Below are 57,671 nucleotides of genomic sequence, written 5' to 3'. Positions count from 1 at the left end.
GTGTCCGATTTCACCAGCCATCCCTTCTGCACCCCGCCAAGGTTGACCGTTGATTATCCAACCACCCCCCACGCCAGTGCTGACGGTCATGTAAAACAAGCTATCGTACCCCTGACCGGCACCAAAGCGATGTTCGCTTAGAGCCGCAACATTGGCATCATTATCTACACTGCACCGAACACCAAATTCTTCCTCTAGCAATTTGCGTAGGGGTATGTTTTCCCATCCAGGGACATGATGAGACAGTCGAATTGTCCCAGTTGTTGCGTCCACAGGTCCCCCAAAGCTAACACCAATCGCCCCAGGTTTTTGCCCTTGTAGCACCGAAGTAATGAGCGATCGCATAATTTCCAAATCAGTATCAGCATTTGCATTTGCTGGGGAAAGCTGACGAACGCTTGCCAGCCATTCTCTAGAACCGACATTCACGGTTGCAGCGGCTAGCTTTGTGCCCCCAAAATCAAGCGCTAAGATTAAAGTCATTGTTAGTAGTTAGTAGTTAGTAGTTAGTAGAACCACTAACCACTACCCATTATTCATGACTGAGTCAATAAACTGTTGCAATCTTTCATAATGGGAGCCCTTCCAGTAGACCTGATTGCAGTTTTGACAGCGATAAAATTCCTTAAGGGATAAGCGAACGCTTTCTGGCAATCGGTCAATCACGGTTTCCTTTGGCACGGGTTCAAGTAAACCATTACAGCGCAAACACCGTTGAAAGGGCGACACTGATTTATATAAGTCAAAGCGCCGCATAATTTCCACAATTTGCTGCTGTGGATCTGTACTTCTGACGTAATATCCGTGTATCACAATACTTCGCATCAATAAACCCTTATCACGGGTCAATAGAATTCTTTCTTGAGTACTAGAAATGCGAGCTAATTCCTCATCTGCATAGTCATTGCGGTACAACGTATCAAAACCCAATAAGCGTAAAGACGTTGCTAGCTTCCCTAAATGAATATCTAAAACAAAGCGAATTATACCGGAGAGTTTGGGTTTGATTGAGATACTTGATGTTGTAGAAGATGTTAAAGAAATTGGATAGACATTGATAACATCTTCATCTTGAACTATGTAGGAAAAATCTACATATTTTCCGTTGACTTCAATAGAGTCCACTTCTGGATGGGGGACGCCTAAAGCTTCAATCGTATCTTTTATTGAAGCTCGTTCAGTAAAAAAATGTTCTATGACGACCTGCTTTTTATCCACAGGCAAGAAATCATTCAACTCTGCATAAAACCGAAAAGACGCAACAGCCATAAGTGGTTCCAAGTTTAAGTATTTATAATAATTAAGTTAACAAAATGAGAGCTAGTGACTAACCGAGAGTATTTGTACCATTTTTCTACGATTCAAGAATATTTATCTATTATATCCGGAGCGCAAAACTCCCTAAATTTCAGTGTTTTTAGCGATTTCATGCCAGCCCATCTGAAGATTCACTGGCATTAACCAGTTTAAAACTTAAGCAAAGATTAGAAAAATTAGCAAATACTTGCATTTGTTATTGACTTCAGTTAAAGTCTTACCAGAAGCTCCAATTTGACCGTTGGCGTAGTTTTCAGATGGTTAGATGGGGTGAAAAAATGAACAAGAGAGTCTGAGACAAAGCACGCCTCAGGATAGTGTACCATCTGCCTAAAGGTAGCCAGAAGGTAAAAGTATTCGTTGAAAATTGGTCAATTATTCTGAGACCGCTAAGTAGAAGTACCTCTTAAAAAGTTAGATGCTAATGCTAAAGAAGGTGACATTACCACTCATTAGTTGCTAACATTTAGTATTAAGCGGACTGAATCTGAGTGGAGGGTATTAAACTAATATCCTTTGCTAAAAGTTTGCTAAGTACATTTTTTCTTTTCATTTTTTTTGACAACCAATTGAGAAACTTTTGCAATATGCTTTGGCTAACAGATATATTAGAATTATTCTTTCTCAAACGATTTTCCCAAGAAAACTGTATCAAAAAAGCTGTTTTTCAATCAAGAGAAGGACAAAATAATTTTAGACCGCTTTTTGGCTGGCATAAATTTAAGTATATTTTGCAGGATTTTATTTTAAAATATTCCAATTTTTTATGGGAAATATATAATAAATCCTCCTATTTAAAAGCAAATACTTATCTCACTGAGAAATCTCAAAAAAAGCAGCATATAACAGTGCTTATTATAGTGGGTAGTAATACTTAAAGGGGAAGCTGTAGCGCGTACTACCATCTCTGTTTGTAATATCCTTTGTCCGTAAAAACACATTAATGACTACAATACACTTAGATGAATACTTTCTTTTGTTCTGATAATTCACGAGAAGCAGGAGAAGAAATTATTGGAAGTGCTAGCACTTGCCAAACCTACATACTGGTTGAGTGCCCTCCTCCTTGGGCATCAGAAGCATTTCAATCCAGATGGGTGCCAGAAAATTTACAGATGTTAATTAAGGAAATCAAAAGAGAAAAACTGCCGATTACATTTCTCTTAATTAATAACAATGCATCCCACAAAATAGACAAAACAACCCTTCTGATTTACCAGAAAAAGGAGGGGCTAAGCAACGGATTTCAAAAGCTAGAATTTCGGTTGACCAATATTGAACAGGTAGCAACCATTGTTAAAAAGTGGCTGAATGGCAATTCCGATTATGAAGTAGAAGAAAGCCCAACTAGAGATATTTTAGTTTGTACCCACGGCAGTCACGATCGCTGTTGTGCCCGGTATGGAAATCCTTTTTACTTCCATGCAACAGCCTCCGTGTTTAGTTTGGGCTTGGACAACGTTCGTATATGGAAATCCAGCCACTTTGGCGGACATCGATTTGCGCCAACAGCTATAGATTTTCCCAATGGAAGATACTACGGTGCTTTAGACCAGGAGTCATTTAAATCCATTTTGACACGCACGGGCGACATCAACTCCTTGAAGAAAGTGTACCGAGGTTGGGGAATTTTGCCAAACCCAATTCAGCTTTTAGAGAGGGAACTGATATTCCGCCACGGATGGGAATGGTTTGACTACAAAGTTGCAGGCAAAATCATCGAGCAACATTTAGATGAAAATATGGTTTTAGCCGAGATAACTTTTGAAAAACCTGATGGCTCCGTGTACTGTTATGAAGCTAAGCTGGTGAAAGATGAAGCTAAAACCATAAAAATTAAGGCTTCTTGCAGTGCTACAGAAGAAGTAGCCTGTGTCAAGTATAAAGTCGATAGTCTCTGGCTTGCGTCTACTAAACTTGCCACTTCTTGCACTAAGTAACACAATGTAGAGACTAAACATGGCTAGTCTGTACACAAGTGATTATTTACACATCAACCTGAACTGACATCTTGCACCATCTCAATAAAGGGGTGGTGGGCTTTAGCCCTACCTACGTAACTAAGTAACACAATGTAGAGACTAAACATGGCTAGTCTCTACATGAGTGATTATTTACACATTGACCTTAACTAAACCCTTAAATTTCCAAAGCTTTAAACAGAGGGTGTTCCCGAATCGCATCAAAATCCGGGTCGGTTTTAGCCAAACTGAGAAATTTTTCTGCATTCAGGTAAATTGCTTGTTGCAAATTTTGAATTGCTAACGGCACGTTCCCTTGTAAGGCATAGCAGCAAGCTTTGTTGTACCAAGCAAAGCCATCCTCAGAATTGATTTCCACTGCTTTGTCGTTAGCGGTGAGGGCTTCGTTGTATTGTTCTAATGCCATGAAAGCAAGACCTTTGTGAACCCAAGCATCAGCAAAGTCAGGCTTGAGTTGAATGGCTTTGTCATAAGCTACGATCGCATTTTCATATTCCTCTAATTTTGCCAAAATAACACCTTGGTTATACCAAGCTTGGTAGAACTCGGGTTGAAGTTCAATCACCTTATTATATGCAGTTAGTGCCTCCTTATCCCTTTGCATTTTTTCCAGCAATAAGCCCTTTTCATACCAAGTGTAAGCATCTTTTGGCTGGCGTTTGAGAAAGCGATCGCAACAAGCTATGCCTTGGTTGTAAGAATCCAAAGCTTCATTTTGGCGTTGTAATTTTTCTAAAAGCAATCCTCGGTTATACCAAAGCTCGGCATCTTCTGGTTTGTACTTAATTCTTTCGTTGTAGACAGCCAATGCTTTGTCGTATTCTTGCAATTTGTCTTCTAGAATTCTAATTTTGCTTATCCAAGCTGGGGAATTAGGTTCTAATTTTATCGCTTGGTTGCAAGCAGCGATCGCTTCTTGGTAACGTTCCAACTGCTCTAAAACTTCACCTTTTCCTATCCAAGCTGTTGCAGAATCTGCCTGAGATTGGATTGCCATATCAAAATCAGCAAGAGCTTCTTCATAACGTTGTAATTCTGTTAAGATAAACCCTCGGTTACTTAAAGCATCTGAAAAATCTGGTTGCAGATTCACTGCTTCGGTATAGGCAGCGAAAGCTTCTTCTGTCTTTCCTAAATCTTGGAACACAATACCTTGGTAATACCTAACCTCTGGATTATCGGGTTGGATTGCCAGTGCCTTATCATAAGACATTAATGCATCTTCATTTTTTTGCAAGCAATAAAGAGCATATCCACGCAAAAACCAAGAATCAAAGTCCTTAGGTTGTTTTTCAATAGATTTATCAAAAGCTGCGATCGCCTTTTGATACTGTTTTGTAGAAATGAATTGTTTCCCTTTGTGGTAAAAATCTTTTTTCTTATCTCTAAATAACCATAATATAAAAATTAATCCTAATATAATATACAATGAATACTGGCTAAATATTGCTCCTCCTTCCCGTGCTAAAGATGGGGAAATACCCAGCAATCCACTAATTGTATGTGTTATATCCCATAAAAATCTGTTAAACGGAGCGGCAAACCATAGTAATCCAATCAAAATCCAGATACCGTATTTGCCAACCCTGTTGAGTTCAACTTGAATTTGGCGGGGTAACCAAGGCTCAATAATGCCATAACCATCAAGAGAAGGAATGGGCAATAAGTTAATAAAAACAACATAAACATTCAGGACAATAACATAAGCCAAACAGGTCATCAGGTAAAATGAAGACCCAGTATCACTTTCCAGTAGCTTGGTATGCCAGCCTAATAGGAAAGGTAGCGATAGCAACAATACCACACATATATTGGCAAAAGGACCCGCCGCAGAAACAGCACTTTTCCACCAGCGATTGCGTAATCGACTGTGGTTAATGTAGACTGCTCCTCCAGGGAGAGCAATACCACCGAGAAGGAGAAAAAAGAGTGGCATGACCAAACTTAAACCCGGATCGGTATATTTGAGTGGGTTTAGGGTCAGATATCCCTTATCCTTTACAGAATTATCTCCACCCCAGTAAGCCACCACTGCATGACCAAACTCATGCAAGCACAAAGACACCATCCAACAGAAGCAGATAAAGACGGCATACAGCCACATTGGCTTAAACTCCAAAAAAAGGTTAGTGGTGTTATTCACTACCACTAGCAATATTGACAATGGTAGCAATCCTTTGTGGCGACGGGCATAGGGTACTTAAGCGATCGCGATCGCCGGACGAATATATTGCTCAAAATTCCTAGGGGTGACGCTTGACGATTGGTAATTCTTATCTTTCCAACACAACTTCTTATGCTCCCAAATTGGGCATAGTATTGCCCACGAGCAGTCTAGAGCAATGGGGCAATGTTTTTAACCCATTTGACCATGAGTCCGATATCTTATTGCCATACGTTGCAAAAGTTCTCATCTTCAACATCAAAAAACTGCCAAAATAAAGAGCTATCATCTGAAAGAATATTTGTTGAACATAGTAATGCGATCTCTGTGTGGTAGCAGTTTTAAGGAGGAGGATATGACGAAAGCATATTATTCTATAGTAGCTGCGCTTGCAATCTCTGCATTTTGCACTCCGGTTCGGGCATTTAGCTTCGGTTCGTATGAATTGTCCGTTGTTCAACCTCAGACAGAAAATAGTTTGCCAGGGGAACAGAGTACGGAACGTTTGAAGCTACCTGTTCCATCGATCGCTGTTTTTGCACGCCTGCCACGTTTTGGTGAAGGGCTCGTATTCGATCTTCTAGGTCGTTTGTACGTCTCTGACTCGTTCGATAACGCTATTCTACGCTTGACGGAAACAGGCGAGACTGAGGTGTGGTCTCGTGCTGTCAATTTTCCAAATGGTCACAAGGTACTCCCAGACGGCACACATATCGTAATGGGGCAAGGTGCCGTTGTCTGGCTCGACGCTAATGGTCAGGTCATCAAGCAACTCACTACCGATGAACAAGGGCGACAATTACGCTCACCTAACGATATTACGCTCGACCAAAGAAACGGCGGCTTCTACTTCACCGATCCTGGTGTGTTTAGGGCTGATGAGTCTGGTCGAGTGTTCTACGTGGACCAAGAGGGGAATATTCGCACAGTTTCTGACGGTGTTATTGACTTCCCAAACGGCATAGTGTTGCGTCCAGATGGGCGGACGTTGTTAGTTACTGAAAGGCTTCAAAATCGCATTTTGGAATTTCGAGTTCGTGAACCCGGTCGGCTTAGTGCGCCGCGCGTCTTCGCAGAACTTCCCTCGCAGCCGAACCCTTTGACAAATGGTGAATCAGTACCTGATGGAATGGCGCTTGATGAAGCAGGTAATCTATATGTTGCACACTATGGGGCTGGGGTGGTGCGAGTTTTCGATCGCCATGGTCACTTCCTTGGTTCATTGGGTGTCGGCTCACCAGGAGTCACCAACCTCGCATTTGGTGGTCAGAACATGGATGAGTTATACGTTTACGCGGTGGATGGCAATCCTATAGAAGAGATAAATCCAGGTGGCAGGATTATGCGGCTGACACTTCCGGGAGTACGTGGTCTTCGCCTTATTCCCGCTCAGGAGTAGCAATGGATACAGGAGAGCGAAGTGAACAGACCTGCAATCGTCACTTGTTGAAATACTCCCTTCCCGCTAGAAGATTACCAAAAATGTCTTATAGGGAATACAAATAAACTACAAAAAGCCTCTCTCGTTTCTACAATTACTCCCTTCCCGCTAGAAGATTACCAAAAACGTATTATACTATCGCAACAAAAGGTTAGTGCTTAATAATATTATTAACTACTACCAACCACTAACCACTAACTACTAACTAACTCAAGTTCCTAACATTTGCAAATTGTGCAAAGTGGCATACATTCCTCCTGTGTGCAGCAACTCTTCATGGCTTCCCTGTTCTATAAGTTCTCCTTGCTTGAGCACAAAAATTCGGTCTACATTGCGAATGGTAGACAAGCGGTGAGCAATGATAATGGCGGTACGTCCTGACAAAAGCTTGTTTAAAGCTTCCTGAACTAACGCTTCTGTTCCCACATCCAGACTGGCGGTAGCTTCATCCAAAACTAAAATTTCCGGCTTGCGAATTGCAGCACGGGCGAAGGCTAAGAGTTGCTTTTGACCGCTTGAAAGATTTGTACCCCGTTCTCTGAGCTGGGTATCATATCCTTGAGGCAATTGCTCGATAAATTGGGAGACGTTTGTTTTTTCTGCCGCTTGCTGAATTTCCTCTTGGGTGTAAATGTCTCCCAGGCTAATGTTACTCTTGACATCACCAGCAAATATAAAACCTTCTTGCAGAATGACTGCCATGTAACGGCGCAGTTCCGCTTGGGGGACTTCCCGAATATCTACGCCATCAATCAAAATCCGCCCTTTGCTGGGTTCGTAAAGACGGCACAAAAGACGGATGATTGATGATTTCCCCGCACCTGTTGGCCCTACCAAGGCAATTTTTTCTCCGGGGTAGATGGTGAAGTTCAAGTCTTTGATGACATATTCATTGTCTTTGTAGGCAAACCAGACGTTTTCAAAGCGGATTTCTCCCAGTTTGGGTTTCTCGTTTGGAACTTCATGAGGAGCTGTAATTTCGTCTATGTATCCCAATCTAGAATCTAATATAGAGAATCTCGGATTGCCGCGATCGCGAATTTCTATGGGTTCATCCATAATTTCGCTGACACGTTCAATAGCCGTGAAACCAGCTTGAATGGTGGTAAATTTTTCGGCGAATTGCTGTATGGGTTGGAACAATCGTTGGGCATAGAGGATAAATGCAGATAAAATCCCAAAAGTCAAGCTTTTCCCTAGAAGTAAATAACCTCCAATCCACAAAACACCTGCAATAGCAATCAAGCCAATCCATTCGAGTGTTGCTGAAACCGCAGAATCGAAAAAGATAGTGTTATCAACCTCGCGGACATAACGGTTGTTTGTCGTGCGAAACAACTCTGCATTGAATTTTTCCCGGCGAAACAATTGCACGACATTAATGCCGACAATATTTTCCTGTAACTGGGAATTGAGTACCGAAAGTTCTTCCCTGACTTTGTAATTGGCTTTGCGGTACTGCTGCTGAAAGTAGATAATTATCCCCGAGACTGGTATGAGCATCAACAGCAGTAACAAAGCCAGTTGCCAGTTGATAGAAAACATCAAAACCAGAATCACCAGCATGGAAAACAAATCTGACACAATTCCAATCGCGCCAGTGGAAAACACATCTCCCAACACTTCCACATCACTGGTCAGCCTGGTAATAATTTTCCCTACAGGAGTCCTATCAAAAAAACGCACTGCTAAAGATGTGACGTGATAAAACAAATCTTGCCGGATTTCAGCAGTGATTCTTTGTCCTACCTTCTGTACCAAATAACCCTGATACCCTGTCAGTACCAATCTGATGGTTACTGTTATGACTAGCAAAGCTTGAATAATATTTATCCCCTCTAACAACGGGCGATTTCTGAGAAACTCATAGGTACTGGGTTCTTTACGAATGAGAGAAATCACCTGTCCGATTAGCATGGGTTGCACGGCGTTGCTGATGGCTAGTGGCACGAGTAGCAACATTGACAATGCTAGCAATCGTCCGTGGCGGCGGGCATAGGGTACTAGACGCAAAAATAACCTTTTGATTATCCTAATTTTGAGTATTTGGAAGCGGAGGGGAAGCAGGAACAAGATTCGTAGTTCGAGGAGTAAGAGGAAGGCTTAAAATAAACGAAGCTATGGGATTTTTGAAAAAATACTGAGCCTTATCAAACCCGGTATCTACCAGATATCGGGTTTGGTGATTTCAGAAACGATTTAGGATTCTTATAAAGCAATTTACAGTGATGGAATTGGCTTGTATGTCACTAACTGAAGAAATTCTTTCGCAACTACCAGGTGATGTTTTAGGAGGGCTACGTCAAAGCGATCGCATTTTGGCATCCATAAGAGAAGGTAGCACACCACCGCCAACGATTGTAAAAGAGGCGACTCAACCGTTAGGTACTGTGGAGTGGGACGTTGTCATTTGCGGTGGAACCCTAGGCATTTTAGTTGGTTGCGCCTTAGTTTTAAAGGGAGTGCGAGTGGCGTTAATAGAACGGAGATTTTTGCGTGGGAGAGAGCAAGAATGGAATATTTCCCGCAAGGAATTGCAAGTTTTTTTGGAATTAAATTTACTGACACAGGAAGAATTAGAGAAAGCGATCGCAACAGAATACAATCCTGCTAGAGTGAGCTTTCATAACGGTACAGAAATTTGGGTGCGGGATGTCCTGAACATTGGCGTAGATCCGGTTTACTTGTTGGAAACCTTAAAACAGCGATTTCTTACCGCTGGTGGAAAGTTATTTGAAAATACACCATTTACAGAAGCCGTGGTTCATCCCGATGGTGTCACGGTCAACAATCAACTCAAAACCAGATTGTTAATTGACGCAATGGGACATCTTTCCCCAATTGTACAGCAAGCACGAGAGGGGCAAAAACCAGATGCACTGTGTTTGGTTGTTGGAAGTTGTGCTCAAGGTTTTCCGGAAAACCATACAGGGGATTTGTTGTTATCTTTGACACCCTTGCAAAATCAATGCCAGTACTTTTGGGAAGCTTTCCCAGCAAAGGATGGCAGAACAACTTACCTGTTTACTTATATGGATGCACATCCACAACGCATGGGTTTGGAAGCGCTTTTCGAGGATTATCTGCGCTTAATGCCAGAATATCAAAGCGTGGAGTTAAACCAGCTGACATTTCAACGGGCGCTGTTTGGCTTTTTCCCCTCCTACCGTCAAAGCCCTCTAAAAACACCTTGGAACCGTATATTACCAGTGGGAGATAGCAGTGGTAGCCAGTCTCCCCTAAGTTTTGGAGGTTTTGGGGCGATGGTACGTCACTTGCAGCGTCTCACATTAGGCATTCATGAAGCACTGGAAACCAATCAATTATCTGCAAACGCACTCTCACTTCTGCAACCATACCAACCCAGTTTAGCTGTGACTTGGCTTTTCCAAAAAGCCATGAGTGTAGGAGTGAATCAAAAAATTGATTCCAATCAAATTAACCAACTTTTGTCTGCTGTCTTTCAAGAAATGCAACAGTTGGGGGAACCAGTTCTCAAACCCTTTTTGCAAGACGTGGTGCAGTTTCCAGCGCTGACACAAACACTGATAAAAACTGGTTTGACACATCCTGGATTGGTAGCCAAGGTGATTCCACAAGTTGGTGTGGGAACTTTACTCAATTGGATGGTGCATTACGGAAATTTAGGGGTTTACTCTGCTTTGTTTTTACTGAGTGAGATGTTACAACAGTGGATGAAAAATTTGCCTGATGCTTCCAAATTCTACTGGCATTTCCTAGCTGAGGGTTGGAAGTATGGTTCTGGCAATGATTATTCTTGAAGTAGTTAGTAGTTAGTGGTTAGTAGTTGGTGGTTAGTAGTTAGTGGTTAGTGGTTAGTGGTTAGTAGTTAGTAGTTAGTAGCCATTAATAATTAATTAACCTTCACCAACCAACAACCACTATCCACTATCCACTATCCACTATCCACTATTCACTATCCATTCACAATATGATAGAGCAAGAATCCCAAGGAATTAAATACTTTGCGGTGCTCATTGGCTTACTACGGGAGCGACAAGCATTTCTAGAGGATATCCGCCAAGGTACAAGATTGCCCAGTAAAATTATATCCCTGCTTGTTTGTAGTTCCCTATTCCTAGCTATTTATGGTGGAATTATTGGAGCTTACCACAGTTGGATGCAAGCCTTGTCTTCCGCTATTAAACTTCCAGCGCTCTATTTAATAACATTGCTAATTTGTCTGCCCACACTGTTTTTTTCTAATATTATTTTTGGTTCAAAACGCTCTTTAGGGCAGCATTTTGCCTTAGTACTAACTGCAATGTCAGTTACTAGCGTGTTGTTGTTTAGCTTTGCTCCAATCACTCTGTTTTTTTTAATTACAACCAATAACTACCAATTTTTGATTCTGTTAAATGTTGTGATTTTCGCTTTAACAGGATTTATTGGTATTTCTTCTTTATATCAAGCAACAAGCGTAGTCTTAGAGCAAAACGGTGAGGGCAGTAGTACACGGAAAAAAATTATACGTTCCTGGTTGTTTCTTTATGCCTTTGTCGGCAGTCAATTGGGATGGACTCTCAGACCTTTCTTTGGTACGCCTGATTCTCCCTTTCAGTTATTTAGAGAAAGGGAGGGAAATTTCTATCTGAGTGTTCTTCAATCAATTGGTTATTTGTTAGGGTTTCGTTAATTAATTGTCATTTGTCCTCGGTCATTTGTCATTTGTATTAAACCAAGGACTAAGAATCAAAAACCAAATTCAAATTTCAAAATCTTTATGCTTGAAAAACAGTCTCAGGGAGTACAACACTTTTCCGTTCTTCTCAGTCTACTGCGCGATCGCCAGAGTTTTTTAGAAGAAATTCGTCAGGAAGTCAGATTGCAAAGCAAAATCAATTCGCTGCTGGTTTCCAGTTCGATATTTTTTGCCATCTATGGCGCGATTATCGGTGCATCCCACAGCTGGGTGCAAGCAATCTCTAGTGCTATCAAGTTACCTGCATTTTACTTATTGGCACTCATCATTTGTTTTCCAACTTTATTCTTTTTTAATGTTTTGTTTGGTTCCCGTAGCAGTTTTGTGCAGCACTTTGTTGTGTTGTTAACTGCTGTATCTGTGATTAGTGTCCTCTTGTTCAGTTTTGCACCAGTGACGCTTTTCTTTTTAATAACTGCCCCTGACTCATATCAATTTTTTAAACTATTAAACGTTTTAATTTTTGGTATCACTGGCTCTTTTGGAGTGAAATTCCTTTATGAGGGGATGCAATTACTTTCTCAACAAGATGAAGTGGGCAAAAAAACCCGTACTACCATACTGCGGTCTTGGTTGTTTCTTTATGCCTTCGTAGGAATGCAGTTAGGATGGTTTCTCAGACCGTTTTTTGGTGACCCCGATTCTAAATTTGAGTTGTTCCGGGCGGTGCAAGGTAATTTCTATCTTGATATTGTGTCAGCGCTTTCAGCGATTTTTGGTGCGCGGTGATGATTTTTTCCTATACCTCGCATAACATTAAACACTATTGAAAAAACCAAAGGGGAGCCTTAAAACTCCCTTTTGTTTATGTCCACTTCAGCAAAGAGGCTACTTGTTCTGGCAGCTTTAAAGGGTTAAAAGGTTTGAGAATCACTCCTGCGACATCTAACTGTGCCAATTCATTTAAATTAACCATCTGTGTTTTAGCAGTCAGTAAAATAACTGGAATTTTTTGGGTTGTCGGATGGCTTTTTAATGACCTTAACAACGTCAGCCCGTCCATATCCGGCATGACCACATCTAGCAAAATGACATCTGGGAGTTGACTTTTAGCTAACAGCAGCCCTTCACTACCAGATTGAGCAATCAGTGCCTGCCAACGTCCAATCTTTTCCAAACAAGCTTGAATGACAGTTCGTAGGTTTTTTTCGTCATCAATAACTAAGATTCTCTTTGCCAATCTATCGTTCTCTCTACCTTCAGATGGCTTGGAGATAGTTTTTGCAATCCTTGCTTCCGTAACTCGTTTCCTCTTACTCTGACTCACTCTCATTTCCTTGCTTCCATTCCATGACAAGAGCATCTAGTACGCTGCGCCGCAAATAAGGCTCACAAATGCACGCTCGCTGTAAAGCTTGCAGTATAAGTCTGTTACTTTCATCCAAATGCCTTTATACTTCTCCTCCTCAGCGCTACGCGAACAGCCTTTTTGTACTAGTACATTAGTACGAGAGAAGTCAAACCTGGTTTTAATTTTATAGCTCTCATCATCCAACTTCTCCTCATACTTTTGTGAATCCCCAGTCATTACTGCTTTAATGTAAGAACAAAAAGTAATTCTTAATACTTTGACGTTTATACACATTAAACAAGCGTATTTCCTATGACATCTACCGAAATCAAGAATCCGTGTTAAGATTTAATGTATATAATAATACAATTAAATTTTATAATTACAGCATTTTTCAGGAAAATGAAGTGCATCGGTAGGGGCGGAAGGTTTGCGCCCTTACTTGCAACAATCTTTACCTTACTTAATTGCAATCTGCTGTAAGATTTAATGTTCTCTTAACTGGGCTAATTTAAGTTCGCAATGGGTTGCTACATCTCTACATATGGTTATCCCTGAAGACACTCCATTGCCGTTTGTACTTTCGCTACTTGTCTGGGGGCTTGCATTTCTGTAAAAAGTGCGATCGCATGAGCAAAATTTTCTTCACTTTTTGCAAATTCACCCATCTTTAAATAAGTTAAGGCAAGTTGATAGTGAGCTTCTGCTAGATCGCTTTTAGCACCTATTTGATATAATTTTTCAATGGCTTCTGTATACTTAATTATTGCTGTTGGAAATTCTTCTTTTTCTCTATAAATCTCTGCCAAACAACTAATAGCCTTAGCTTCCACTTGGGGAAATTTGTTATCCTGACAATTTATTAAGATTTTTTGACAAATCTCTAACGCTTTATCGAATTCACCCAGATTTATATAAGTTATAGCCAGATTCACTAAATTATGTCCTATTCCCCACAGGGTAACAGTATTTGATAATGAAATTTCTCCATAGGCTTTTTCAGCCATACGGAGAGCTTCTTCATTTAACCCCAAGTAAGAGTATAGAAAAGCAAGACAACACTGGGAATAAACTATGTAATTATCAAAATATTGGTTTTTTCTGGCAAGATTGCAAACATTGTTGAAGAAAAACTTTGCTTCCTCAATTTCCCACAATTCCATCTTGCAAAGACCTGTATTAAAGAGAATAGATAATCTTGATTTTTCAATATTAATTTTTTCTACAATTTTCATCGATTGCTCGTAACATTGTAAAGCTAGGATAAAACAACCTGTAATTCGATATGTGTATCCTAGAAGGTTATTCAGTTCAATCAGTCGATGTTCATCATTGATTTTGTCAATAATCCGTGTAATGACATCAATAAGTTTTTGTGACAAGCCTAATTGATAAAATGAACAGCCCAAGGGTAAACCCATTCTCCATTGTGAACCTCTGCCTTGAAGGATAGTATCTCCTGCTCGATTGAAATCCTCAATTTCTAAATAGTGATAATAGGCTTCTAACGCCTTCAGTGCATCTGTTGTATCCTTAATTGTATTAACACTTTGCGTCCAAAAGTCTGCAGCTTTACGGTTAACAATCTCCCATTCTTCACTTGCCCTTAACCGTGCGATCGCTTCTGCTCGAATGACTGGATGCAACCAGTACTGTCCTTTTTTAACTTCCAGTAAAGATAAATCTTGCAACGCTCTTATCACTCTTCTGCGTTGGTGCTCGGGCAGATCCCAAAGCAAATGTAAAACACCTTCAATAGGAACTGAAGTAATATCTTGATAGCGGTAGCAGCTTAAACGACAAAGCAGTTGATAAGCTTCACAATTATTTTCTTGAAGCCGATTAAATTGACTGGTGACTAAATCATTTAACTGTCTTTCGTGCAATAAATCGCCACTATTTTCCTGCCAATAAGCATCTACATCACCGTGAAAATCTGTTAAGATAGCACCGCAAATAATTTGCATTGCTTTGGCATTACCTCCATAAGCTTTGCACATCTCGCCTATGGCATTGGAGTCAGTGTTAATATTATTGCTAGTGAAAAACTGTTGCCATGCCTCCTCATCTAAACCTTCTAAGGGGTAAAGATAAGTTTCCAGACTAGCCTCAAATAAACGTTCGCGACTGGTGACTAGGGTCACTGAATTGACAGTTGTATCGGCTAATACTCGTAAGAGCGCGAGGTAAGGGCGTCGAGATTCGAGCAACTTGCCATTCCTATCTAAAACAGTTTCTAAGTTGTCTACGAACAACCCTATTTTTTTCGTTGTGTCTCTCAGTTTCCGTCGGAGTCGTTCTAAGTTGATGCCGAAATCCCGTGCGGGTTCCTCGTTAAAGTCTCGCCGCAGCCATTCTTCAATCACGCTTTCTGCAGGAGACAGGTTTTGAGTTTCCGTTGCTATCCAAAGTTCCAAAACTAAGTCAAATTTTTGAGTTTTAAAAAACTTACGGGCTAAAGTTGTTTTTCCTACACCACCTTCACCTTGTATGAGAATAACTTTTGCTCCACGGTTGATGATATTAACCAGTTCGGCTATTTGGCTTGCGCGTCCCAAGAAATCACGTTCTTGGCTTGGAGGTGCAACCAAATTCTGTGGACTGGTTATGGTTTGGGTAAGCTGTTTCTCTTTCCAACGTCGTTCCACCGCCGCTTGAAAAGTTCCCTTGACAACTTTTTCTTCCAATATCTCTGAGAGAATCTGCCAGAGTTGAGCACCAACTTCCCTTAGGTAGGCATCTGAGTAACCACAAAAGCTTGCTAGGTCTTGATACCTCTGTTTATTATCACGCCAGAACTCTCGAAAAACTACCCTTTGAAGCTGATCTAAGTGTTCTCCTGTTTTAATAAATACTAAACTATCCACGAATTCTAAGGCTTCTTCCGCACCCATTGGTTATTTTTGTACCATTTTTTCTCCAATCTACCGCTTTTTTACCCACTTTTTTCTAACTTGCCATACAGCAACCTACTTTTTCCAACAAACTTAACTTAAACAACTGCCAACATTATCCGACAGACAAATTATCCATCTTTTATTACACTTTGTAGTATAAAAACCAAAGAAGTTAAGTCAGTAACTTCAAGCATGCTTATGCAATGCTGAAAAGGCTCACGAGTCAGAAGTTCCTCTGATGCGCGTGAAAGAGCAAGTTATCAAACAAAACGCTTTTAGTTATGGCTGCCACAGGTTGTGGGTTGAGGAGATTTTTTTATTCGTTCGATAAGCACATCACAATCTACGAATCAATACATCTTTTGAGTGAATAATTATGACCACACAGGACAGTTTTTTCTTCAGATTAGTTACAAAGTCCCTTAAATATTTCTTGTTAGTTATGTTTGGCTTTGCGATCGCCTATGTTTTTTCTGGGATTTTTGGAGCCACCCATCTCGCTGCTGTTCTACTACCCACAGTATTCACTGGCTTTGTCCGAGTGGGAATTGCCTTACTCTGTTTGATTGCAGTCGTTATCTTTATCGAATCCTTACGTTAAAGACTAAGTTGTGAAAATAGGTGGGCAATGCCCACCCTACTAATTAAAACAGCACGAGTTACTGATTATTTTTGGCTTTGCACTGGCACCACTTCTGGCTCATCATCTAAAGACAGGAGAAACTCTATCAGATCGCTCTGGTCTTGAGTAGAAAAACCAGCTTGTCGATCCACCCAGTAGTTGTGCCCGCTGCCATCTGCATTTGATTTTTGCAAGTTGGGATTGGCACGGTTAGCTAAAACAGTTTGTCTGCGTAAGTTACGGTCAACAAGTACCCGCAGGCTTGCTCTGGGGTCCGGTAAGATGCCATTTAAAAGTGTCCCCGGTATACCTAATTGGTCGGCATTCACAATGTCGTAACCGTTGTTATCAACTTTAAGTGCTTGTGGTCCTGCGGCAACACCACCATCATGTAAATAGGGTGCGGTAACGTTCAGCCCAATCAAGCTAGGCACTTTGTAACCACCAGAATTACCGATCGCAAAAGCCAGTTTAAAATCTTCTTCTGAGGTAATATCTGTAGGTACATTTAGCACTGGCGGGTTTGCGGGCAGGGGAACTGGCACATTACTGGGATATGTTTGCGGTGCTACAAAGTTGCGGGCCATAGGTGCTTGTGCTGTCGCCCGTGAAGGTTGGGATTTGATTTCCTGTTCTGCAACGACGTGATTGTTTGTAAAATACCGACCGCTATGACATTCAACGCACCCAGCACGTGTGAAAATAGCAGAGCCACGCTGTAAAGACCCGATATCTCGCGTCTCTACAGGTGGTGGTGCTAGAGAGTTTTGAAATGCTGACATTCCATTGAGTTGTGCGGCGACTGGTAAACCGGGTGAACTTGCCATCAATCCATCTAGGATAAATGGTGAACCTTTCGGGTATCCCGGCATTTTAATCACCTCGTTGATGATAGGTGTACCGGGGGTAGGGTCGTTTTTCAGGAAAAATTCTGATGGTTTAGCACCTTGTGGCAACCTAAATTGTGGATTGGCAGAATTTTGCAGAATAACGCCCAAGTAGGTTTCTTTATCAATGCCTAAAAGCTGCTGACTGGAATCAGCTGTTGATGTTTGGTCTGAGTTTGTTCCATGAACGTTGCTATTGAGTGTCGTCAGCCCGTGGAACCAGCCAATGGCAGCATTACCGCTCCAACCGTAGGGATATGCAGCAAAAGTATAAGAAGATGGATTTTGGGATGGGTTATTGCGATTGTCCCCCGTTGAGTCAAAGTTTCCAGGAGTCCAAGTAAGCAATTCCGTGTCTACAGCATCCTCTAAAGCTTTTGCATCGGGTAACCGTGCTTCCTTGTTATCAGCTTTAATATAGGTATGTTCGCCACGACGAACGGTCAAAGGATTAACACCAGTTTGCCGAAACCATGATGCTGAGTTACTGGCAAGAGCCAGAATTAAGCCTGTATCGAGGTCGTTATTGGGTGCGCCTTCGATGATGCGTCCGGTATTTTTATCTACAGTGGCATGACAAGCGACGCAGGTCACACCAACACGGATTTTCCCTTTGTTGATGTGGGTCATGATGCCCAATGGAACGAGGGAATTAGCTGCGACATCAAGCCCTGTGTTCAGGATATCGCCTTTTTTGAAAGTGCGATCGCCCACCTTCATATCTCTATCCATCGTCACTTGGAGATTTGTCGTATGTTTACCCCCAAGGGCTAAAATCGCTTTTGATAAGTTTCCAATATTTAATGGCCCATCCAGAATACCAGTGACATCGGTAAAGAAAATTTCATTCCCAAAAGTTTCTCTATAAAAAGCTTTTCGCCCAAGATTTATTAAATCTTCTGTAATAGCAACAGCTCCATTATTTGCTGAGAGTTGCTCTTTACCTTCTTCTGTTTTTAACAAACTTGCTGCTTCAGCTTTACTAATAACTTTGCCTAACACATCATAAGAGCCTATCTCCTGGGTTGTAGGTTTGCTTAGAGGTGTATATGTATTGTTACGACTTGGGGTTCCTGGAAACGCAAGGTCAATTTGGTATGCAAAAAACCCAATAAAAAAAACTAGAGCCAGTAGTATAACAATTCCACGCAGTCGAAAAGTTTGCCTCTCTTTAAATTTCTGCGCTTCCAGTTTACTGGCTTGGTGTTCGCTTCGTTCTGGAGATGATACCATTTTAAATTTTAGATTTTGGATTTGCTGATTCTTAAAGAGGAGATTCTAAAATGCTCGACCACAAATAGAATCTACATATGCAGCAGGCTGATTGCTATTTTGTTGCCGACAAAGCAAAATCCGAGCTAACTGTTGCTGATAGTAGTATCGATGGGCTATCCAACCGAGAGGAGCACCAGCAATAGTACCAATTAGCACACCAGTAATCAGACTATAAACAAGATGCTTTCTTTTAATGGGGTTTGTTCTAATAGTCGTATTTTGTGTTACCATATTGCTGCCTAACTCGTAGAATTTCCAACATTAAATGCGGTCATAGGGTGAGCATTGCCCACCCTAGAACAAACGTTAATGATGCAAAAATTCGGATTTTACACTACTGTCTTGAGGAAAGACACTAATTCATCAGTGTTCAGAGACTCAAGTGAATCTATCACTTCTGTATCATCCTGAGTAGGTTTAGTGCCATCTGGAATACCGATGATATTATTTCCCAGTTTTCCTGCTAGCAAATACCAGAAAGCAATCTTAGCTTCAGTGCTCAATGAACCATACTCATGAGCGGGAGTCTTAGTTTCACCACCAGTCACCAGTTCAGCCAACGCTTTGCTTGGATTTGGATCGAGGATGGTTGCATCCTTTTCACTACTTTTTGCTGATAGCAAGTCTCTTAGAGCAGAAAGTTGGTCTTCTTTGGAAAGTTGCTGAATTCGCGATACCAAACGAGTAGCATCTTGTGTTGGTAAGGCATTTGCAGCATCGGCAGGAAGTTTATTAGCAATCTGTTTGTAAACTGACGCTAATACTAATAGCCGATCGTCAATCATCAAACCTTGAAATAGGGATACAGCTTCATGTACGGCATTGGCGTTTGTAGAAGTCATAACAATCTCCTAGATGTTACTGTTTCTTAGACTACTTGTATAAAAGCTATCCATGAATTCTTAATCTTTGGTCAAAATTTTACTAGTACTTATTTGGACTCACAGAACCTTGCTACCAAATTTACTAAGCTTTCGTTTAACAATCTTGACTTTTCTTTGCTTTTCCTGTTCTAAGATTAGAGATTTAAGTGATAGCCAAATCACTATTAGAAGGTAGAAGTATTACGAAAAAACAGTATTCCGATACCTACCTAAAGAGAGATGAAAAGAGATATCTCTTAAAAAAAAATTAATAACTAAGTCAAAGGCGTGACGGCTATAGTAGGGTGCAACTACTAAAGCGATTCAACTATAGATAAACACAAAGTAGTCAACAAAATTTCTACTTTGTGCTTATCTATAATTTTCTATTTGTTTAATTATTAGACTTCAGCACCAGCTTTTGGTTCGGCACCCATTGGTGCAACATAATCGCGGAAAAGAGTAATTTGCTGCTCAAAATCAATTTGCTTAATTCTGTTGAGCAGATCTTGTGATTGAGAGGACAGCTTGTAATCTGAAGGCATGGGCACAATAGTAGCATTTTCCATACCTTGAGCTAAACGAAACCAAAACAGTAGCTTTGTGGTTTCGCCCATGGAGCCATACATACGAGTATGTTCATTGTCTGCTTTGTTAATCAAATCGCGCTGAAATTGCAACTGTTCGTCGTGACCTAATGCCTTAATTTGATTGAACAAACCTTCAGCAATATTTTCAGAAACTGTACTAGCTCCAGGTGCCGCTGGGGTTACAGATTTACCCATTTCTTTATAAACAAACCAGAATAAAGCTAGCTGTTCATCTACTGGCAAACTTTGAAATGCTTGAACGTGTTCGCGAATAGTTGGATCGTTTGTTTGAGTAAATGTCATTCTTTGCTCCGATTGCAGAAATTACTTTCACAATTCACGCTATCAAAGTTGAATTTGACGTTTAACCCCACTGAAGACAGATGTGTGTAAATCAAAGAGAAGAAGAGCGATCGATTAGTGGTTAGTGGTTAGTGGTTATTGGTTATTGGTTAGTGAGAAATAACTAACCACTAACTGTTTAGGAGATTAAAGTTGGTTCATACTTCATTATCTGCATATGGCATCTCTTGACGGAAAGTTGCGGGGTCTGATAGAGAACGAGAAATATGCAAATCGTCTTCTCGCACACTATCAGGTCTTCCGATGTCTCCCTCTTGTCCTTCTACCGTCCTGTTCCCATAATCTTCAGAAGACAAGGGGTCTAACTCCCATCGGCTGTCATCACGCTCTTCTAGCATGTTGGTTATTTGAATTTCCTCGTTATCGTCTAACTCCAGCCCGACACCAGCTGCCATTTCGTCAACAATATCTTGGTCGGGAGTTGGAACTGTACCACCAACAGCCTCATCGCCTACTGTTGCTTCTTGTTGCCATAGTGCGTCTATATCTCCCCCTGTTATTTCTGGACTGGCTTCTACGTTCCCCGAGCTGTTGTATCGGTCTGCGCGATCGCCAATGTTATATCCTGGCGCGTCTTTTACACCTGTTCCATAAGATTCGGTGACCACTTGTGGTAAATCATCAGTGTCAAAGTTTTGATTGGTATTTTCTCCTGCCATAATTATCCTAGTCCTTGCTGCATTCTCACAATAACGCTTTCTCTGATTCGGATTTTCAACCTAAATATCTATTACCTAGGAAGTAATAAAAAATCAACAATCTCTTTCTTGAGAGTGAAGATAATCTGGAAATAGACAAATAGTCTTAATATTGATATGGTCACTTCACTAAAAGTTATGAGTGAAAGATCGGGGTTCGCTCAAGTTTTCTTATCGGAACCCCTGTTTTCACTCATAATTACTTTTTTTTGGTACCATTGTTGACTGCCAAGATATTCTTAATTATAAAAAATCCATAAAATTTAATGTATCACTTTAGAAATAAAAAACATATATCCCCAAAGAACGAAGCAAAAGGAGCGATTTAAGCGTAACAATAAGAATCATGAATTCATGGTCGAGTGATAAGGGAGTTAGGATTTATGACTTGGGAGCTTGTTTATTTACTAATAACCAATTCCCAAATCATGATTCCTAACTATTTTCTAAAATCACTATATATAATAGATGGAAATTAAGTAAAAAAAATAGAATAAAAAAACTTATATAAAAAATCAAAGCCTATTCAGTCAAAATTTTGTTGAAAGTATTGGAGGCAAACAATGAAATATGGTGAGTTTATCAAACACGTTCAAAGTGTTGCTCAGTTGAATTCTCGTGAAGACGCAGAACGCGCAACTCGTGCAACACTAGAAACCATCAGAGAGCGGATAGTTGGAGACGAGGCAAAAGATTTAGCATCGCAATTACCACAAGAACTGGGTGAGTGTTTGCGCGGACGTGAGGGTGAAAACGGTCAAACGTTTTCAATGCAGGAGTTTATTTCCCGCGTGAGTGAAAAAGAGGGAGCAGATCCAGTCGCAGCTGCAATGCATATCCGCGCTGTCTTTGCAGTTTTGAGAAACGCTGTAACACCGGGTGAGTTTGAAGATTTTCAGGCTAATTTCTCCAACGATTATGCAGAGTTGTTTCCCAGTTCACCAACTAGCGAAGTACCTGCTTAATACTAAGGGCTAATGGCTAATGGAAAAATTCCAATTAGCCCTTAGCCTCATAAAAATTATTCATATTAAAGGTTACAAGGAAATCAATGGTACAGTATAACAATCATTCTGGGAAAAAAAGAGTTGCTATCCTGATTGAGAATTATGTAGAGGATAGAGAATTTGAAGTTCCTTATAATGCGCTCAAACAAGCGGGAATGGAAGTTGTTGTCCTAGGTTCTCGCATGAACGAAACCTACAAAGGCAAGCAAGGTAAACTTGCCAAACAACCCGATGGTACCACAGCTGAGGCAATGGCTTCTGAGTTTGATGCCGTGGTGATTCCTGGGGGTATGGCTCCTGACTATATGCGCCTTAACCACAATACAATCAAGTTTGTGCAAGAAGCTATGCAGCAAGGAAAGATAGTCGCTGCTTTTTGTCACGGACCACAAGTATTAATAGAAGCTGACTTGCTCAGAGGTAAACAAGCCACTGGCTACAAATCCATTCGCAAAGACATAATTAATGCGGGTGCCAATTATAGAGATGAGTCTTTAGTGGTTGACGGAAATTTAATTACGTCGCGTCATCCTGGAGACGTTGCAATTTTCACGACTGCGGTGTTAAGTCGTTTGGGCTATGGTGGTAAAGATGCAGCGTTGCCAAATGAGCAAGACATAACAGCCGAGTGGTGGAAACTGGCTGATGCTTGGGGTGGTTCCACCAAGGGTGATATTACCAAAGCTTTGAATACAGCCCTTGCTGGTGAACGTTATTCTTTGGAAGCATTGGATAACTACGCCCAGAAAGTATCGGATGCACGTATTAAATCTGTCTTTGAACAGATGATTGGCAACAAACAGCGCCATATCCAAATGTTGGAAACACGTCTGGATCAATTGGGTGAGAAGCCTTCTTTGACAGCAAATATCGCCAACCAATATGCAAAAGTAAAAACTGCCCTGACTGGAAGTGATGATATATACCAACTGCGTAGCGCTTTAGGTGATGTGCAAACTGGCATAGGTGATGTTGGCAATCTGATAGTAGCAACAACTGACCCAGTGTCTACTGCTATTTTTACACAAATCCACAACGACCTACTGATGTACGAGCAGCAACTTGTAGATATGTATCGGACGCGGATGGGTGCAGAAGTCAAGCCTGCGAAGCCCACTACAGGGGCAGCGGTAACGATGTAAGGTTTTTGTGGAACGAACCATAGGTGCAAAGACAGCGTTAGGAAAAGGTTCAGGAGGGGGACTTTGTGCCTTGATGGTTCGTTTTTGTAGAAAAAGGAGAAGAATAAAGTGGAATCAATATCGGAAAATAAGCAGAGCCAAGGTCAGACTGAAGCTAGTGAAACTGAACGATGGGCTTCAATACTGGGCGGTAGTGCAATGGTATTAATGGGTTTAAGTCAACGTTCCCTTCGGGGAGTGTTGATGGCTGCAGCCGGTGGCGGTCTGATCTATCAGGGTGCAACAAAACAAAGCACGATTAAGCAAGCACAGCAAGCAATAGGCATGGGTCAACAAGGTATCAAAGTTGAAAAGACAGTGACTATTAATAAGCCAGCAGAAGAACTTTACCGTTTCTGGCATGACTTTGAAAACCTGCCCAAATTTATGAAGCATCTCAAATCCGTGAAGGTGTACGATGCAAAGCGTTCTCACTGGATTGCCACTGCACCTCTAGGCGCAAGTGTGGAATGGGATGCAGAGATTCTGGAAGACCGGGAAAATACTTTTATTTCTTGGGCTTCAGTGGAAGGAGCAGATATTGATAACTCTGGTTTCGTCCGCTTTAAGAAAGCACCTGGTAATCGCGGTACTGAGGTCAAGGTCGTTATTGAGTATTTCCCACCAGGCGGGGCGCTAACAGCAGCTTTCGCTAAACTCTTCGGCGAAGAACCAGAACAGCAAATTGGTGATGATTTGCGCCGTTTCAAGATGTTGATGGCAGCAGGCGAAATTGCCACAACCGAAGGTCAGCCCTCTGGGCGTCGCTAGTTCTTTGTCCTTTGTCATTTGTAAAGACTAATGACTAATGACTAATGACTGATGACCAATGACTAATGACTAATGACTAAGGACTAATGATTAATGAAAGCAGTCTGTTGGTACGGTGCTAATGATGTGCGGGTAGAGAATGTACCAGATCCAACAATTCTCAACCCGCGTGATGCCATTCTCAAAATTACATCAGCAACTATCTGTGGTTCTGACTTACATATCTATGATGGCTATATCCCCACGATGAAAGCAGGTGACATTATTGGTCACGAGTTTATGGGGGAAGTCGTTGATGTGGGTCGTGAAGTCAAGAAATTGAAAAAGGGCGATCGCGTTGTAGTTTCTTCAATCATTGGCTGCGGTCAATGCCACTACTGCCAACAACAAAAGTGGTCGCTTTGTGATAATTCCAACCCTAATGGTTGGATACACGATAAGCTATTTGGGTTCGGTACAGCGGGAATTTTTGGTTATTCCCATGCTTTTGGGGGCTATGCAGGAGCTTTTGCAGATTACGTCAGAGTACCATTTGCTGACTACGGTGCTGTTAAGGTTCCAGAAGGCATTCCAGATGAAAAAATACTGCCCATTTCCGATGCCTTCCCCACTGGCTACATGGGGGCAGAAATGTGCAATATTGAACCTGGAGATACCGTAGCAGTTTGGGGTTGCGGTCCTGTAGGGCTTTTCGCTATGAAAAGCGCTTATATGTTGGGTGCAGAACGGGTAATCGCGATCGACCGTTTTCCCGAACGCCTACAGATGGCTAAGGAATTCGCCAATGCAGAAACTATCAACTACGAGGAAGTCAGTGCTGGCGACGCCCTCAAAGAAATGACGGGTGGACGTGGGGCTGACGCCTGTATTGATGCCGTTGGACTGGAAGCACACGGCATGGGTGTAGAAGGATTCTACGATGAAGCCAAGCAAGCAGTGAGGCTAGAAACTGACCGACCCCACGTGCTGCGGGAAATGATTTTGGCTTGTCGCAAAGGCGGCATCCTCTCAATTATGGGTGTTTACTCGGGCTTTGTAGACAAAATACCGATGGGTGCAGCTATGAACAAAGCCCTTACCTGGAAAATGGGGCAAATGTTCGGTCAGAAGTATATGCCGATGAAAACTAATATCTATCAAGGGCTAGGTGAAGTGCAACATTCGCCCATAGCAGTGCATAGCCCTTATTACTTATCACCCGCAGCTGGGTTAAAAGTTTACGATTACAATCCTTTGAAGGCAAAGCAAATATTGTTAAAGAATGGTTTTAGCTACAATTCTCAAAAAGAATTGGTAGATTCCGATGGCAATCGGGTACAGTTTAACATTATGGTGAAATCAGAAGATCGGTCTCGGATAGATGCCGCCGTCCAAATTCAACAGGACTTAAGTCAAATTGGTATTAAAACAGCGTTGCAGGTGACTAGCTTTAATGTTGTACTGCAAAAGTTGCTTTCTTATCGAGACTGGGATTGTTATGTAGGTGCTTTTGGCGTTCCTGGTGCAGATGTAGAACCTAACCTTCTATCATTGTTTTGGACTAGTCAAGGTTCATTTCATCAATTCAACCAAGGTTCGCAAGCAGGAGAACCACTTCTCAAAGGGTGGGTAGTTTCTGATTGGGAGAAGGAAATAGATACTCTTTTTACCGCTGGAGTTAAAGAACTAGATGAAAACAAGCGCAAAGCTATTTATGCTGAATTTCAGCAAATTGTTGCGGAACAATTGCCCATATTTTGTCTGGTCAATCCCATGTCGTTTCAAGCAGTGCGTGCTCGCATTAAGTCAATTAAATATTCTAGTTTAGGGTCACTTTTTTGGAACATTGATGAATGGAAAATAGTTGAGGACAGATGAGTTAACGCAGTCTACCACTATGATGTTTGACTTGTTGCGTGGGTCAATAGAACAAGCAGCGCGTTGCGATCGCAACTTTGCTAACATTAAGGAAAAAATATTTATGCAGTTAAGAATTACAACTTTTACAAACATTTGTATTGTAACAATGTTGTTGTTAAGTATTGCTAAGTTGAACAATCCTTGTTTCTCCCAGCGTTTCCATTTTTGGCGTGACAGACGACTAGTATGCAGTGAGCCGTTATCTTGAACAACTACCTTAACACTTCCAATGCAAAAACCCCAGCCATCAAGCCAGGGTCAGAAAAAGAAGCCCAAATGTCGATTGAAGTTTGAAGCAAATCTACTCGTCTTAACTAGCAGCAAAAGCAACCAGAACGAGAGTAGCGACAAGTAATGTAGCAAACACGCCTTGAATAACATATTGACGCTGTTCCCAAATGGCAGGGTATTCAGCAAACTGCATTTTTGTTTCGGTTGGGTAGTTGTTAAGAACGCCGTCTTCGTTAACAGTTGTGTACATAGTTCTTTTCCTTATTTATTAATTTATGTAAATAAATTTAACATTATTGTTATAAAGTATCAAAACCGCTTGACTTATCAAGATAAATAGTATCCATAAGAGGAGCTAATCAGTGGTTTTAGCCACAGGGATAAACTACAAAAGAAAGGCACCAGTGATGTGAAAACCAATTCTATGGTTTCAACTGCCTCACCAGCGCCAAAGAGAGAGAATAATATTTGATTAAACTGGTTTACGTGAGGACGCATGACAGCCCTGACACATAAACATTGAAGCGCTCTACGTATTGCTGCTGACTTCAGCGTTCTTATTGCGACGACTAAGCAGAACACGGGTTGCAGCAAGTACTTCTGGTGCTGCAAGGACTAAAGAAGCGATCGAACAAACAGTTGCAACTTGACAGTACTCACAAAAAGCTTTGTTTTCTGCCCATTCTTCACGCGCCAACTCGGCAGAGGCGATCGTATCAATTAGAATCTTAATGCCCATTGCAATTGGTAACAATGGGTTCTTCCGGGCGCGATCTAAACCACCAGCTGCAGCCAACCAGCCTGTGATGGCATAATTTAGCACCATGATCGGACCATCAGGTGAGTTGAATCTGCTGTAGGCGTAGTTGGATGCGTCAACACGGTCTGCATCAAATATGGGTACTGGCGGATCGGGTAGGTGTTTGACAATCCCTGTTTGGTAAAGCGAAACAATTTGTCCCATTGAACCCCCAAGCGCAGACAAACCGATAATCCATCGGCGACGGGTCATATGGGGGTTGTTTCCTTCACGTAGTTCTTGACTTAATTGTTTTGGGTCCATGAAGCCTCATCTTTGATAAGTGACAGGTTGATATCAATTTGCTAAACGTTGGCTACATAAGGTTTCCCCTCAACTCCCCGATCGAGTGCTCTTGGGGGTTTGAAATGTGCGATCTGCCCTCTGGGCAGGAGCGAAGCTATCGCTTAGCAATTCGCAGTACCTTATTTAAATGCAGACAGTTTTCTTTTATTTTCAAGACTTGTTCTTATACCTACCACTGGCATTGGACGTACTTCCCTAGTGTGGGTTTATTACAGATGGAAAATTGCTCGAGCGTCAATTTTATGTTAAGAGCTTAGTATCTTTTCAACATAAAATGACTGTTTTTTGTAGTGCTTAATACTTAGTAATGTTAAGTTGTGGGCAATGCCCTACGGTTGTTACTATCTAATAGGTGAAAATGACTAAATCAATTTAAATAACAATTCTTCTACCAAAAGTAATATAAAAAATAATGTTTAAAAAATGGCTAAGTTTGTATTGCTAAATAGGTGGGTAGGAATAAAAGCACTTATGTATTTTGACACCTATCAACTGTGGAGAAACTCAACAAATGCTTGTCTGTGTTGGGTTTCGTTCCTCAAACGCCACTTGCTTCAATGGGGGGAACCCCCACACGCAGTGGCTCCCCAACCTACGTATTTTCTAATGACAAATGACAAAGGACGACCATTTCCAGTTACCTTTTTTTATAGCGACCTACTGAATTCCTAATAATAGCTTCTCCTAAAAAAAAGTCAAATAATCAAAGAATTATGGTAGCTCGATCGCCAAACATCAGGGTTACCGTCAATGTAAGGAAACCAGTTCCAGATACAAAAGAGGATAAATAACATGGATGAAATAAATCTTGGTCCCTTCGATCGCTTGCTTGACATAGAAGGTGTAAACGGACCTGAGGACATATTCGGTAATATTGGCGGCTCTGCGTTTGGTGAAGGTGAAAATCCCTTTATGATGGGCAGTTCTTCTACTGATATGAATAGCCTAGCCTACAATGGTAATCCCTTTGCTGGAGACAACTTTTGGAACATATTTGCTGGTGGTGTGAACCCCACCAATCCATCCTTCGGTAGTGGTGACAGCAACTCCATTGGTGGTTTTTAAAGTCTCTTTCCTATAAATGACGGTGTTTACCGCTAAAGGTGTAAACTTAAGATAGCCTGCTGGCACTGATGAGACTCTCCAACAAAACGAGGGATAAAACATGACGACGCTATTAATTCAAACTGAAAGCGTCCCACTAACGGTCAATATTCCTTCTATCAAATTGATGACCACCGAACAGTTCTACGAATTCTGTCAAGCCAATTGCGATTTGAGAATCGAGCGTACTGTCAGTGGGGAAGTCATCATCATGCCACCAGCATTTTCAGATACAGGCAACCGCAACTTCAAGATTGCCGTACAACTGGGAAACTGGGCAGAACAAGATGGAACGGGCGAGCCTTTTGACTCTAGTGCAGGATTTACCCTGCCCAATGGGGCAACCCGTTCCCCTGATGCTTCGTGGATCAAATTGGAGCGATGGAATGCTCTAACTGAGGAACAAAAAGCCTCATTTGCACCAATTTGTCCCGACTTCGTGATTGAGTTCCGCTCATCAAGCGATACCCTCAGTGGATTGCAAGACAAAATGCAGGAATACATTGCTAATGGTGCCTTTATTGGTTGGTTAATCGATCGCAAAAACCGAAAAGTTTACATCTACCGCCCCAATCAAGAACCTGAAATTTTAGATAACCCCGAAACAGTGAGTGGAGATCCAGAGCTACCAGGATTCGTTTTGCGGATGGCAAAAATTTGGTAAAGGTAGGGCGTAGGGGCGCGGCGGTCTTGCGCCCTTACAATTGAGCGTACTACGGTCTCCAACGGAAAAGCAAAACTTTACCACGGTGGTCTTCTTCCAAAAAGACTAAGTACTCCCCATTTGAACGACGGAAAGCCCGGACACCATAGGGAACATCTACCCAACCAGCTTCTGGTTCAACATTTGGATCGGGTGTCATGATATCCACCTGTGAACCATTGGATGTTCTGTAAACATAGACTTGCTTTGTTTTTACCGTAGCAACAAATACATAATCCCCTGCAACGCTAATTGCAGCTGGGTAAATAGTTTGCTTCTCGGCAGGACGTCTATCTACAGGTAGTGTAGTTCTCCAAGCAGGATTTCTGTTTCCTTTGCTCCAATTGTCAAAACGCGCCAGTTCTGAACCAACAATTTTGGCGTCATCGTAGGGTGGGGGATTTTCTCTAGTAAACCCCGTCAAATACATGGTGTCTGTCTCTGGGAAATATTCAATTCTACGCAAGTCAATGATGAAGCTTGGTGTGGCTATTTTCTTCATTGATGCATAAGTATAGATAGGGTTGCCACTGCCATCAAAACCTTGGAGAGGGTAATGGCGAATACCATTAGCAGTGCGTATAGCCTTCCACACATCACCACGACTGTCTACCCACCAACCACCGATGTAAACATCGTCCCTGTTGGTATCATATTCACCCGGATCGAATGCACCATTGCCGTTGGCATCACGCCAAATCCACTCACCTGTTTTGGGTTGGTTTGGAGGCCAATCCCCTTTATTAAAAAAAGACTTGTTAGGATCTGCTGGAGTGCCTACAAAAAGACCACTTGGGATAGCCGTCCAACCTTCGGAGTTTTGTGCAAAACGGTATATTTGCATCCAACTATTGTACATATCTGTCAAGTACATAAACGGTCTACCCTGGATTCTACGGAAGAAGACAGCAGTAGGCGCGGTATGCAGTCTTGGATCTTGTGGATATTTAATGGCATTGACGGTATGGTCAGCGTAGGTCCACTGCTGACCATCAGGCTTGTTGTAGTCCATCACATAGTGTTCTTCCTTGGTGAACACATCGCGACCATCAGAACTAGGATCGGCATCCGCAGTATCAAGAAAGCACAACCCTAACAATCTCCATTGCATAGCACCATTAGGAGAAAACTTTCTTAGGTCAGACCCAGCGTTATTAAAACCATCATTAGCTACATAAATATTGCCTTGTGCATCAGTACCAACTCCAGTGATACCGTAAAGTTTTAAATCTCCTATCTGACCGGGAGTTCCCGAATAAACACCGCGTTCAGCCCCAAAAGTGCCAACCTGTGAGGGTGAACCATTAATGTTGTAAATCAAAATTTGCTGGCGCGGTCCATTGTCTGCAACAAGTAATCTGCCTTGGTTGTCAAGTGCGATCGCAGTTGGTAGCTCAACATTAGTAATTCGTTCCGATAACTGTTGCCCCTGGGGTGAATACCGCAAAATAGCCGCAGGGGAAGAATTCACCTTTTGTTGGACAATCCAAAGATTGCCTTGTCGGTCAACAGCTATGTGTCCCGGACGTGAAAAAGAAAAACTGCGGAGTTGATTCATTGAGTTAACGTCATAGACAACAATTCTGTTACCAGCGCTATCACTCACATACAACTCCTTGTCCGTTGCTGCTAATCCACTGACAGGAGTACTCGTATTCACAATGACCATAGTCTTATCCCAACCACGCCCACCAGAGAAAGGCGCTTGTTTACCGGATAAGTCGTAGCGTCGAACGCAGTGCCAAATCGTTCCTTTGGGTGGATAGTCCTCACCCGGTTTTCCCGAACCGGCACCCTGCGACATGCCTACAAATAAGTATCGCGAATTCGCTGTAACTGCCTTACCACCCAAACGTTCCCAACCATGTAAATCGGCAGCTTGTCCGGCAACATCCCCATTTTTGTATATACCAGCTTCTTTTGCTGCTTCATCCCAAATACTATTCGTATAAACAGTGCCATCGGGCGCAACATACATTGCTTCTATATTGATTTGCACCCACTTGCGATTTCTACTGAAAGTGTTGCCAATCCAAGATGTAGAATAACCCATATTTCTGAATTCTTTTGCAAAGTGCGCCCATATTCTATCCAAGCTTATTTCACGGCATAGCTGAATGATAAGATTTTCTTAACTTTATCTTTTTAAAAATTAAAACATTTAATAAAAAGGTATCATTAAGCTACAAATTAAATCAGTAGAGTATGTATGATTTATTTTTCGATTCTGCGTGCTAAAACTGAGATTTTGATACGCAAGTCGTCGTAAATAAACACAACTAATTATTAGGGCTGTTAGTGGTTAATGGTTAGTAGTTACTGGGCTTAACCAATATTGTGGGGTGGGCGTCCTCGCCCGCCACCTACAACGTCTGAGACAGACGTACCACAAGAAATTTTTGAGTATTTTTTATTTAGCAGTCTCTAATAAGGATTTTGGTGCAGTTGTGCCAAAAAGTCATCAAGTCTTGACTCGCTAATTATTCTAGGAACGCACAATTCTTGAGGTTGAACCCAGTAAATTCCATCCGACTTTTCTTGAAATTCCACAATCAACTTTGCCTTTTTAGCTTCTGAGAGTTTTTTCACTCCAGGTGGCATCAGTTGCAAAACTTTTTCTCTATCTTCTTGGGTAAGTGCGTGCCATGCAAGATGTTTGCAGTCACCATATTCTATAAGGGAATCCCTAATTTCCGTCCAGGATGTGGCAGTTTTAAATGTTTCAATTAAAACCTCCACAGGAGAGAGTTCGGTTTTATCCAAAAAGGGCGAATCATCTTTTTCGGGTTCTGACTCAAAAGTACAACTGCTTTCTGGTAATTCTTCCTCTTGAAAATTGCTTTCAAATTCAATATTTTCACCATCTGCGATAGCTTCGCTCCTGCCCAGAGGGCAGATCCCATTGATAGAGCTTGTTGAATCTTCTTCGCTATCCCCTGAAGTGACTGGCTCGACATACACCAAGCGTCCTTCAATATAAGCCTGTCGCAGGGCTATGGCTTCAGCAATAATTTGCTGCACGGTCAATCCTTCCTCATCCACCATTTTTTGCAGGGTGGTACCAGTTTGCTCGTTCTCTTCGTGAATTGGTGGAATTTGGCAGTACCTCCCACCGTTCTTTGTCCGACGCCAAATACTGGCCTTTTCTGACTTCGGCTTCTTGGGCTGGCGTTGTTCGGCAATTAACTCTCGAACTGTTTGTTGGGTAATTATCTCACAATACAGCAGCTGGTTAATTACGCTTTGGTACTTCTTGGGGTTATTTGCCAACCGAAAGACAGTGGCTGGTTCGATTTGAGATAAATCAGCGTGGGAACACTGCTTGAAAGCTGCAGCAACTTTCAGGTATCGCTTATCTTCATTTTTCCAACCGTATTCATTGAGTAACTTTCTATACTCTGTTCTTGAGAGATGCTCTTTCTGTTGAGCCAGGACTAAGGCATGAGTCAGAATGTTTTGGGTAGATTGAGCTAACCCATCAAAAGAACGGCTGGCAGTGTCTGGTGCTATGGTATTGGCTTGGGCTTCAACGTGCTTGTCCAATTCCCGTTGAGCAATAGTTTGTTCGTCTGTTGCAATCGCTTTTAGTTGTGGCATCATAGTATATATCCTTTTGTTTTTTGAAGGCGTTGGCTTGATTCCGCCAATAACAGCGGTGCTCGCCTTCATTATTTTTTTCCCTAGCAATTAAACGTTTAACCATTATAACATTTATTCGGTAAAATTGTAAAATTAGTAATCGATAATAGAAACGTAAAGAAGTTTGTATGACAGTAGTGCGAATGAGCTCTCCGGTTCCACCCAAATTCACTAAAAGAGACGACAGAAAAGCTGTGCAGCAGTCCCAAGTTAAGATTCGTTGCCGCTTGCAAGATTTAATTGATGCTCAGGGAATGACAAGATCTGCACTGGCTCAAGAGACAGGGCTAACAAACGCAGCTATCAGGGGACTATGCGACAACAATGTAAAGCGTTATGATGTGGATACTTTAGCAGTTCTATGTGATTTTTTTGGCTGTGGCATGGGCGAGCTTTTTGAGGTAGTTCCAAAGGCGTAATGTCTTTAGCGGCAATGCTTCCTGCATCAACGGGTTGTTCTTTGCTTATTGGAGAACTTTTTTTAAGGAGAGTCGCTTGTACCCTGCTGGAAAGTCTGGTAGCTCTCCATATACAACGTATCCAAGCTTTTGATAAAACTCTGGCGCTTGAAAACTAAAGGTCTCTAAGTGGGCGTATTGACAACCACGCTTGACAGCTTCCTGTTCCGCAGCAGCTATCAGGGAAGTACCGTAACCTTCTCCTCGGTAAGATTCGTGTATCCAAAAAATATCAATATGCAGCCACTGCCAATAGGTTGACCCAATTAACCCACCGACTAAATTATCATTTACATCTCTTAAGAAAACCGCTAATTGCCGAAAATTGCCCTCGCCAGCACAACGACTGTTAAATTTGAGTAGCTGTTGAAAGATGAATTCAGTTTCATCTGACTTTGGTTCCTGGGCTATCTCAATCTTTAGTTGTGGTTTCATCGCAATTTATTAGTGTCAGCAAAAACTTTACTTATTGTAAAATTAGTGCGATCGCTTTGGTGCAAGCTGTACCCAGTTTATCGCACCACCAACATCTCAAAAACTGCGCTCCCTCCAAATGATTTGATACGGAACACAGTAATAACTGTTAGGCGTTACATTTTCTGTAACTAACCAGTAAAAAGCCAGATACCAATTGTAGAACTAGGAAAGCCTCTTCGCCTCACTTTCCTCACTATATATCTGACTCTAACGTAGCAGAACTTATGAATCACGCCCACAGGACACTTGTTGTTTTTGGAATCGCAGTTTTACTGGGGAATTTAGTTGCTTGCAGTCAACATCAAACCGGTGGCAGTGCATCTCCCCCAGCACCTCAGGCTGCTAAAATGCCTGCACTTCCACCGACAGCCCATTCACAAATCTCACCAGTTCAACCCTTAACAGCTCCTATAGCAAATACGGGAACTCCGTTATTGAGTCAGACGTCAACAATTCAACAGAGCGATCGCGAAGAGAATAAAAATCAAGAAGGGTACAAACACAATGAAGAAAATCCCTTTGAAAGTGTCAGTGTCAATCCCCTTTCTACTTTTTCGATTGATGTAGATGCTGCCTCATACAGTAATATCCGGCGTTTCATCAATCAGGGCCAACTGCCACCACCAGATGCAGTCCGCCTTGAGGAAACGATCAACTACTTTACTTACGATTATCCCCAACCAGATGGCAACAAACCATTTTCCGTGACTACAGAAGTTTCAGATGCACCTTGGAATCCGAAACACAAACTCGTCCAAATCGGTTTGCAATCTAAAAGAATCTCTACAGAAAATCTGCCTCCTAACAATCTTGTATTTTTGTTAGATGTTTCCGGTTCGATGGCAGAACCAAACAAATTACCACTGCTAAAATCAGCATTGCGTCTGCTTGTGAATGAACTGAGAGAGTCCGACAAAGTAGCAATTGTTGTCTATGCTGGAAATGCAGGTCTAGTTTTACCACCAACACCAGGTTCTCAGAAAGACAAAATTCTTGACACCATAGAACAATTAGATGCAGGTGGTTCAACTGCAGGTGGTGAAGGTATTCAACTTGCTTATAAAATTGCTAAGGCAAATTTTCTAAACTCAGGTAATAACCGTGTTATCTTAGCAACAGATGGCGATTTCAATGTTGGTGTTTCCAGTGAGGAAGAATTGGTAAACCTCATTGAGAAGGAACGGGAACAAGGAATTTTCTTAACTGTTCTTGGACTTGGTACGGGCAACTTACAAGATGCCAAAATGGAACAACTGGCTAATAAGGGAAACGGGAATTACGCTTATATAGACAATTTACTTGAAGCCAAGAAGGTTCTGGTTAAAGAAATGGGAGCAACGCTTTTGACAATTGCCAAAGATGTCAAACTTCAAGTAGAGTTTAATCCGGCGAAAGTTCAAGGTTACCGTTTGATTGGCTACGAGAACCGATTGCTAAAAAACCAGGACTTTAATGATGATAAAAAAGATGCAGGTGAATTGGGTGCAGGGCATTCTGTAACAGCACTTTACGAAATCATTCCTACGGGAGTGAAAAGTGATATACCCTTACCCAATGTGGATGGGTTGAAATATCAACAAAAAAATCTTCAGCCAGGGGCATCTAGCAATAATGAAATGATGATGGTTAAACTACGCTACAAACAACCCCAGGAATCAACGTCTCAAGTATTAACTTATCCTGTGAATGACCGAGGGGTAAAATTAGAGGACGCCTCAACAAACTTTAAATTTGCCTCTTCTGTAGCTGCATTTGGAATGCTTCTGAAAAATTCACCTTATAAAGGCACAACAACTTTTGATAATGTTTTACAACTGGCGCGTCAGTCCCAGGGAACTGATTTGGAAGGTTATCGCGCAGAGTTTATCCGCCTAGTTGAAAAAAGTAAAACCTTAAAATAAGTGTAAGTTTATGGAATCTTTGAACCAAACGCCCGGTTCCTCACTCAATTCTAATGCCAACCAATTTCCTGATTTTTCTCAGCAGGGTTATTTAGTAGAAAAAGAATTAGGATACAACCTTGGTGGCGGAAGAGTTACTTATCAAGCAATTAGTCTCCAAACTCAGCAACCTGTTGTTATCAAGCAATTTCAATTTGCTCAGGTTGGAGCAAGTTGGTCTGGGTATGAGGCTTTGCAGCAAGAAATTGCCCTACTACAGCAACTGAAACATCCGAGAATTCCCAAGTATCTTGATTCCTTTGAAACCGATTGCGGTTTTTGCTTGGTACAAGAATACAAAAATGCTCAGTCCTTAGCACAACCACGGCATTTTACAATTGAGAATATTCAGCAAATTGCGATCGCTGTTCTTGAAGTTCTAGTTTACTTACAACAACAAGTTCCGCCAATTATTCATCGAGATATTAAACCGGAAAATATCTTGGTTGATGAGCAACTCAATGTCTATTTAGTTGATTTTGGGCTGGCGAGAATTGGGGGTGAAAATTTAGCAGCTAGCAGCACTGTCAAAGGTACACTAGGATTTATGCCACCAGAAGCGCTGTTTGGGCGACAACTGACTCTTGCTTCTGACTTATATAGCCTGGGAGTGACTCTTATCTGCTTGCTAACTCAAACAAAATCAACTCAGGTTGGCAACTTAATTGACGATAATTTTCGCATTAACCTAAAAGCCCTAATACCGCAAGTAGATTTGCGGTTGGTTTGTTGGTTGGAGAAAATGGTCGCACCATCACCACAGGAACGCTTAGACAATGCTAATACCGCTTTGTGTCTTCTCAAATCTATCAATTCCATTGGCACTTTACCACCCAGTTTGCCACTAAAAACAGCTAGAGTTTCCCTTATAAGCTTAATCATATTGAGTGCGATCGCGATCTTTTCTATCAGTCATAAGGCTGCTGTGGAACCTGTAACTATGAAGCCAGATATGATTAACATACCTTCCGCAATCAATACAGATGATATTAGACAGTTACGACAAGCCCGACGCTGTATCGGCTGCAACCTCAGAGGTGCAGATTTGAGAGGTATGGATTTAAGAAGTACCGATATGAGAGGTGCAGATTTAACAGGCGCAGATTTGAGAAATGCAGACTTGAGAGGTGCTTATTTAGCCGATGCAAATTTAACGGGGGCTAAACTTGAGGGTGCTAATTTGGCAAGTGCTGACCTAACGGAGGCAATTATGCCTAACGGGTTAATTTGGGAAATAGGAGGGGATGTTTTTAAATCGGAACTTTAGCTAACTCCCTTCTCTTTCAAGGAGAAGGGCTGGGGATGCGGCTAATCTCAACGAAACACCTTCAACGCCACTGAAATCAGCGTCAGGAAAGTCAGAAATCCGACTGCATCCAATAACGTAGTTAACAACGGTCCGCTAATCAATGCGGGGTCTAATTTTAACCTTTTGAGGCACATAGGTAGCACCGTACCCATACTGGCTGCTACAAACACGTTAACAGCCATGACGAGTGCTGCAACAATTGCTACCCATCGTTCTTGGGGAGGAGACCAAATCAAAGACAGTATACCTAAGGATAAACCCAATCCTATAGAGGTTCCCAATCCTGCCAAAATTTCCTTACGCAGAATCTTGAAGGTATCCTTAGGTGTCACTTCTCCTACTCCCAACCCCCGTACTGTTACAGATAAAGCTTGAATGGCAACATTGCCACTGGTATTGGATAAAATGGGCATGATCACTGCTAAAACTGGCACTACGGAAATGACCTGTTGGAATGGTGCGATCGCACTTGCGGCTCCAACGTACAAGCCAATATTAGCCAATAGCCAGGGAAAACGCTTGCGGAGGGTGACCTGGGGAGGTGACAGGGCGGCTTCATCACCACCACTCACACCCGCTAGTTTTTGAATATCTTCAGTTGCTTCCTCCTCTAAGATGTCCACCACATCGTCAATTGTCACGATCCCCACCAGTTTATCTTCGCGATCTACCACCGGAAGTGCTATCAAGTCATAACGCTTCATTAACTGAGCTACTTCTTCTTGGGGGGTTTCCGTTCTAACTTTGACAACGCGATCGCTGGCAACATCTCTAACGTAAACTTCAGGAAAGGTAAACAAAAGCTGGCGCAGCGAAACAACCCGCACAAGCTTGCGGTTCTCATCGGTAACGTAGGCGTAGTAAATTGTTTCCTTGTCTTCGTCGTGGCGGCGAATTTTGTTTAAGGCTTCGCCGACAGTTAAGCCTTGCTGCAACCGGACATATTTTGTTGTCATCACCCGCCCAGCTGTTCCTTCAGGATAGCCGAGAATTGTTGCTGTCACTTGCCTTTCTTCCGGGCTAAGTTGTTGCAACAGACGCTTGACAACTTTAGCAGGTAACTCATCAAACAACTCGACGCGATCGTCCGGGCTCATTGCCTCTACAATCTGACAAACTTGCGTGTCGTGAAGTGCCTCAATCAGTTCTTCTTGGACTTCAGAGGGTAAGTATTCAAAAACAGCGATGGCTTGGTCTTTGTTTAGCAAGCGAAATGCGATCGCTCTTTTTTCCGTGGGTTGTCCGACAATGTAGTCTCCCACATCAACAGCAGGCAAACGATTCAGTTCAACTTTTAGCTGGTTTAAATCAGCAATGCTTGACAGTGCAGCACGTCCTTCCCAGGTGAGCATAAAAAACCTCCTAATGTCTCCCAAACCCTGGGAGACAAACTCACCCAGCGCTTGGGAGATGACTACTGTGACTACTAGGGGAACTTGTGTCCATTGAATCCAAAAATCGACGATCGCACTCTATAAGAGTACTGCGTACTTTTAGGTTACCTTTTTAAGGTATTTTATATTACATCAAACACAAGCGATTGACAAGACTAGTACATAAAGGCTGAAGTATGAAGGATAAATGATGAAAATCAAAGGCTTAAAAGGCTTTAGTATGTTGGAAGGTGCGGATATGAGTGGCAAGATATCTACTGAGGAGTTGCTACAGCTGGTTCGGGAAAGGTAATCGTAGTTTATTTAAAGCCGCTACTGGTACGTTAGCTTTTTCTGAAGTTGATACTATTAGTCTCGATCCAAGGGTTCCGACTAGAGCGAAAGCAACGCTAACTGGTTCTTTCCAAGTATTTCCAGTACAAACAGTACCAGAACCAAAAACGACTACTACATTTATTGGTATGGGTGTTATTTGGGGTGCCTTTTTGCTGTACCAATATCGCCGTAGACCACGTTTTAAAGATTTAACTTAATTTGATACATACGCTCCATAGAAACTGTCAGCCCAATGATGGGTAATACCGGAACAAGACAAACGGCGGTGTGGGGGTAATTGCATTATTATCTGAGATTTAGGTTCAAAAGCTAAGATATAATGCCATATCAACACCTACTTGATAATTCGTAATTTGTAATTCATAGTTGAGTTATTAGTTACGAATAAGTCATTATTGATGGCTCTATATTAAGGGCAAGTTTACAGAAAATTGATATGAACTAGGAACATTCAATTAAAAATTGATTCTTGCTTTGTAGCAAGAATCAAAAAGTGGTGTGCAAGAGGAATTAGACTGATTTGTTCTTATTTTGTTTACAATAATTGGCAAACCGGGTAGAAATCGGGGATAAATTGGGTAGAAATACAGTGAACGGAGATAAGCGATGGGTAGGAGGTTGTAAGAAAAACGTTGATGTATTGTTGGAATGGAAGAATCGCCCAAACCGCTCGATAAAGTTTACCCAAAATTACCCACAAGTGGATAATGCTGGACAAACCGGAGGAATAGCAGTCAATTCCTCCTACCTTGAAGGATTCACGCCTTCACAGACGGATTGGGAGTTGGACTCCCATGCTTGTGCTGAAGCTTTGAAAACCCAAGATTTCCGGTGTTCACCAAGCCATCACCCGCAGACCCTGTGAGAGTAGGTGTACTAAACCAAGCATTACGAGAACCTAGCTTCAAGTAATGCTTATGGAATCGCTGCCAGTGTGCAAAGACGTGCTTACGAGGTTCGGGTTGAATCGAAGTCTGCAAGGCGTATCTTGCTGGCAGTTTCTCATAGTAAATGTTCATCCCACGACGCGCTAAAACTAAACCTGCGGCGCTATCGCTTCCCATACCATAGCGTTTCATATATTTGACAACGCCAATAACAGAGGAATATTTGGAACTCACGTCTATAATTTTGATGCCTAGTTTTAAGCATCTAGCTTTTAACAATTCTTTGAACTTGGCATAAGCAAAACCTGATAACATCCGATTATACTTGCGCTTGCTTGAAAATTGTTTCCTCTTGTTAGAGAAATCTAATTTCTCAATGACAATTGGCTTTTTGGTAGCTAGCGCTCTCTGAGTAATTTCTGTAATTACCTCAGCTAATCGTGCCTCCGTCTGTTCTGTAGAACATGAGTGTAAATCTAAATTAATTTTTCCCCATGCTACTGGATTCCCATGACGATTAGTAGCACACCAGCCAACAGCTCCAGGATTTATATCTAAGCCAATGCATCCAAAAGATTTATCGTTACTAGTAATAGCAAAATCTACTAAACAGGTAATAGCTACTACCCACTTCCCTTTTTGATTTTTGCTAAACACATAAGTGAGAGCCTTGTTTAATGCCCAAGCAGTCACTATCTTGTCATAACCATGATGATTAATTTTGTAGAGTGGTAACGTGACATATTCGCCAAACGTTTCTTCTAGAAAATAAGGAACACGAATTTTTAACTGTGGAATAACATCTGGAATTAGCTGACATATTTGATTACTGTTAGTTTCGTTGGTACTACCAACAAAAGCCACTTTCCCCAAATTCCCCAAATTTACCTTGACACCACCCTGAAGCACTCTAGACTTGCGATCTAGATACATCCTAAGTTGACGCTTCTTTTGATGTAACTGTTGTTTAGCTAGTTGCAAGTAAGTCTTGCCATGAGGGTTGCCGTTAATAGGGCAGGCGTTATCAAAGTCAGGCTTTTTACTTAAAGGGGGCAGTTTCTTTAGTTTCCCAGTTTTAGTTTTTTGTGGGTATTTAATTGCTAAGTTACATTTTTCAACTGCGGAGGCGTATTCCCTATGAGCTTTGAGTCTTTTATTTAACTTTTCAGTCTCTTGCTTAACTAATTTAATTTTGGCATCCCATATCTCAAGATGTTCTTTGTAAGATTTTTTAGCTGAGTCTAATTCCCCAGTGACAAAACTAATAACACTATTAGCGTAACGTTTATTTACGTTAAATGTATTTTGAATTAGAGAATTAAGTTTTTCTTTTTTCATGTCACTTTGTAAGCCAGCTAATACCATTTGTGACATGGATGCTGCTCTAGGTGAAAATTGCTCCAACATATCAAGAGCAAATATTTCCCCAGACAAATTATTAGAAATTTGAGTGACATAAGTTTGATAAACTTGAGGCATTGATTCGACCTTTCAACGTGCTAGGTATATTAGTCTATTGATATGTGTAGGAGATGTCAATACCATTTCAAAAAATCATAACCTTGGTGCGTTGCCCTATGGGGATGAACCTAACACAAGCAAACCTATTTGCTTTAAAGGTTGATGCATGTCAATGGGAGAAACTCAAGGCAGTTCCCAACTGGCTTGAGCAATTAAGAGGTTTTGTCGAGCGACTCATATCAGAGCTACCCAAAGACGACTAACAATGGGTAGAAGTGGGTAGCAATCAGCTAACAGTTGCTACCCCTTACCAATATCAAATAACGATATCGCACAAGATGAAATGGTGGGCAGTGCCCACCCAGTCCTTTCAACGCGAACAAATGAACTACTAAGATGAAGGCTGAAACCCGCTCTATGAGCCCCTTTCGGATTAACTAACTTTGATAGCAGAACTTACGGGCGGTTTGAGGAGCGGGGAACCCAAATATTCAGCACATTTGATGCAGATCCATCGGTATTTGGCATAGAAGGTAACCTTCGTGGCGATCGCTACTTTGGTGGTTCTAACGAGTTATTTGGAAGAGCAAGCGATAGCGCTGTCATCGATCTGGTTCAACAAACTATTGTAGGTGGTGGCATCATAAACGTCACTGGTGGAACAGGTATATTCGAGAACGCTACAGGCTTAATAACTTTTACCCAAGAAGACAGGCTGACTCCAGGTTCAACTGATGGACCCTTAACCTCTAGGGGTGTAGCAGTACTAAATTTCTCTATACGGACTCCTCAAAGAGTTCCAGAACCAGCAGCTACAACTACGTTAGTCGGCCTGGGTGTTACTGGAGCGGCTTTGTTGCTACATCAATATCGTCGTCGGCTTAATAATTTTTAAGGTGAGTTCGACTCTTTGAAAAAAATGTAATTAAGGTAACATCTGTACGTCTATAGACCCCACTTTGAACTAAGCATTGGGGATTTTCAAGATGGTACTCAAGCTTTTACAAATTAATTTCTCTTGAAGGTAATTGCTTGATAAAAGTGACGATTCGCTCCACTTCTTGGAATCCAACATGAGTATGAAACTCATAACTTTCTTGGTTTTCCACTAAAGCATCTGAGGCTAGTTCTGCACACCCATGTTCGAGTGCCCATTCTTCGGCATACTTAATTAAAGATTTGCCCACACCAAGCTTTCGATACTCATCTTTGACGTAAATTCCTTCCACGTATGCAACGGGACTGTGAGTAGCACCAGGAACGTAATCAGATCGAAGAGAAAGATTCATAAATCCAATTGCTTCTCCATCATGATTTCTAGCTAGAAATGATTCACAGCGCTCCGATGTAAGAATCTCCAACAGACTCATCTGCATTTCTTCAACCGAGTCATTTGACCATAATTTCAACGCCATCTCTAGCCACTCATTCAAATCATTCCGAGTAATTTTGACAATTTTCATCGCATTTATAAACCGCTTCTCAAACCGCTTTCTATTTTCCTATCTTTGGCTTGTATACTATTGGGGAAGGCGTATCGCATGGGTAGCAGCGTCAGTCATCACACTTCCTAAATCGTACTAATTATTACTCTCTGTACTGGAACGATCGCTCGCTCCACTTGTGAGAAAAGAGAGGGGATGACTCATATCAGCAGCAAAACCAAGGATGGCGCGGTCTCGATGCTCGTAAAGCAATTCTCCACGAGCATCAAACAGAAAAGTTGCTCCTCGTTGGGTAAGATAGGCAGCATTGGGAACATATGTCTTCCAGTTACTTAGCACTTCTCCCATATTTCGCAATCGCAAAGTGGCTAACTCAAAAGGGCGCTGAAAACCTTTGCCTCCAGCCCATTTGAAGAATGAACCTTTGAGTGGGGGCAAAGGGGGAGCCTTAACGATTTCAAAGTCGCCAATTAACTGAGGTGCTCTTGCGTCGCCCCTATATCCGCGAAAGACTTCCGCCAAAGTACCGGGGCTACCAATCCCAGCACACATCAACATTAGGTTGAGCCAAGCATTCGCTCCAGGCGATAAACCAGGTAGCTTGAGGGATAGACCTTCATACAGGTTGAGGGTTTGATGCAGTTGAGCGCTGGGATCGACAAACAAACAATCTGCCGGAAATCCAGTATAACTACAGAATCGCTCACCGGAAGTGCGATTGCCAATTCCCACGGCTCGGATTGCTATCCCTTGCGCTTGGAGGCGTTTGGCATCTCGTCGCAACCACCAAGCGTACTCAAGGCTGTCAAAATCTCCTAATTGTGGCAATACTAGCACCAGCTGCTCTTGTGAGGATTCGCAACCGCTCAAGATAGATACAACTTCTCCATCACTGACTCGTTGGCGTTGGGTTTGGCTCAAAACGCTATATGTACTCATTAGCTGCTAGGAAGTTAACTCTATATTTATCGTAAATCTTTGTAAAGGCGATCGCGCTTGCAGGGCAGTTCAAGCATCGCACCCTTTGGTCATGCCGCACTCCCATGAGCGATCGCAACTGAGATTACAATGTAACGGGTAAAGTAGAAAAAGTGTAGTAAATACGTATTGTATGGACTATGGATAAACGTAAACTCGGACGTTCTGAACTAGAAGTATCACCTGTATGTTTTGGCGGTAACGTCTTTGGATGGACGATTGATGAAACCACTTCATTTGAGATTTTAGATGCCTTTATTGCGGCTGGAGGTAACTTCATTGATACTGCCGATGTCTATTCTAGGTGGGTTGAGGGCAATGAAGGCGGAGAATCAGAGACGATCCTGGGTTCATGGATGAAGCAGCGCCGCAATCGCGACAAGGTAATAATCGCAAGCAAGGTTGGTAATGATATGGGCGATCGCGGTAAAGGGCTTTCTCGTTCGTACATTCTGCAAGCTATTGATGACTCACTGCACAGGTTGCAAACTGATTACATCGACTTATATCAGTCACATATTGATGATGAAAGTACTCCTCTTGAGGAGACCCTTGAAACCTATGCAGAGTTAATCCGTCAAGGGAAAGTGCGTGCGATTGGTGCCTCGAATTATCGTGCAGATCGTCTTTTAAGGGCATTGCAAATCAGCGAACAGCATGGTTATCCTCGCTACTTGAGCCTTCAGCCCCTCTACAATCTGTATGAGCGAGCCGACTATGAAAAAGACCTCGAACCACTTTGTATCGAACAGGAAATTGGCGTTATTAGCTATTTCTCGCTCGCCAGTGGTTTCCTTTCCGGAAAATATCGTTCGGAAAAAGATTTATCCAAGAGTTCCCGTGGAGGTTATGTAAAGAAATATTTAAACCCTCGTGGCTTCCGAATTTTAGAGGCAATTGATGAGTTAGCAAAAACTTACAATACGACTCCCACCCAAATCTCACTCGCATGGCTCATCCAGCGTCAGAGCATCACGGCTCCCATCGTCAGTGCGACAAATCTCCAGCAACTGGGGGAAATTATCAAAGCGGTCGATCTCAAACTTGACTTAGCCTCAATCCAGCTTTTGGATCGAGCCAGCGCTGATGACAGTGATGCGATACAGCTTTAGCCCGTAGCGTGCCTTATCGCTCGCCCTTAGCTATAAAGACAGGAAGGGAAAGCCATTTGTTGCTTGTTTACCTTCCTTCACTGGTATGCATAAAATTCCTTCCTAACGCAGATGCTTGATTCTCGTAGAACATCTAATCTACAACTGTCGGATCTGGTGAGACAGACTTGTGGATGCAATATTAGAGCGATCGCACCAACTACAACAAGATTTAACAGATTTTGTGTTTGATGCTGAGGGTGAACTCGCAGAAGCACTGGAAACCTATGCTGCAGAAAAGTCGCGCCGTGGTAGTGGCGACAATTTCCAAAAGGATTTCATCATTGACTCATTTATTACAGAAGGAAGAGTCGGTGATTCTTCTCCACTGGATTTGTATATACAAAGCCAAGGGGAATTCTCAGAAAGCGATCGCAAACTCATCAAAAGTTGGCATCGCACATTTATTGGCTTATTTGCCGTCACCAAAATTCTACCTGATGGTTTTGAACTCATGAACTGGCTGACAGCAAAGCACTATACAGTCAAGCCAAACAACACCAAATTACAAAAGGAACTGTCTCGTTTAAAAGAGGGAGACATTTTACTGACTCGTATTTCTCCCATGACGGACGCTTACTGGACATTTTCCGGTCCACAGACCCTTATGGGCAAACTAGGTAAACCGAAACTAGCAGTTGCCATTGGTAATTTTAAAGACAATTACAGAAACCAACTCTATGGAGATGCGCCTGAGTTACTAGAAGAAGCTTGGTTATCAGTCGAACAATATCATCAGCAATTTGTAGACTTTTTTGGTACTGATGAAGTCACATTGCCGGGGTACCAACTGAACAAAAAGATTACCGAGTTCCAAGAAATCATGACGCAAAAACGCTTGGAAGCAGCAGGTATCGATCCTTCAAAATCCCTAGAAGAAGTCGTACAAGAATCTGGTATTGGAGAAGAAGAAATTCAAGCCGTCGCAGAGGAATTTGGTGCTGATTCCAAAACAGTTTCTCAAATGTTGAGCAGCAAAAATGGCTCCAGTAAAATGGTGATGCCTAAAGTTGATTTGCCTGCTGAACTCAGAAAAGCAGAACAAGTAACTGCTCTTTCACATCCTCGATGGGGACAGATGTTTCTCCCAACCTATAGCAAAATCAAAGAAATTTTAGCAACAGAGGACTGGCAAAATATAGAAGGTGCCGAGAAACTTATTCGTTTCTATTTTGAAGATAAAAGTATTAATGCCTTTATTTGGCATCGCCTAGCCCAACAGTATCCGGTACAGTTAGAAAAAGTTGTGCAAACATTTTTACAACGTCCAGAGTTTCAGCTTCAAAGCGACTTAGATCCACTATTACAAGAATTCAACAAACTCATAGAGCCAGAGTTACCAGACATTGCTAGCGTACCAATACATTTGCATAACTTGTTTCAAGAAGCTGTGGTAGAAGTTAGCAAATCGAAGCCAAAGGGTAAGGGTCAAAAGCAGCCATCTAAAGGGTTTCAACGTTTATGATTGGAAAGCACTCTTGATAAAAGTGATTGCTACATCCACATGAAAAACCCCCTTTTGTCCCTCACCCCGGACAGGTGGAATTACACGAATGAAGCCCCGAATGGGAGAATTTTATACCTGTAGAGACGTAGCGTGCTACATCTCTATTAAGGTAAACTGGTTACTTGCGAATTGTTTTCGTAGTCATAGACAACCTGGGAAACTTTACGAATAAAATCCTTTGCCCTAGAGTCATGGTTTGGTCTTTTGACTAAAATTCCTGCTAAATATTTTTTTCCATTGGGTGTTTGAATAATCCCTGCATCTCCAAGTACAAATCTCAGAGTTCCGGTTTTGTGAGCAATTATTGCCCCCGAACCCAAACCTGCTGGAAGCAGACTTTGATTGTGACAGTGAAGCATCATATTCAAAACTTGGGAACGACTAATATCGCTTAGGAGTTGATTGTTAGCTAATAAGGCAGACAGTTGGACTAAATCTTTAGCACTGGTGGTATTTGTACCTTGAACATCTGCCAAGAGATTGCGAAGAACGGTGCTTTGCAAGCCCAAATCGAGAAAACGCTGATTTAATACAGTTTTTCCGCCTAAACGGTCAATAATCATATTTGTAGCAGTATTGTCACTGATAGTCATCATCTTGGTTGCCGTTTCCAAGACGGTATACCGACTACCAACAGGTTTATTTTGCAGATTTCCAGAACCACCTGCAACCAAATCCCGTCGCATGACCAAAGGTTCATCAAGACTGATTCTACCAGCATCCACTTCTTGAAATAGCACTATGAGAATGGGAAGCTTTATGGTACTAGCTGCTGGAAATGCCTTACTCCCATTAATGTCGAGATAATCGCCAGTTTGCAAATCTACAAAAAACATTCCTGGGGAAAGAAAACTGTAGCGGTTCATCAAAGCCCGAATTTGGGAATTGAGGGTTGACATTTCTCTCCCTAAATGAATACTCTTGGGGAATAACGGAGCATTCTCGGGTTTGACAAAATTAGTTTGAGATTCTGGGGCGATGAATTGAATTCCCGGTAAAGGAAGTGATTCCTTGGAAGAATTCTGTGCGATGCTGTTAGAGGATTTAACCAAGGCGATCGCTGTTGATTGATTCAGGTCGGAAGATTTTGATATTGTTGCTCTTGCTGGAGACGATAGCAGTACAATACTGGTGAGACTGAGGGCGAACCAGTGGAATTTCATTCGTGTGTTGGGAGAGTTGACTTGTAGTCGCTAATAAAATGCCTCCGCATAATAGTCATTACTAATGGAGGGTGTCAAGAGATCGGGAAAAGTTTTTATCGAAACAGAAAGTTACGGAAGTGATTCCGGGAATCCACCGTGGTTTCGCTGAGGGTGAATGTTAAAAAATGCCAACTGTCACCCAGACGATAATTTGTCTGGGTCTGGAAGCATAAGCGAGGATTTTAGTGTCACTTAAAGGAAAAGATGGCTGATTTTAAAGGATAAAGTGACCGCTCTTAAAACCTAGAATGCTTATTTTTACATTGTCCTCTTTGGTCATACTTAACAAGCGATCGCGACTCATAAAATCGCTATTTCAATAGACAACGCTTGACAAAGAGCAATAGGCGCATTTTCTGCCAAACTTTTCTAGCAAATATTCTCGCGTTTCATATCCTGCCAAAGTACCCTTTTGGTACTCTTTGCCTTGGAACTCGGGATTCTGCATTAATTGTGTATCGAACCTAACTAACTCTTGAGATATTGCGCCAATCGGAGCCAGTTTCATGAGTCGCTTTACCCAAGTTTCAATGTTATAAACACGACTCATAATACTGGGTGGCTTCCACCCTTCTGTCCGCCTATATCTCACTCTCTCCTTTACACATTGTTACACAGTTCTGTTTATTCACGCCCACCTACTTAAGTTAATAAAACAAAATTGTGGTCAATTCCTTTGGACTTTCTTAGAAGGCATCTATTACAGACCTTCTTGAAGAATAAAAGTCTTTTCGTAAGGAATGTGAACCACAACAGTAGATTTAATTACCTATTTCAAATATAGTTTCCTTTGATTGTAGTGTTGCCTGCCAAATGGTAGAGAAATATATTTTACCGTCTTTTACCTGCTTTTTCCATTAATTACCGTTTATTAGTAAAAATTTAAATAAAGGATTATTTACAATTTAACGCAATTATTTAAAGGTTGATATAGTACCAGCTTTTTCGTGATTTTTCTCATTTCAAAAGATAGAGATTTTTCCTAAAAATAGGGTATATTCATTTAACTGAAATTTATCCTTATAAAGGAGTATAAAAAATACCTACTAAGGAGCAATACATTTTACTTTATTTTAATTCAGAATTATTATGGAGCCATAGATGGTAAAAGACACAACAGTAGATTTAATTACCAATGTTCTTACAACTTTTTAACCTAATTTACCCAATACCAACTTTACTGTTGGCTTCCCCTCTTTGGTTCTCATATTTGTTTATGAGGACTTATGATGTCTACGAATTTCTGTAAAAATCAGCAAGAAACAGAAAAACATCCTAGTAATGAGCAACAGGATGATAGCAAAAAACACCAATATCAAAAAAGTAATACACCTAAGTGGAATTGGCAAGCAATAGTAAGGATAAGTCAGGTTACAAGCTATATAGCCACGATAATTCTCACCTTCCTGAAAATCCTTGAAGAATTAGGGTTGCTGTAACTTTATTGAGGATCGGGGAAGAAGGCTTTCTTCCCTATCTCTCAACTAACATCTTGCTCCTTCGATTGGGAGGGCTGGTGGGCTTTAGCCCTACCTACTACTGATATCATGTCCGGGTAAAGACTTATCATTAAGGCAGATGGGGAGAGGGGGAGATGGGGGGAGGGGGAGAGGGTTTTCCGGTTTTTGCACAGATTGTTTAATCATAACTAATTAACCGGACTTAATATGAAACCCTTACGAATGACTAATGACAAATGACTAAGGACGGCCCTTAGCAGTTACGTTTTGTCTTAGCAACCTACTGAGTTTAAGCGCTTGCAGTTTGGTCATGATGATTCAGAGCAGAACGAGCATTTAGAGATAGCATGACACGTGAAACACCTGTGGACAGAATGCTGGCACCAACCAGTGTTCCAAGAACCCAGGGTGCATCAAAGGGCCACTGGAACCAAATCATGGCACCAAGCACCAAGGTAACAATAGCGTTACCCAGAGCCCAAGTCCAATTTCGTTGCGGACGCAGACGGAATGCCAAAATCAACTCGAATACACCTTCTGTCAACAAAAAGCTACCCAGCAACAGGGTGAGGGTAAGAATTCCGGTGAAAGGATAAACAAACAGCATGATACCGGTTGCAATGTACAGCCCGCTTAATAAAAGCTTCCAAATAAAGCCTCCTTCATTGCGGGTTTGAACTGCGTAGGACAGTTTAGCAGCTCCTGAAGAGATAAGTATCAAAGCGACCCAAGTTTCTGCAAAGATTGTCGAAACAGCAGGAATCGAGATCGCAATAATTCCCAGAACAATGAGAAGACCACCAATCCACAGAGATCCGTTGATTTCTTTCTTGATGTTAGGAGAAACGTCGGTTGTCATGTAAATTTTTTCCCTATGCTCAAATAAAAACCCTACGTTTAGGCTAGAGAATTTCTCAGGGATAGGAGAATAGCCCCAGGGTAGACCTTGTCACAGCCTATTTATAGATTATTATTGTTCATACTGAGAAATCCGCACTTGCAGGTTGTTCAAACGCATATATGTCTTTTAGCACTTGCACCCAACCATCAGATACAGACTCAAGAATGCGGGTGCCCTTTTCTTTTGTTGCGACTGTGGGGTCACCTATCACCCCGCTTTTACTTAAATCTCGTGTTGTCCAAGCAAAAGATAATTTGCCTTCAATACTGAGCAAACTGCCCTCTGGTTGTTCTGGGGGATACTCTGCAATAGCAGCATCCATTTTGACTTGTTCTGGTAAAATTGCTAGCATAATGCTAGTTTCAGCATCCCCTGCATGAATACCAAATTGTTTCTCCTTAGGAGTTAATAATTCTCCAGTTATGTGGGGTACTCGCCAAGTGAACAGGGGAAATACCAAAAAGTCACTGTATTTCACGTGTAAATCCCGTGCCACAATATCCATCACCTGGGGCTGTCCTCCGTGAGAGTTCATCAAAACCAGTTTTCTAAATCCAGAACGGTAAAGACTTTCTCCTATTTCTGTCAGGGTTGCTAGTAGAGTTTCAGCACTGAGGGTAATTGTACCGGGAAAATGCCAGTGTTCGTTTGATTTACCGTAGTACAGAGTTGGCAAAGCGTATGCTGGAATACTTGTGTCTAGTTTTTCCAAAGCTTTTCCCAAGACTGCTACACCAATTGCTGCATCCACAATCAGTGGTAAGTGGGGACCATGCTGTTCTATTGCGCCTACTGGTTGAATCAACACAACATTTTCCTTGTTTGGCATGGCTTGAACGTCAGCCCAAGTCAAGTATGGAAAAAAGCGTGCTGCGGGAATAAAGCCGTGCATATTTCTTATGTTATCCCTGATAAAATTAAGACATCAAAATTCTTCTCTTTTATGGTAATCCTCCCATAAGTACATAGAACAGCAATATTTCATTCAAACTTCAACTGGCATCTCTTGCTATCTTTAAGGTGGCTGTGAGACAATAGCGATCGCACTCCAATGCTCTCTCCGCAATTTTACTATTAGTAGTAAGTATCTAAATTGAAATCTTCGGTACATCTCCAGTTGCAAAAGCTTCTTAATTTTTATTAACTTTTAAATATTTGCGTCACTGACTTTGCATCGTTTTTTAAGACTGTAAAGACTTCTTCATTAACTTTATGCTGATTTCTGGTTATAAAATTTTAGAAAATTTGAAAATTGGTGCCAATACTATGATTTATCGTGGTATTAGGAACTCTGACAAACAAGGGGTTATTATCAAAGCTATTACAAATCAATATCCAACTCTTGAGCAGATATCATGCTTAAAACATGAATATGAAATCACTAACAAGCTCAACTTTGAAGGAATTGTTAAAGCTTACACCTTAGTCAACTACTCTAACAAATGTGCTCTCATTTTAGAAGATTTTGGAGGAATAACGCTTTCTCAATGGTTACAATCGAGTCAGATTGAATTAATGGATTTTTTTAAAATAGCCCTTCAAATAATTACTATTTTAAAAGATATACATCAAAATAAAGTAATTCACAAAGATTTGAACCCAGATAATATTATTATTAATCCAAAAACAAGTCAAATCAAAATAACTGGCTTTAGTATTGCCTCCCACCTATCTAGCGAAAATCAAAAAATTTGTCTTGCTCCTAATTTGCTAGAAGGTACTCTTGCCTATATGTCGCCAGAACAAACTGGAAGAATGAATCGAGCCATTGATTATCGGGCTGATTTTTACTCATTAGGAATTACCTTCTATCAAATCTTAACGGGTGAATTACCGTTTCCAGCAAAAGATCCTCTAGAATTAGTGCATTGCCATATTGCCAAGCAACCAATTCCACCACATCTTTTAAATCCAGAAATTCCTTTGGCAATATCTGATATTGTCATGAAATTATTGATAAAAACAGCAGAAGATAGATATCAATCAGCAATCGGTCTCAAGTATGACTTAGAATACTGCTGGCAGCAGTTGCAAAATACTGGTCAGATTACTAATTTTATCGCGGGGCAGCAGGATTTTTCCCAACAATTTCAAATTCCTCAAAAACTTTATGGAAGAGAAATAGAAGTTCGTCAACTCCTAGATGCATTTGAGCAAGTTAGCCAAGGTGGTAGTGCAACAATTCTAGTATGCGGTTATTCAGGAGTTGGGAAATCTTCTTTAGTAAATGAAATCCACAAACCAATTCTCCGACAGCGGGGTTATTTCATTACGGGAAAATTCGATCAGTATAAACGAAATATTCCCTATGCTTCATTGATTCAAGCTTTTCAAGATTTAATTCGACAGTTCCTTACAGAAAGTTCTCAACAGATAGAAGAATGGAAAACAAAAATATTAGATGCTCTTGGTATCAACGGACAGGTGATTATTGATGTCATCCCTGAAGTAGAACTGATTGTTGGTAAACAACCAGATTTACCAATATTGGGAGTCACTGAATCCCAATTTCGGTTCAACATGGTATTTAAAAAGTTCATTCACGTATTCATGCAAAAATTACATCCACTGGTACTCTTTCTAGACGATCTACAGTGGGCTGATTTAGCATCACTCAATTTAATTAAGCTCCTGATGACAGACCCAGAAAGTCAATATTTATTAATGATTGGGGCATATCGTGACAATGAAGTGAATGCAGCACATCCGTTAATGATGACTTTGGACGAAATGACTAAAGCTGACGCTATAGTCAAAACTATTAAACTCCAACCCTTAAACATTAACCATGTCAATCAATTACTTGCTGATACCTTAAACTCTGAACTGACGACAGTACAGCCATTAGCAAAGCTACTATTTAATAAAACTGTTGGTAATCCTTTCTTTTTAGCTCAGCTACTCAAATCACTTTATCAGGAAAATTTGTTATTATATAGCCTTTGCCAATCCCAAAGTGAGGGAAGAATTCTAGGAAAGTGGCACTGGGATATTGATACTATTCAAAACGTTGATATCACTGATAATGTTGTTGAATTAATGATTGGGAAAATTAAAAAGCTAAATAATAACAGCCAAAATGTTTTAAAATTAGCTGCTTGCATAGGTAATAAATTTGATTCAAGTATTCTTTCAATAGTTAACGAAAAATCTTTATCAAAAACTGCTAATGAACTTTGGGAGGCTTTACGGGAAGAACTGATTCTACCTTTAGATAAATACTATAAAATTCCTATGGCTTATGGAGAAGAAGTAAATACTATTCTTTTAGATAAGATAGATATTTCCTACAAATTCTTGCACGATCGCGTACAACAAGCAGCCTATAAATTAATACCCCAGGAACAGAAACAAGAAATTCATTTGAAAATTGGTCGATTATTACTGCGTAATACTAGCCCAGATAAGTTAGAAGAACATCTCTTTGATATTATCAATCACCTCAATACAGCAAGGGAATTAATAACTGAACGAGCGGAGCAATATCAACTGGTAGATTTAAATCTTGTAGCAGGTCAAAAAGCAAAACTTTCCTCAGCTTTTGAAACAGCTTTGAGATTGTTTAGAATTGGAATGGATTGTTTGCCCGAGGGAAGCTGGCAAGAGAATTACAATCTCACTTTAAAAATTTATCTAGAAACAGGAGAATCTGAGTATTTAAATGGGAATTATGAGGGAGCATTCATGGTTTTTCAACAAACCCTCTCTCAAGTAAAAAATCTCCTTGATTGGTGCCAAGTAGCAGAGTACAAAATAATGTGCTACCGCATGAAAAATGATTTGAATTCAGCATACGATGTGGGTTTGAATACCCTTAAGGTTTTAGGGATAGATGTTGAGCCTTTTCCTAATGATGAATATTTGTTAAAAGAAATGCTAAAGACGCAAGCAATGATTGGCAATCGTTCTATTGATGAACTGAGAGAATTGCCGAAAATGCAAGACCTTGAAAAACTTACGGCTCAAAGGATTCTCAAGGAAATGTGGCCCATTGCTTACTTTTTAGGTTCTCAAGCAATGCACCTGTTTGCTATCAAGATAACTCAACTTTCAATTCAATACGGTAATTCTCCCATTTCAGTATTTGGATATATGCTCTTTAGCTTCTATCTAGTATCTAGATATGGTGAGGTTGAGTTAGGTTGTGAAATGGGTGAATTATCTTTAAAACTGCATGAAACACTCAAAACAAAAAATTTAGAGTCACATATTTTTAATGTTTGGGGAGGAGGAATCCTTCATTATAAAGAACATATTAGTAAAAGCAAGCCCTACCTATTACAAGGCTTTCATTCCGGTTTAGAAACAGGTTGCTACCAATGGGCTGGATATTGTTCTGTTAATTTCCTTTGGCAATCCTTTTTTGGTAATGAAACGTTACAAGAATTTGCTGACTTTACCGAGCGATTTATCCCAACTTTGAGAAAAATTGATAAAAATATGCTCAATTACTATTTATTAGCAAAGAGAGCGATCGCCATTTTAATAAATCCACTAGAACAAGAAGAAACAATCAAAGCATTGAATGAGCATCAATTATTGAAGTCTGCTTTAAAATCTAATGACTTATCCACTGCCTTTGTTATCTATTTTTACAAAATTTGTCTTTATAATTGGTACAGTGATTATGGAAAAGCAGTAGAATATGTTCAACTTGCAGAAAAGTTTATCAGTGGAGTAGAGGGAATTTTTATTAATCCTGTTTTCTACTTCCATCAAAGTATTGCTTTAGCCAAAGTATACACCGAAGTTAACAACCAAGAACAAGATAAATATTTAAATATACTTGAAAAAAATTTAGAAAAATTTAGAAAATGGTCAGAAAAATGTCCTCAGAATTATCTACATCAATATTTGCTCATTCAAGCTGAAGTCGCTCGTATACACGGACAAGACGATCGGGCAATGGAACTTTATGATGGGGCGGTTGCAGATGCTGCTGAACAGGGTTATCTACAAAATGAGGCTCTAGCTAATGAACTAGCTGCTCAGTTCTATCTCAGAAAAGGTAGAGTAAAAATTGCTAAAATATACATGGTAGATGCTCATTATTCTTACTTAAAATGGGGTGCATTTGCAAAAGTCAAAGATTTAGAAGTCAAATATCCACAACTCCTGTCTAGAATACCTGCAACAACAATAACAGAGCTTCAACTTAACAGTAACACCCATTCTACTTATAAAGGTTTAGTCAACAATCTAGATTGGACAACTGTTTTTAGGGCTTCCCAAACTTTATCTGAAGAAATTGTTTTGGATTCTTTGTTGAATAAATTAATGGTAATAGTTATTGAAAATGCAGGTGCTGAAATTGGGTTTTTAATTTTTTCCACAGAAGATGGTTTACAGATAAAAGCTAGAGGTAGTGTAGCCAAAAATGGCATAAATGTAGATTTAACTCCCAATATTGATTTTCGCGATCGTCTTCCAGTCTCTGTGGTTAATTATGTAGAAAAAACAAAAGAAAGGGTTGTTTTAGATAATGCATTTTGTGAAGGAATATTTACTGTAGACCCTTATATTATTACCTTTAAACCCAAGTCTTTGTTATGCTTGCCTATAATACATACAGGAAAGCTTATTGGTTTACTGTATTTAGAAAATAATTTAAGCACGGGAGTTTTTAATTCAGAACGTCTTGAAGTTTTACAAATTCTTTCCTCTCAAATTGCTATTTCTTTAGAAAATGCCCAACTTTATGAGAACTTGGAAAAAACAACTGTAAATTTGACCCAAGCTAAAGAACAATTGGAATATTATAGCCGAAACTTAGAAAAAACAGTACAAGAAAGAACACAAGAGTTAAAAGAAAAAAATGCTCGTTTAAAAAACAAAGCAATCCAGTTAAAACAAGCTTTAAATGAACTAAAATCCGCTCAATCTCAACTAGTACAAAGTGAGAAAATGTCTAGTTTGGGGCAATTAGTAGCTGGTGTTGCTCATGAAATTAACAATCCAATTAATTTCATTTCTGGTAATCTTAACTATCTAAATGAATGCATTAAAAACTTGGTAAATCTCATTAACCTTTACCAGCAACATTATCCCAAGGCAAATCCCGAAATTCAAGAGGAATGTCAAGCTATAGATTTAGATTTTATTATAGCAGATTTACCGAAGCTACTGTCATCTATGAAAGTAGGAGCCGATCGCATTCGTCAAATTGTCATTTCACTTCGTAATTTCTCTCGCCTTGATGAATCCGAAGTAAAGCAGGTAGATATTCATGAAGGCTTAGATAATACCTTACTCATTTTACAAAATCGATTGAAACCGAACTCAGATTTTTTGGGGATTGAGGTTATGAAAGAGTACGGAAAACTGCCGCGTGTAGAATGCTATCCCGGTCAATTAAATCAGGTATTTATGAATATCCTAACTAATGCAATTGATGCTCTTACAGAAGGAATAGGGAAAGAAATACTCACCTCTCCCCAAATTCGGATTTGTACTGAAGTGGTAGACAATCGTGTTGTTATTCGGATTGCTGATAATGGTATTGGGATGACAGAAGAGGTTAAGAATAGGTTATTTGACCCATTTTTTACGACAAAACCTGTTGGTAAGGGGACAGGTCTTGGATTGTCAATCAGCTATCAGATTGTAGTAGAAAAACATGGTGGTAAGCTAAGCTGTATTTCAGCACTCAATCGCGGTTCAGAATTTATAATTGAAATTCCCGTATCCCGGAATCAGGAATCCCCTCAAATTAAAGAAATCAATTACCATGGAAAACCCAACAGTTGAAAAAGATGGATCTATCCTTACCCTATCTGTTGATATTGGTGGTAGCGGTGTCAAGGTAATGGTTTTGGATATGACAGGCAACCCCTTAACAAAAAGGGCACGAACAGAAACACCACAACCAGCAAAACCGAAAGCTGTGCTTGATGCTATTGTCATGCTTGCTGCAACTCAGGGAGAATATCATCGCGTTTCTGTGGGCTTTCCTGGCGTGGTACATGGTGGCGTCACTAAAACAGCGGCGAATTTAGATCCCGAGTGGATTGGGTTTGATTTGGCAACTAGTTTGTCAAAGCGGTTAGAGAAACCAGTGTGGGTTATAAATGACGCTGATATGCAGGGATTGGGGGCAATTTCCGGTAAAGGTGTCGAACTGGTGATTACCCTAGGTACGGGCTTTGGTTCCGCTTTGTTTGTGGATGGTAAATTGGTGCCAAATTTGGAAATGGGACATCATCCGTTTCGCAAAGGGGAAACTTACGAACAACAACTCGGACGCGCTACTTTAGAAAAGATTGGTGTGGAAAAATGGAACAGGCGTTTGCAAAGGGCGATGGCATCTCTGGAACATCTGTTCAATTACGAGCATTTGTATATCGGTGGCGGTGAAACGAAAAATATCAAAATCGAGCTACCATCAAATGTCAAGATTATACCTAACGTAACTGGTTTATTGGGTGGTATCGCTTTGTGGAAGGATTAGGAGTTTGATGTCTGGTGGACTGTCTTAAGAAACACTCTTGAGGTAAGGAGAGAGGAAGTGAGGGAAGTGTTTCAGCCATTCATAACGGGTGGCACGCCGCCTGTGGGGCGCTTTCAAAGAAGACGTTTGGGAACTCCAAATACTTTTTCCCAATGCCATCGGCAGCGAGTCAGGTTCGATGCGCGATTGGGTTGAGATGAGGGCTGTGTGCGATCGCCATCTCAATCTACTACAGCCCGTACTCCTGTTCTAGAAAAGCGAGCATTCTTTCTTGTTTGGGTGTGAGATGGGATGGATCCGGCACTTTTGCTAACGCTTCTACTACAACCACATGGGTAGATTCGTATTCTTTGTATATTGTATCGCTCAGCTTTCGGATGCGATCTATATTTTGAGCTGCCGTCACTTCACATTTGACATACGTTGGTTCTAAAAGAAAAAATAAATACTAGTTTATAGATTTTTCCGGAATTATATTACTGGATCTGTAAAACTAAATATACAGTGATACAAATACAGTTCATGACTAGGTATGTTACACCGCGAGAAGCGATGCAAATCC

The 57,671-nt window shown here is 41.1% G+C and carries 48 protein-coding genes and 2 pseudogenes (1 of these 50 running past the window's edge); 24 read left to right on the top strand and 26 right to left on the bottom strand.

Annotated features, from left to right (window positions below; all coding sequences use genetic code 11):
• Window positions 1–483, bottom strand: partial view of an ROK family protein gene (locus ACYRY3_RS23965; protein ID WP_460204144.1) — the 5' portion only. It extends 474 nt beyond the left edge of the window; 483 of the gene's 957 nt are visible here — the first part of the coding sequence; the start codon lies at window positions 481–483; its stop codon lies off the left edge, out of view.
• A gap of 42 nt (window positions 484–525) precedes the next feature.
• Window positions 526–1,269 (bottom strand): Mut7-C RNAse domain-containing protein, encoded by a 744-nt coding sequence (locus ACYRY3_RS23960; protein ID WP_460204143.1) that lies wholly within the window; start codon window positions 1,267–1,269, stop codon window positions 526–528.
• A 635-nt stretch (window positions 1,270–1,904) separates the two neighbouring features.
• Here ACYRY3_RS23960 and ACYRY3_RS23955 point away from each other — a divergent pair.
• Both ACYRY3_RS23955 and ACYRY3_RS23950 read left to right on the top strand, forming a co-directional pair.
• The gene (locus ACYRY3_RS23955; protein WP_460204142.1) at window positions 1,905–2,195 is read left to right on the top strand and encodes a hypothetical protein; all 291 of its coding nucleotides are present in this window, start codon (window positions 1,905–1,907) and stop codon (window positions 2,193–2,195) included.
• An 84-nt stretch (window positions 2,196–2,279) separates the two neighbouring features.
• The gene (locus tag ACYRY3_RS23950) at window positions 2,280–3,257 is read left to right on the top strand and encodes a sucrase ferredoxin (protein WP_460204141.1); all 978 of its coding nucleotides are present in this window, start codon (window positions 2,280–2,282) and stop codon (window positions 3,255–3,257) included.
• A 199-nt stretch (window positions 3,258–3,456) separates the two neighbouring features.
• On the opposite strand, the gene ACYRY3_RS23945 is transcribed toward ACYRY3_RS23950, so the two are convergent.
• Window positions 3,457–5,463, bottom strand: coding sequence for a tetratricopeptide repeat protein (locus ACYRY3_RS23945; RefSeq protein ID WP_460204140.1), 2,007 nt, complete (start codon window positions 5,461–5,463; stop codon window positions 3,457–3,459).
• A gap of 316 nt (window positions 5,464–5,779) precedes the next feature.
• On the opposite strand from ACYRY3_RS23945, the gene ACYRY3_RS23940 reads away from it, so the two are divergent.
• On the top strand, window positions 5,780–6,862 hold the full coding sequence (locus ACYRY3_RS23940; protein WP_460204139.1) for an SMP-30/gluconolactonase/LRE family protein: 1,083 nt from the start codon (window positions 5,780–5,782) through the stop codon (window positions 6,860–6,862).
• A 252-nt stretch (window positions 6,863–7,114) separates the two neighbouring features.
• On the opposite strand, the gene ACYRY3_RS23935 is transcribed toward ACYRY3_RS23940, so the two are convergent.
• The gene (locus ACYRY3_RS23935; protein WP_460204225.1) at window positions 7,115–8,866 is read right to left on the bottom strand and encodes an ABC transporter ATP-binding protein; all 1,752 of its coding nucleotides are present in this window, start codon (window positions 8,864–8,866) and stop codon (window positions 7,115–7,117) included.
• A gap of 281 nt (window positions 8,867–9,147) precedes the next feature.
• Here ACYRY3_RS23935 and ACYRY3_RS23930 point away from each other — a divergent pair, with 281 nt between their 5' ends.
• From ACYRY3_RS23930 to ACYRY3_RS23920, 3 genes are all read left to right on the top strand, one after another.
• On the top strand, window positions 9,148–10,686 hold the full coding sequence (locus ACYRY3_RS23930) for an FAD-dependent oxidoreductase (RefSeq protein WP_460204138.1): 1,539 nt from the start codon (window positions 9,148–9,150) through the stop codon (window positions 10,684–10,686).
• A 170-nt stretch (window positions 10,687–10,856) separates the two neighbouring features.
• Window positions 10,857–11,561, top strand: coding sequence for an actin-binding WH2 domain-containing protein (locus tag ACYRY3_RS23925; RefSeq protein WP_460204137.1), 705 nt, complete (start codon window positions 10,857–10,859; stop codon window positions 11,559–11,561).
• Window positions 11,562–11,648: 87 nt separating this feature from the next.
• A complete protein-coding gene (locus ACYRY3_RS23920) occupies window positions 11,649–12,356 on the top strand; it encodes an actin-binding WH2 domain-containing protein (RefSeq protein WP_460204136.1) in 708 nt (235 codons plus the stop codon).
• A gap of 76 nt (window positions 12,357–12,432) precedes the next feature.
• On the opposite strand, the gene ACYRY3_RS23915 is transcribed toward ACYRY3_RS23920, so the two are convergent.
• The 3 genes from ACYRY3_RS23915 to ACYRY3_RS23905 form a co-directional block, all read right to left on the bottom strand.
• Window positions 12,433–12,807 (bottom strand): response regulator, encoded by a 375-nt coding sequence (locus ACYRY3_RS23915; RefSeq protein ID WP_460204224.1) that lies wholly within the window; start codon window positions 12,805–12,807, stop codon window positions 12,433–12,435.
• Window positions 12,808–12,930: 123 nt separating this feature from the next.
• Complete coding sequence (locus tag ACYRY3_RS23910; RefSeq protein ID WP_460204135.1) at window positions 12,931–13,155, bottom strand: hypothetical protein; 225 nt, start codon at window positions 13,153–13,155, stop codon at window positions 12,931–12,933.
• Window positions 13,156–13,466: 311 nt separating this feature from the next.
• Window positions 13,467–15,812 (bottom strand): tetratricopeptide repeat protein, encoded by a 2,346-nt coding sequence (locus tag ACYRY3_RS23905; RefSeq protein ID WP_460204134.1) that lies wholly within the window; start codon window positions 15,810–15,812, stop codon window positions 13,467–13,469.
• A gap of 379 nt (window positions 15,813–16,191) precedes the next feature.
• Here ACYRY3_RS23905 and ACYRY3_RS23900 point away from each other — a divergent pair, with 379 nt between their 5' ends.
• Window positions 16,192–16,416: a hypothetical protein gene (locus tag ACYRY3_RS23900; protein ID WP_460204133.1), complete on the top strand. Its 225-nt coding sequence runs from the start codon at window positions 16,192–16,194 to the stop codon at window positions 16,414–16,416.
• A 65-nt stretch (window positions 16,417–16,481) separates the two neighbouring features.
• On the opposite strand, the gene ACYRY3_RS23895 is transcribed toward ACYRY3_RS23900, so the two are convergent.
• From ACYRY3_RS23895 to ACYRY3_RS23875, 5 genes and pseudogenes are all read right to left on the bottom strand, one after another.
• A complete protein-coding gene (locus tag ACYRY3_RS23895) occupies window positions 16,482–18,557 on the bottom strand; it encodes a hypothetical protein (protein ID WP_460204132.1) in 2,076 nt (691 codons plus the stop codon).
• 45 nt (window positions 18,558–18,602) lie between these two features.
• Window positions 18,603–18,830 carry a hypothetical protein gene (locus tag ACYRY3_RS23890; protein ID WP_460204131.1) on the bottom strand — a complete coding sequence of 76 codons (228 nt, stop codon included), beginning with the start codon at window positions 18,828–18,830 and terminating at the stop codon, window positions 18,603–18,605.
• A gap of 98 nt (window positions 18,831–18,928) precedes the next feature.
• Window positions 18,929–19,441: an orange carotenoid protein N-terminal domain-containing protein gene (locus tag ACYRY3_RS23885; protein WP_460204130.1), complete on the bottom strand. Its 513-nt coding sequence runs from the start codon at window positions 19,439–19,441 to the stop codon at window positions 18,929–18,931.
• Between the two features lie 422 nt (window positions 19,442–19,863).
• Window positions 19,864–20,355, bottom strand: a complete 492-nt coding sequence (locus ACYRY3_RS23880; protein WP_460204129.1) for an orange carotenoid protein N-terminal domain-containing protein — start codon at window positions 20,353–20,355, stop codon at window positions 19,864–19,866.
• 329 nt (window positions 20,356–20,684) lie between these two features.
• Window positions 20,685–21,074: pseudogene (locus ACYRY3_RS23875) on the bottom strand (DUF6335 family protein); the annotation flags it as partial.
• Between the two features lie 602 nt (window positions 21,075–21,676).
• On the opposite strand from ACYRY3_RS23875, the gene ACYRY3_RS23870 reads away from it, so the two are divergent.
• From ACYRY3_RS23870 to ACYRY3_RS23855, 4 genes are all read left to right on the top strand, one after another.
• Window positions 21,677–22,078 carry a DUF2267 domain-containing protein gene (locus ACYRY3_RS23870; protein ID WP_460204128.1) on the top strand — a complete coding sequence of 134 codons (402 nt, stop codon included), beginning with the start codon at window positions 21,677–21,679 and terminating at the stop codon, window positions 22,076–22,078.
• Between the two features lie 86 nt (window positions 22,079–22,164).
• Window positions 22,165–23,262: a DJ-1/PfpI/YhbO family deglycase/protease gene (locus tag ACYRY3_RS23865; protein WP_460204127.1), complete on the top strand. Its 1,098-nt coding sequence runs from the start codon at window positions 22,165–22,167 to the stop codon at window positions 23,260–23,262.
• A gap of 108 nt (window positions 23,263–23,370) precedes the next feature.
• The gene (locus ACYRY3_RS23860) at window positions 23,371–24,072 is read left to right on the top strand and encodes an SRPBCC family protein (RefSeq protein ID WP_460204126.1); all 702 of its coding nucleotides are present in this window, start codon (window positions 23,371–23,373) and stop codon (window positions 24,070–24,072) included.
• A gap of 93 nt (window positions 24,073–24,165) precedes the next feature.
• The gene (locus ACYRY3_RS23855) at window positions 24,166–25,929 is read left to right on the top strand and encodes an alcohol dehydrogenase catalytic domain-containing protein (protein ID WP_460204125.1); all 1,764 of its coding nucleotides are present in this window, start codon (window positions 24,166–24,168) and stop codon (window positions 25,927–25,929) included.
• 352 nt (window positions 25,930–26,281) lie between these two features.
• On the opposite strand, the gene psb34 is transcribed toward ACYRY3_RS23855, so the two are convergent.
• Both psb34 and ACYRY3_RS23845 read right to left on the bottom strand, forming a co-directional pair.
• Window positions 26,282–26,452 carry a photosystem II assembly protein Psb34 gene (psb34, locus tag ACYRY3_RS23850; RefSeq protein ID WP_460204124.1) on the bottom strand — a complete coding sequence of 57 codons (171 nt, stop codon included), beginning with the start codon at window positions 26,450–26,452 and terminating at the stop codon, window positions 26,282–26,284.
• Window positions 26,453–26,731: 279 nt separating this feature from the next.
• Complete coding sequence (locus ACYRY3_RS23845; protein WP_460204123.1) at window positions 26,732–27,265, bottom strand: vitamin K epoxide reductase family protein; 534 nt, start codon at window positions 27,263–27,265, stop codon at window positions 26,732–26,734.
• A gap of 834 nt (window positions 27,266–28,099) precedes the next feature.
• On the opposite strand from ACYRY3_RS23845, the gene ACYRY3_RS23840 reads away from it, so the two are divergent.
• Both ACYRY3_RS23840 and ACYRY3_RS23835 read left to right on the top strand, forming a co-directional pair.
• Window positions 28,100–28,372, top strand: a complete 273-nt coding sequence (locus tag ACYRY3_RS23840) for a hypothetical protein (protein WP_460204122.1) — start codon at window positions 28,100–28,102, stop codon at window positions 28,370–28,372.
• 100 nt (window positions 28,373–28,472) lie between these two features.
• The gene (locus ACYRY3_RS23835; protein WP_460204121.1) at window positions 28,473–29,075 is read left to right on the top strand and encodes a Uma2 family endonuclease; all 603 of its coding nucleotides are present in this window, start codon (window positions 28,473–28,475) and stop codon (window positions 29,073–29,075) included.
• A 49-nt stretch (window positions 29,076–29,124) separates the two neighbouring features.
• On the opposite strand, the gene ACYRY3_RS23830 is transcribed toward ACYRY3_RS23835, so the two are convergent.
• Both ACYRY3_RS23830 and ACYRY3_RS23825 read right to left on the bottom strand, forming a co-directional pair.
• Window positions 29,125–31,167: an NHL repeat-containing protein gene (locus tag ACYRY3_RS23830; RefSeq protein ID WP_460204120.1), complete on the bottom strand. Its 2,043-nt coding sequence runs from the start codon at window positions 31,165–31,167 to the stop codon at window positions 29,125–29,127.
• A 371-nt stretch (window positions 31,168–31,538) separates the two neighbouring features.
• Window positions 31,539–32,714 carry a hypothetical protein gene (locus tag ACYRY3_RS23825; protein WP_460204119.1) on the bottom strand — a complete coding sequence of 392 codons (1,176 nt, stop codon included), beginning with the start codon at window positions 32,712–32,714 and terminating at the stop codon, window positions 31,539–31,541.
• Window positions 32,715–32,896: 182 nt separating this feature from the next.
• Between ACYRY3_RS23825 and ACYRY3_RS23820 the strand changes: the two genes are divergently transcribed.
• Window positions 32,897–33,172: a helix-turn-helix domain-containing protein gene (locus ACYRY3_RS23820; RefSeq protein ID WP_460204118.1), complete on the top strand. Its 276-nt coding sequence runs from the start codon at window positions 32,897–32,899 to the stop codon at window positions 33,170–33,172.
• Between the two features lie 45 nt (window positions 33,173–33,217).
• Here ACYRY3_RS23820 and ACYRY3_RS23815 read toward each other — a convergent pair whose 3' ends face one another.
• Complete coding sequence (locus ACYRY3_RS23815) at window positions 33,218–33,646, bottom strand: GNAT family N-acetyltransferase (protein ID WP_460204117.1); 429 nt, start codon at window positions 33,644–33,646, stop codon at window positions 33,218–33,220.
• Between the two features lie 266 nt (window positions 33,647–33,912).
• Here ACYRY3_RS23815 and ACYRY3_RS23810 point away from each other — a divergent pair, with 266 nt between their 5' ends.
• Together ACYRY3_RS23810 and ACYRY3_RS23805 are read left to right on the top strand one after the other, a co-directional pair.
• The gene (locus ACYRY3_RS23810; protein WP_460204116.1) at window positions 33,913–35,589 is read left to right on the top strand and encodes a vWA domain-containing protein; all 1,677 of its coding nucleotides are present in this window, start codon (window positions 33,913–33,915) and stop codon (window positions 35,587–35,589) included.
• Window positions 35,590–35,599: 10 nt separating this feature from the next.
• Complete coding sequence (locus ACYRY3_RS23805) at window positions 35,600–36,895, top strand: serine/threonine protein kinase (protein ID WP_460204115.1); 1,296 nt, start codon at window positions 35,600–35,602, stop codon at window positions 36,893–36,895.
• A 47-nt stretch (window positions 36,896–36,942) separates the two neighbouring features.
• On the opposite strand, the gene mgtE is transcribed toward ACYRY3_RS23805, so the two are convergent.
• Complete coding sequence (mgtE, locus tag ACYRY3_RS23800; RefSeq protein ID WP_460204114.1) at window positions 36,943–38,289, bottom strand: magnesium transporter; 1,347 nt, start codon at window positions 38,287–38,289, stop codon at window positions 36,943–36,945.
• 284 nt (window positions 38,290–38,573) lie between these two features.
• Here mgtE and ACYRY3_RS23795 point away from each other — a divergent pair, with 284 nt between their 5' ends.
• Complete coding sequence (locus ACYRY3_RS23795; protein WP_460204113.1) at window positions 38,574–38,864, top strand: hypothetical protein; 291 nt, start codon at window positions 38,574–38,576, stop codon at window positions 38,862–38,864.
• 561 nt (window positions 38,865–39,425) lie between these two features.
• Here ACYRY3_RS23795 and ACYRY3_RS23790 read toward each other — a convergent pair.
• Window positions 39,426–41,033, bottom strand: coding sequence for an IS200/IS605 family accessory protein TnpB-related protein (locus ACYRY3_RS23790; RefSeq protein ID WP_460204112.1), 1,608 nt, complete (start codon window positions 41,031–41,033; stop codon window positions 39,426–39,428).
• Between the two features lie 53 nt (window positions 41,034–41,086).
• On the opposite strand from ACYRY3_RS23790, the gene ACYRY3_RS23785 reads away from it, so the two are divergent.
• Window positions 41,087–41,278: a hypothetical protein gene (locus ACYRY3_RS23785; protein ID WP_460204111.1), complete on the top strand. Its 192-nt coding sequence runs from the start codon at window positions 41,087–41,089 to the stop codon at window positions 41,276–41,278.
• 738 nt (window positions 41,279–42,016) lie between these two features.
• Here ACYRY3_RS23785 and aac(6') read toward each other — a convergent pair.
• Both aac(6') and ACYRY3_RS23775 read right to left on the bottom strand, forming a co-directional pair.
• Window positions 42,017–42,478: an aminoglycoside 6'-N-acetyltransferase gene (aac(6'), locus tag ACYRY3_RS23780; protein ID WP_460204110.1), complete on the bottom strand. Its 462-nt coding sequence runs from the start codon at window positions 42,476–42,478 to the stop codon at window positions 42,017–42,019.
• Window positions 42,479–42,595: 117 nt separating this feature from the next.
• The gene (locus ACYRY3_RS23775; RefSeq protein WP_460204109.1) at window positions 42,596–43,399 is read right to left on the bottom strand and encodes a peroxiredoxin-like family protein; all 804 of its coding nucleotides are present in this window, start codon (window positions 43,397–43,399) and stop codon (window positions 42,596–42,598) included.
• 179 nt (window positions 43,400–43,578) lie between these two features.
• Here ACYRY3_RS23775 and ACYRY3_RS23770 point away from each other — a divergent pair, with 179 nt between their 5' ends.
• Together ACYRY3_RS23770 and ACYRY3_RS23765 are read left to right on the top strand one after the other, a co-directional pair.
• Window positions 43,579–44,550 carry an aldo/keto reductase gene (locus ACYRY3_RS23770; protein WP_460204108.1) on the top strand — a complete coding sequence of 324 codons (972 nt, stop codon included), beginning with the start codon at window positions 43,579–43,581 and terminating at the stop codon, window positions 44,548–44,550.
• A 169-nt stretch (window positions 44,551–44,719) separates the two neighbouring features.
• On the top strand, window positions 44,720–46,054 hold the full coding sequence (locus ACYRY3_RS23765; protein ID WP_460204107.1) for a hypothetical protein: 1,335 nt from the start codon (window positions 44,720–44,722) through the stop codon (window positions 46,052–46,054).
• 146 nt (window positions 46,055–46,200) lie between these two features.
• On the opposite strand, the gene ACYRY3_RS23760 is transcribed toward ACYRY3_RS23765, so the two are convergent.
• Window positions 46,201–47,259: a serine hydrolase gene (locus ACYRY3_RS23760; RefSeq protein WP_460204106.1), complete on the bottom strand. Its 1,059-nt coding sequence runs from the start codon at window positions 47,257–47,259 to the stop codon at window positions 46,201–46,203.
• A 367-nt stretch (window positions 47,260–47,626) separates the two neighbouring features.
• Window positions 47,627–47,884: pseudogene (locus tag ACYRY3_RS23755) on the bottom strand (RRXRR domain-containing protein); the annotation flags it as partial.
• 643 nt (window positions 47,885–48,527) lie between these two features.
• Here ACYRY3_RS23755 and ACYRY3_RS23750 point away from each other — a divergent pair.
• The gene (locus ACYRY3_RS23750; RefSeq protein WP_460204105.1) at window positions 48,528–48,740 is read left to right on the top strand and encodes a hypothetical protein; all 213 of its coding nucleotides are present in this window, start codon (window positions 48,528–48,530) and stop codon (window positions 48,738–48,740) included.
• Between the two features lie 310 nt (window positions 48,741–49,050).
• Here the strand turns inward: ACYRY3_RS23750 and ACYRY3_RS23745 are convergent, their stop codons facing one another.
• On the bottom strand, window positions 49,051–49,620 hold the full coding sequence (locus ACYRY3_RS23745; RefSeq protein ID WP_460204104.1) for an HdeD family acid-resistance protein: 570 nt from the start codon (window positions 49,618–49,620) through the stop codon (window positions 49,051–49,053).
• A gap of 118 nt (window positions 49,621–49,738) precedes the next feature.
• Complete coding sequence (locus ACYRY3_RS23740) at window positions 49,739–50,554, bottom strand: creatininase family protein (RefSeq protein WP_460204103.1); 816 nt, start codon at window positions 50,552–50,554, stop codon at window positions 49,739–49,741.
• A gap of 320 nt (window positions 50,555–50,874) precedes the next feature.
• Between ACYRY3_RS23740 and ACYRY3_RS23735 the strand changes: the two genes are divergently transcribed.
• From ACYRY3_RS23735 to ACYRY3_RS23725, 3 genes are all read left to right on the top strand, one after another.
• Window positions 50,875–56,409: a trifunctional serine/threonine-protein kinase/ATP-binding protein/sensor histidine kinase gene (locus tag ACYRY3_RS23735; RefSeq protein WP_460204102.1), complete on the top strand. Its 5,535-nt coding sequence runs from the start codon at window positions 50,875–50,877 to the stop codon at window positions 56,407–56,409.
• Window positions 56,390–57,109: an ROK family protein gene (locus tag ACYRY3_RS23730; protein WP_460204101.1), complete on the top strand. Its 720-nt coding sequence runs from the start codon at window positions 56,390–56,392 to the stop codon at window positions 57,107–57,109. Before ACYRY3_RS23735 ends, ACYRY3_RS23730 begins: the two co-directional genes overlap by 20 nt.
• 88 nt (window positions 57,110–57,197) lie before the next feature.
• Entirely contained in the window at window positions 57,198–57,362 is a 165-nt protein-coding gene (locus tag ACYRY3_RS23725) for a hypothetical protein (RefSeq protein ID WP_460204100.1), read from the top strand.
• Here the strand turns inward: ACYRY3_RS23725 and ACYRY3_RS23720 are convergent.
• Window positions 57,339–57,515: a hypothetical protein gene (locus ACYRY3_RS23720; protein WP_460204099.1), complete on the bottom strand. Its 177-nt coding sequence runs from the start codon at window positions 57,513–57,515 to the stop codon at window positions 57,339–57,341. The genes ACYRY3_RS23725 and ACYRY3_RS23720 overlap by 24 nt on opposite strands.
• Between the last annotated feature and the right edge of the window lie 156 nt (window positions 57,516–57,671).

The sequence above is a fragment of the Scytonema sp. NUACC21 genome, from assembly GCF_054684315.1.
This window is presented reverse-complemented; position numbering and strand designations above follow the sequence as displayed.

Bases quoted from the DNA above. Each gene is read 5' to 3' on its own strand.
- ACYRY3_RS23960 (WP_460204143.1), bottom strand. From the start codon at position 1,269: ATGGCTGTTGCGTCTTTTCGGTTTTATGCAGAGTTGAATGATTTCTTG.
- ACYRY3_RS23955 (WP_460204142.1), top strand. From the start codon at position 1,905: ATGCTTTGGCTAACAGATATATTAGAATTATTCTTTCTCAAACGATTT.
- ACYRY3_RS23950 (WP_460204141.1), top strand. From the start codon at position 2,280: ATGAATACTTTCTTTTGTTCTGATAATTCACGAGAAGCAGGAGAAGAA.
- ACYRY3_RS23940 (WP_460204139.1), top strand. From the start codon at position 5,780: ATGCGATCTCTGTGTGGTAGCAGTTTTAAGGAGGAGGATATGACGAAA.
- ACYRY3_RS23935 (WP_460204225.1), bottom strand. From the start codon at position 8,866: ATGTTGCTACTCGTGCCACTAGCCATCAGCAACGCCGTGCAACCCATG.
- ACYRY3_RS23930 (WP_460204138.1), top strand. From the start codon at position 9,148: ATGTCACTAACTGAAGAAATTCTTTCGCAACTACCAGGTGATGTTTTA.
- ACYRY3_RS23925 (WP_460204137.1), top strand. From the start codon at position 10,857: ATGATAGAGCAAGAATCCCAAGGAATTAAATACTTTGCGGTGCTCATT.
- ACYRY3_RS23920 (WP_460204136.1), top strand. From the start codon at position 11,649: ATGCTTGAAAAACAGTCTCAGGGAGTACAACACTTTTCCGTTCTTCTC.
- ACYRY3_RS23910 (WP_460204135.1), bottom strand. From the start codon at position 13,155: ATGACTGGGGATTCACAAAAGTATGAGGAGAAGTTGGATGATGAGAGC.
- ACYRY3_RS23905 (WP_460204134.1), bottom strand. From the start codon at position 15,812: ATGGGTGCGGAAGAAGCCTTAGAATTCGTGGATAGTTTAGTATTTATT.
- ACYRY3_RS23900 (WP_460204133.1), top strand. From the start codon at position 16,192: ATGACCACACAGGACAGTTTTTTCTTCAGATTAGTTACAAAGTCCCTT.
- ACYRY3_RS23895 (WP_460204132.1), bottom strand. From the start codon at position 18,557: ATGGTATCATCTCCAGAACGAAGCGAACACCAAGCCAGTAAACTGGAA.
- ACYRY3_RS23890 (WP_460204131.1), bottom strand. From the start codon at position 18,830: ATGGTAACACAAAATACGACTATTAGAACAAACCCCATTAAAAGAAAG.
- ACYRY3_RS23885 (WP_460204130.1), bottom strand. From the start codon at position 19,441: ATGACTTCTACAAACGCCAATGCCGTACATGAAGCTGTATCCCTATTT.
- ACYRY3_RS23880 (WP_460204129.1), bottom strand. From the start codon at position 20,355: ATGACATTTACTCAAACAAACGATCCAACTATTCGCGAACACGTTCAA.
- ACYRY3_RS23870 (WP_460204128.1), top strand. From the start codon at position 21,677: ATGAAATATGGTGAGTTTATCAAACACGTTCAAAGTGTTGCTCAGTTG.
- ACYRY3_RS23865 (WP_460204127.1), top strand. From the start codon at position 22,165: ATGGTACAGTATAACAATCATTCTGGGAAAAAAAGAGTTGCTATCCTG.
- ACYRY3_RS23855 (WP_460204125.1), top strand. From the start codon at position 24,166: ATGAAAGCAGTCTGTTGGTACGGTGCTAATGATGTGCGGGTAGAGAAT.
- psb34 (WP_460204124.1), bottom strand. From the start codon at position 26,452: ATGTACACAACTGTTAACGAAGACGGCGTTCTTAACAACTACCCAACC.
- ACYRY3_RS23845 (WP_460204123.1), bottom strand. From the start codon at position 27,265: ATGGACCCAAAACAATTAAGTCAAGAACTACGTGAAGGAAACAACCCC.
- ACYRY3_RS23840 (WP_460204122.1), top strand. From the start codon at position 28,100: ATGGATGAAATAAATCTTGGTCCCTTCGATCGCTTGCTTGACATAGAA.
- ACYRY3_RS23835 (WP_460204121.1), top strand. From the start codon at position 28,473: ATGACGACGCTATTAATTCAAACTGAAAGCGTCCCACTAACGGTCAAT.
- ACYRY3_RS23830 (WP_460204120.1), bottom strand. From the start codon at position 31,167: ATGGGTTATTCTACATCTTGGATTGGCAACACTTTCAGTAGAAATCGC.
- ACYRY3_RS23825 (WP_460204119.1), bottom strand. From the start codon at position 32,714: ATGATGCCACAACTAAAAGCGATTGCAACAGACGAACAAACTATTGCT.
- ACYRY3_RS23820 (WP_460204118.1), top strand. From the start codon at position 32,897: ATGAGCTCTCCGGTTCCACCCAAATTCACTAAAAGAGACGACAGAAAA.
- ACYRY3_RS23815 (WP_460204117.1), bottom strand. From the start codon at position 33,646: ATGAAACCACAACTAAAGATTGAGATAGCCCAGGAACCAAAGTCAGAT.
- ACYRY3_RS23810 (WP_460204116.1), top strand. From the start codon at position 33,913: ATGAATCACGCCCACAGGACACTTGTTGTTTTTGGAATCGCAGTTTTA.
- ACYRY3_RS23805 (WP_460204115.1), top strand. From the start codon at position 35,600: ATGGAATCTTTGAACCAAACGCCCGGTTCCTCACTCAATTCTAATGCC.
- mgtE (WP_460204114.1), bottom strand. From the start codon at position 38,289: ATGCTCACCTGGGAAGGACGTGCTGCACTGTCAAGCATTGCTGATTTA.
- ACYRY3_RS23790 (WP_460204112.1), bottom strand. From the start codon at position 41,033: ATGCCTCAAGTTTATCAAACTTATGTCACTCAAATTTCTAATAATTTG.
- ACYRY3_RS23785 (WP_460204111.1), top strand. From the start codon at position 41,087: ATGTCAATACCATTTCAAAAAATCATAACCTTGGTGCGTTGCCCTATG.
- ACYRY3_RS23775 (WP_460204109.1), bottom strand. From the start codon at position 43,399: ATGAGTACATATAGCGTTTTGAGCCAAACCCAACGCCAACGAGTCAGT.
- ACYRY3_RS23770 (WP_460204108.1), top strand. From the start codon at position 43,579: ATGGATAAACGTAAACTCGGACGTTCTGAACTAGAAGTATCACCTGTA.
- ACYRY3_RS23760 (WP_460204106.1), bottom strand. From the start codon at position 47,259: ATGAAATTCCACTGGTTCGCCCTCAGTCTCACCAGTATTGTACTGCTA.
- ACYRY3_RS23750 (WP_460204105.1), top strand. From the start codon at position 48,528: ATGATGTCTACGAATTTCTGTAAAAATCAGCAAGAAACAGAAAAACAT.
- ACYRY3_RS23745 (WP_460204104.1), bottom strand. From the start codon at position 49,620: ATGACAACCGACGTTTCTCCTAACATCAAGAAAGAAATCAACGGATCT.
- ACYRY3_RS23740 (WP_460204103.1), bottom strand. From the start codon at position 50,554: ATGCACGGCTTTATTCCCGCAGCACGCTTTTTTCCATACTTGACTTGG.
- ACYRY3_RS23735 (WP_460204102.1), top strand. From the start codon at position 50,875: ATGCTGATTTCTGGTTATAAAATTTTAGAAAATTTGAAAATTGGTGCC.
- ACYRY3_RS23730 (WP_460204101.1), top strand. From the start codon at position 56,390: ATGGAAAACCCAACAGTTGAAAAAGATGGATCTATCCTTACCCTATCT.